Here is a 57,349-nt window from a genome sequence, read left to right as displayed (position 1 = left end):
GTTAGGCAACGTAAAGTGCCCTTTCAGCGGCTATTTCATCGAACTAACTACTCTTCGTGATTGACCAATTGCCGTAAGAGACAAAAATCAGGACCTTGGTCCCGGTTGGGGGGTGTGCCAGGCGCACCACCAGCGCAGGTCACACAGGGGTGACCCGGGTCACTCTGGGCAGTGTGTTCCGGATTTCGGACATGCCTAATTAGCGACCGCTTATGACACATAACCGGATGTGTCGGACCCGTTGCGGTGGTTCGTCTTCCGGATCCGTCGATCCCCTCGCCCAGCGCCCGCCGACGCCGTCGAAGGGTGTTCCCAAGGCCCCGTCCCCCTTCGCTTGCCTAGACACGGACCCCGGCTCGGCGCACGGCCGCCGCGAGGGAGGCCGCCGCCGATCCGGGGTCCGGCGCCCGGGTGATGGGGCGGCCGATGACCAGCAGGTCCGCCCCGGCCTCGATGGCCTCCTCCGGGGTCGCCACCCGCGACTGGTCACCCTTGTCCGCCCCGACCGGACGCACGCCCGGCGTGATGAGGGTGATGTCCGGGCCCACCTCGGCACGTAGCAGGGCCACCTCCTGCGGCGAGCACACCAGGGCACGGGCCCCGGCGTCCACCGCCAGCACCGCCAGGCGCCGCACCGCGTCGCGGGCCGGACCGAGCAGCCCCACCTGCTCCAGGTCCGCCTCGTCCAGCGAGGTGAGCACCGTCACGGCGGCGATCCTGGTGTCCGGGGCGGCCTCCACCGCCGCCCGGACCATGTCCGCCCCTCCCCCGGCGTGCACGGTGAGGATCGAGGGGCGCAGACCCGCGACACTGCGCGCGGCGCCGGCGACCTGGGCCGGGATGTCGTGCAGCTTCAGGTCGAGGAAGACCCCCACCCGGCTGGCCCCGCGCACCGCGCTGACCACGTCGGGCCCGTAGCGCAGGTACAGCTCCAGCCCCACCTTGACCGTGCTCACGTGCGGTGCGACCGCCGAGGCCCAGGTGGCCGCGGTTTCGATGTCCTTGGCGTCGAGAGCGACGGCGATGGGGGCGGAAGGCGCGGTCATGTCGGTGTCTCCAATCGTGTGCGGCCGAACGGGTCGGCGCATGCAACGTACGGACGTACTTACGGACGTGCTTACCGAAGCACCGGACGATGCACGTCCACTGTCATGTGCACACCATCAGGGTGTGCGATTCCCCGGATGGGGCGCTTCATGCGCCCCAGCCGTGTCACTTCCCCGTAACGGCGCCCAGGCGGCCGTAGACACGAGCTCTCCGCCCAGGTGCAGGGAAGGGACAATATGCACGCGTTTGGTCGCACAGAGCCATTTGAAGGCCGTTCAGGCCGGTCAGGGCCTTTGTGCACCATGCGTCCGATCTGTCACACCCCCGTTCCCGTCCGATGGGCGGCGCCCACGACGTCGGCGGCCCTGGCCACGCCCCGGGCGTCGAGCAGCTCCGTGAGTTCCCGGAGCACGCGCGCGCACGCCGAGGGGTCGGAGAAGTTGGTCGTGCCGACCGCCACGGCGCGGGCCCCGGCCGCCATGAACTCCAGCGCGTCGGCGCCGGTGCGGATCCCGCCCATCCCGATGACGGGCACGTCGGGCAGCGCCTCGTGCACGCGGTAGACGCATCCCACCGCGAGCGGGCGGATGGCCGGACCGGACAGCCCGCCCATCCCCCCGGCCACCGCGGGGCGCAGGGTCCGGGGGTCCACGGCCATGCCGCGCACCGTGTTGACCATGGACAGCCCGTCCGCGCGCGCCTCCACGCACGCGGCCGCCAGTTCCACCACGTCGGGGACGTCGGCGGCCAGTTTGGCCAGTACCGGCAGTCCGGAGCGGGTGTGGGAGCGCACCGTGCTCACCACCGCCGCCGCCCGGACGGGATCGTCGGCGAAGCGGCGCCCGGCGGGGTCGGAGGGGTCCGGGCAGGAGAGGTTGACCTCGACCGCGCTGACCCCGTCCGCAGCCGAGACGCGTCTGGCCAGCTCACCGAACTCGCCCACTCCCGTACCGGCGATGGACACGATGGCGCGGCCGCCCCGGGAGAGCAGCCAGGGCAGGTCCCGCTGGAGGAACACGTCCACCCCCGGGCCCTGCATGCCTGTCGTGCTGAGCATCCCGCTGGGCGTCTCGGCCATGCGCGGGGCGGGCCGCCCGGCGTGGGGTTCCAGCATCACCGATTTGGTGGTGACGGCGCCGATCGACGCGATGTCGAGGAACTGGGCCAGCTCGCGGCCCGCTCCGGCACAACCGGCGGCGGTCACCACCGGGTTGGGCAGCTCACAGCCACCCAGCCGGGTCCTGAGGTCTGCGTTCACTTTTCCTACTGCTCTCGGGTGCTGGCGGTGTCCGGGCGGCGGGGCACGGCCGGAACCGGGTGCCCGGCACGCCCCTCGGTCGCGCGTCCGGGCCCGTGGAGGGCCCGGCGGCGCCTCAGGCGATGTCGCGTGCCGACTCGGCGGCGCGGGAGGCGCTGGAGCCCTTCCAGCCGGGAGCGCCCAAGGCGTCGAAGGGAATGGTGCCCACGTCGTCGAAGCGCACCTGCTCGCCCCGGAAGACCGGGCCGTCCACGCACGAGCGCACCATGCGGGTGATGCCGTCCTCCCCCACCACCGGGATGACACAGGTCATGCAGATCCCGGTGCCGCAGGCCATGGTCTCCTCCACCGCCACCTGGACGGGTATGCCGTGGCCGCCCGCCACGGCGGTGACCGTGCGCAGCATGGGCATGGGACCGCATGCGTAGACGGCGTCGGAACGGCATTCCTCGATCACCCTGCCCAGGACGTCGGTGACCCTGCCGCGGGTGCCGAAGGAGCCGTCGTCCGTGGTGAAGACGGCCGTCTCGGCGACACGGCGGGCGGTGATGGCGCTGAACACCCGGTCGGCGGAGGCGGCGCCCAGTACGAAGTCCACCCGGCAGCCGCGCCTGCGCAGCGACTGGGCGAGCGGGAACAGCGGGGCGCTGCCCGAGCCGCCGCCCACCAGCACGCAGTTGACCGGGTCCCGCGGCAGCGGGAAGGGGCGGCCCAGGGGGCCGACCACGTCCAGCAGGTCGCGCGATCTTCGCTCCGACAGCCAGGCGGTACCGGTACCGCGTACCGCGAACAGGAACTCGACGGTGCCGCCGTAGTCGGGCTTGACGTCGTGGATGGCGAAGGGGCGGCGCAGCAGGGTGCTGGAGTGGTCGCCGCCGACCGTCACCGATACGAACTGCCCGGGTCGGAAGCGCTCGGCGATGCCCGGGGCGACCACGGTGATGGCGTAGTAGGCGTCCACCCTGCGCACGTTCAGCACGGGGCACCTGGCCTGCACCGGTCCGTTGTCGCTCATCAGGTCGTGGCGTCCCCGCCCCGGTGTCGCGGACCGGGGCGTCGGCGGGACGCCGCCCTCCCCCCTCTGGATTCCTGAGTTGCCCTGTGCGCCAACCGTATCGGCGGGGGCGCCGTGGAACACACCGTTCCCGACGCCCCCGCCATCCTGCTGATCTCCGGACAGCTCAGCCACTGGGAGGCTGTTCGGACGCCCGCGGGGTTCTGGAGGCGTCGGACGTGCCGCCAGCGACGAAGGAGCCAGGCACGGGAGACGCCGAAGGTTCCCGCTCCTTGGGCGCTCGAACACAGGGCGAAGCGGAGCGGAGCCCAGAAGCAGGCACGGCTCAGCTCCGGTCGGCGGTGAGGGTCCGCGCGTGCTCCTGGAGGGAGCGCACACCGATGTCGCCGCGCACCCGTGCCTCGATCGCCTGCACCGCGGCGGCCAGGCCCTGGACGGTGGTCACGCTGGGTACGCCGCGCACCACGGCCGCGGTGCGGATCTCGTACCCGTCCAGGCGCGGACCGGCCTGCCCGGCGCTGCCGAACGGCGTGTTGACGATGAGGTCGACGCCCCCGGCGTGGATGAGCTGCACGATGGTCGGCTCCCCCGCGGGACCGCTGCCCTCGCTGTGCTTGCGCACCACGGTGGCGTGCACGCCGTTGCGGCGCAGCACCACGGCGGTGCCCTCGGTGGCCAGGATCTCGAATCCCAGGTCGGCCAGGCGCTTGACCGGGAAGATCATCGAGCGCTTGTCGCGGTTGGCCACCGAGACGAACACCCGGCCCCGGGCGGGCAGGGAGCCGTTGACGGCCAGCTGCGACTTGGCGTAGGCGGAGCCGAACTCGGTGTCCAGGCCCATGACCTCGCCGGTGGAGCGCATCTCGGGACCCAGGATGGTGTCGACGCCCTCGCCCTCCTTGTCGATGAACCGGTTGAAGGGCAGCACGGCCTCCTTGACCGACACCGGGGCGTCGGCGGGCAGGTCGCCGCCGTCGCCCTCGGCGGGCAGCATGCCCTCCTCCCGCAGTTCGGCGATGGTGGTCCCGGCCATGACGCGGGCGGCGGCCTTGGCCAGCGGCACCGCGGTGGCCTTGGACACGAACGGCACGGTGCGCGAGGCGCGCGGGTTGGCCTCCAGCACGTTGAGCACACCGGAGGCGAGCGCGTACTGGACGTTGATCAGTCCGCGCACCCCGGTACCCCGGGCGATGGCCTCGGTGGAGTAGCGGATGCGCTCGATGTCATCGCGGCCCAGGGTGATGGAGGGCAGGGTGCAGGCCGAGTCGCCGGAGTGGATCCCCGCCTCCTCGATGTGCTCCATGACGCCGCCCAGGTACAGGTCGCGACCGTCGTAGAGGGCGTCGACGTCGATCTCGATGGCGTCGTCGAGGAAGCGGTCGATCAGCACCGGGTGCTCGGGGCTGACCTCGGCGTTGCGCTCGATGTAGTCGGCGAGCATCGCCTCGCTGTAGACGATCTCCATACCCCGGCCGCCCAGCACGTAGGAGGGGCGGACCATGACCGGGTAGCCGATCTCGTCGGCGACGACCTTGGCCTCGGCGAAGGAGTAGGCGGTGCCGTACTTGGGCGCGGGCAGCCCGGCGTCGGCAAGGACCTTGCCGAACGCGCCGCGGTCCTCGGCCAGGTCGATGGCCTCGGGGCTGGTGCCGATGATGGGCACCCCGGCGTCCTTGAGGCGGCGGGCCAGGCTCAGCGGGGTCTGGCCGCCCAGCTGCACGATGACCCCGGCGACCGTGCCGCTGAGCTGCTCGGCGCGCACGACCTCCAACACGTCCTCCAGGGTGAGCGGCTCGAAGTAGAGCCGGTCGCTGGTGTCGTAGTCGGTGGAGACGGTCTCGGGGTTGCAGTTGACCATCACGGTCTCGTACCCGGCCTCGGAGAGCGCGAAGGAGGCGTGGACGCAGGAGTAGTCGAACTCCACGCCCTGGCCGATGCGGTTGGGTCCCGAGCCCAGGATGATGATCTTGGGCTTGTCGCCCGCGGGGACCTCGGTCTCCTCGTCGTAGCTGGAGTACAGGTACGGCGTCCGGGCCTCGAACTCGGCGGCGCAGGTGTCCACGGTCAGGTAGACGGGGTGGATGTCCAGGGCGTGGCGCAGTTCTCGGACCACGTCCTCGCTCTTGCCGGTGATCTGGCCGATCTGGACGTCGGAGAAGCCCAGGCCCTTGACCTCGCGCAGCAGGTCGGCGTCGAGCTTGGGCGCCTCGGCCAGGACGCGGGCCGCCTCCTCCAGGCGCAGCATCTGGTCCAGGAACCAGGGGTCGATCCGGGTGGCCTCGTGGAGCTCCTCGACGGTGGCCCCGGCGCGCAGGGCCTGCTGGACCTGGCGCAGGCGGTGCTCGGTGGGGACGGCCGCCCGGCGCAGCAGCTCGTCCTTGTCGCCGGGCTCGCCCTCCCAGGTCAGGCCGACACCCGACTTCTCCAGGGAGCGCATGGCCTTCTGGAGGGCTTCGGGGAAGGACCGGCCGATGGCCATGGCCTCGCCCACCGACTTCATGGTGGTGGTGAGGGTGGGGTCGGCTCCCGGGAACTTCTCGAAGGCGAACCGGGGGACCTTGACGACCACGTAGTCCAGCGTGGGCTCGAAGCTGGCCGGCGTCTCCCTGGTGATGTCGTTGGGGATCTCGTCCAGGGTGTAGCCGACGGCGAGCTTGGCGGCGATCTTGGCGATCGGGAAGCCGGTGGCCTTGGAGGCCAGCGCCGAGGAGCGGGACACACGCGGGTTCATCTCGATGACGATGATCCGGCCGGTGGTGGGGTGGACCGCGAACTGGATGTTGCAGCCGCCGGTGTCCACGCCGACCTCGCGGATGACCGCGATACCGATGTCGCGCAGCTCCTGGTACTCGCGGTCGGTGAGGGTCATGGCGGGGGCGACGGTGATGGAGTCGCCGGTGTGCACGCCCATGGGGTCGAGGTTCTCGATGGAGCACACGACCACGACGTTGTCGTTGACGTCGCGCATCAGCTCCAGCTCGTACTCCTTCCAGCCGAGGATGGACTCCTCCAGGAGCACCTCGGTGGTCGGGGAGAGCGTCAGCCCCTGTCCGGCCATGCGCCGCAGCTCGGTCTCGTCGTGCGCGAAACCCGAGCCCGCACCGCCCATGGTGAAGGAGGGTCGTACGACGACGGGGTAGTCGAGCGCCTCGGCGGCGGCCAGGCACTCGTCGAGGGTGTGGCAGATGCGCGAGCGGGCGGATTCGCCGCCGATGCGCTCCACGATGCCCTTGAAGCTCTCTCGGTCCTCGCCGGACTGGATGGCCTCGACGTTGGCGCCGATGAGCTCGACGCCGTACTTGTCCAGGATGCCCGACTCGTGCAGATTGATGGCGGCGTTGAGCGCGGTCTGCCCGCCCAGGGTGGGCAGGAGCGCGTCGGGGCGCTCCTTGGCGATGATCTTCTCGATCATCTCGGTGGTGATCGGCTCGACGTAGGTGGCGTCGGCGATCTCCGGGTCGGTCATGATCGTGGCCGGGTTGGAGTTGACCAGGATGACCCGGAGGCCCTCGGCCCGCAGGACACGGCAGGCCTGGGTGCCCGAGTAGTCGAACTCGGCCGCCTGCCCGATCACGATCGGACCTGAGCCGATCACGAGGACGGATGAAAGATCACTACGGCGCGGCATGCTCTGTTCCCTCTTGCTACTTGACAGCCGAAGCGGGCTGGGCGGACATCAGGTCGACGAACGCGTCGAAGAGCTCGGCGGCGTCGTGGGGGCCGGCGGCGGCCTCGGGGTGGAACTGGACGCTGAACGCGGGGCGGTCAAGCAACCGCAGGCCCTCGACGACCTGGTCGTTGAGGCCGACGTGGCTCACCTCGGCCCGGCCGTAGAGGGTGTCGAAGGGCGCGTCGAGGGGGGCGTCGACGGCGAAGCCGTGGTTCTGGCTGGTGATGGCGACCCGGCCGGAGCGGGTGTCGATCACCGGCTGGTTGACGCCCCGGTGCCCGAAGGTCAGCTTGTAGGTGCCCAGGTCCAGGGCCCGGCCCAGGATCTGGTTGCCGAAGCAGATGCCGAAGAGCGGTCTGCCCGCGTCCAGGACGCCGCGCATGGCGGCGACGGGACCGTCGGCGGTGGCGGGGTCGCCCGGGCCGTTGCTGAAGAACACCCCGTCCGGGTCCAGGGCGAGGATGTCCTCGGCGGTGGCCGTGGCGGGCAGCACGGTGACCCTGCAGCCGCGCTCGGCCAGGCGCTGGGGGGTCATGGCCTTGATGCCGAGGTCGACCGCGGCGACGTGGAAGCGGGCCCCGACGCCCTCGGGCGGCAGGACCTCGTAGGACTCCCGGGTGCTGACCTCGGCCGCCAGCTCGGAGCCGGCCATGGACGGCTGCTCGCGCACGCGGGCCAGCAGCGCCCGCGGGTCGGTCTCGGTGGTGCTGACGGCGGCGCGCATGGCGCCCTTGTCCCGCAGGTGGCGGGTCAGGGCACGGGTGCCGGTGAGGGCGATGCCGACCACGCCCTGGTGGCGCAGCTCCTCGTCCAGGGTGCGCTGGGCGCGCCAGTTGGAGGTGATGCGGGCGGGCTCGCGCACGACGTACCCGGCGACCCAGATGCGGCCGGACTCGGGGTCGTCGTCGTTGACGCCGGTGTTGCCGATGTGCGGGGCGGTCATCACCACGATCTGGCGGTGGTAGGAGGGGTCGGTGAGGGTCTCCTGATAGCCGGTCATACCGGTGTTGAAGACCGCCTCACCGAAGGTCTCGCCGGTGGCGCCGAAGGAGCGGCCGTGGAAGACCCGGCCGTCCTCGAGTACCAGAATCGCCGGTCCGCCGGTTGCCTCGGACACGTTCGCCCCCTCCTCCGCGCCAGGGATGGCCTGGCCTTTCGCTGCTGTACTCACTGAATCTTCCCCTCCAGGACGGTCGGAGCGCCGCGCAGGAACGTGGCGCGCACCCGGCCGGGCAGGGTCATGTCCCGGAAGGGGGTGTTGCTGCTCTTGGTGACCATGGCCGTCCCGTCGACCTCCACGGGCGCGGCGGGGTCGTACAGGACCACGTTGGCGGGCTCACCGGCGGCGAGGCCGCGGCCGTGGTCGTGGACACGGCCGATACGGGCCGGGGCCGCGGACATGCGGTCGGCGACGTCGTCCCAGGTGAGCAGGTCGGTGTCGACCATGGTGCGCTGCACGACGGCCAACGCGGTCTCCAGTCCGACCATTCCCATGGCGGCGGTGGACCACTCGGTCTCCTTGGCCTCCACGGGGTGGGGCGCGTGGTCGGTGGCGACGATGTCGATCGTGCCGTCGGCCAGGCCCTCACGCAGCGCCTGGACGTCCTCGGCGGTGCGCAGGGGCGGGTTGACCTTGTAGACGGGGTCGTAGCTCTCCACCAGCTCCTCGGTCAGGAGCAGGTGGTGGGGGGTGACCTCGGCGGTGACGTCGCAGCCGCGGGCCTTGGCCCAGCGGATGATGTCGACCGACCCCCTGGTGGAGACGTGGCACACGTGCAGGCGCGAGCCCACGTGCTGGGCGAGCAGGCAGTCGCGGGCGATGACCGCCTCCTCGGCGACCGCGGGCCAGCCGGGCAGACCGAGGCGGTCGGAGACACAGCCCTCGTTCATCTGGGCGCCCTGGGTCAGCCGGGGCTCCTGGGCGTGCTGGGCGACGACGCCGTCGAAGGCCTTGACGTACTCCAGGGCCCGGCGCATGAGCAGGGCGTCGGAGACGCAGACGCCGTCGTCGGAGAAGACGCGGACCTTCGCGGCGGAGTCGGCCATGGCGCCGATCTCGGAGAGCTGCCGTCCGGCCAGGCCGACGGTGACGGCGCCGACGGGGCGCACGTCGCAGTACCCCGCCTCGCGCCCCAGGCGCCAGACCTGTTCGACGACCCCCGCGGTGTCGGCGACCGGGTCTGTGTTGGCCATCGCGTGGACGGCGGTGTAGCCGCCCATGGCGGCGGAGCGGGAGCCGGTGACGACGGTCTCGGCGTCCTCGCGGCCGGGTTCGCGCAGGTGGGTGTGCAGGTCCACCAGCCCCGGCAGGGCGACCAGGCCGGAGGCGTCGACGGTCACGGCGTCGGCGGGGGCGTCGAGCCCCGGGCCGATCGCGGCGATCCGGCCGTCGGCCAGGAGGAGGTCGACGGGGTCGCCGCCGAGAGGGCGGGCGCCGCGGATCAGGTGCGGTCCGTTGGTGTCGGGCATCGCGGTGTTGGCTTCCTCGTGTTCTCGAATGGGAAAGGTTCGTGGGCGCCGGGGCCGCCGGAGGACTCCTGGGAGCCCGAGCGCCGGGAGCGGCGGGTCGGGGTCCGGAGGCGGGCGCCGTCAGGAACCGCTGAGCAGCAGGTAGAGCACGGCCATGCGCAGGCTGACACCGTTGGCGACCTGCTCGGTGACGGTACACCGGGGCGAGTCGGCGACCTCGGCGGAGATCTCCATGCCGCGGACCATGGGCCCGGGGTGCATGACGATGGCGTCCTCGGGCATGCGGGACAGGCGTTCGCCGTCCAGCCCGTAGTTGCGGCTGTACTCGCGCGTGGTGGGGAAGAAGGACTCGTGCATGCGCTCGGCCTGCACGCGCAGCATCATGACCACGTCGGACTTGGGCAGGACGGCGTCGAGGTCGTAGGAGACCTCGCACGTCCACGTGTGCACCGAGACCGGCAGCAGGGTGGGCGGCGCGACCAGGGTGACGTGCGCGCCCAGGGTGGTGAGCAGCAGCACGTTGGAGCGGGCGACGCGGCTGTGCAGGATGTCGCCGACGACGGCCACGCGCAGCCCGTCCAAACGGCCCAGGCGCGAGCGCATGGTGAAGGCGTCCAGCAGGGCCTGGGTGGGATGCTCGTGGGTGCCGTCGCCCGCGTTGAGCACGGAGCCGTCGACCCAGTTCGCGAGGCGGTGCGCGGCGCCCGAGGCGCTGTGCCGGATGACGACGCCGTCGGCGCCCATGGCCTGCAGTGTCAGCGCGGTGTCCTTGAGGCTCTCGCCCTTGGAGACGCTGGAGCCCTTGGCGGAGAAGTTGATGACGTCCGCGGACAGGCGCTTGGCGGCCAGCTCGAAGGAGGTGCGGGTGCGGGTGGAGTCCTCGTAGAAGAGGTTGACCACGGTGCGTCCGCGCAGGGTGGGGAGCTTCTTGACGGAGCGGTCGCCGACCTGGGCGAGTTCGGCGGCGGTGTCCAGGATGAGGGTGGCCTCGTCGCGGGACAGGTCGCCGGTGGAGAGCAGGTGGCGCATCAGTCGTTCCCCCCGGAGGTGGAGGGGCGCGGCCGTGCTGGGCCGAGCAGTACCGCGTCGTGCCCGTCGGTCTCGTCCAGGCGCACGGTGACGCTCTCGCGCAGGGAGGTGGGCAGGTTCTTGCCCACGTAGTCGGCGCGGATGGGCAGTTCGCGGTGGCCCCGGTCGACGAGGACGGCGAGTTGGACGGCGCGGGGACGGCCCAGGTCGCCGAGTGCGTCGAGGGCGGCGCGGACGGTGCGTCCGGAGAAGAGGACGTCGTCGACCAGGACGACGACGCGGTCGTCGAGTCCGCCCGTGGGGATCTCGGTCCTGCCCAGGGCCCGGACGGGGGCGGAGCGCAGGTCGTCGCGGTACATGGTGATGTCGAGCGAGCCCGCGGGGACGGTGCGGTCCTCCACGCGTTCGATGAGCCGCGCCAGGCGCTGGGCGAGCGGGACCCCGCGCGAGGGGATGCCCAGGAGGGTGACCTCCTGCCCGCCCTTGGTGCGTTCGAGCACCTCGTGGGCGATGCGGGTCAGTGCCCGGTTGATCTCGTTGCCGTCGAGGACGGCGCGGGTGCCCTCGGGCATCCGGGGAACACCGCCACCGGCATCACCCGGGGCCGGTTTCTGCGCACGCAAAGTAGTGACTCCCTTCCCTGCCTCACTGAACAGGTCGTTAAAGGACGTCGATCGGATTCACGCTACCAGCGGCGGCCGGGGAGCCCTGGGCGCGGTCGGCGACCCCGGGTCACGAATGTGACTCTCGTCACATTACAGACCTTCGCACTCCCATCCGAATGTAGTCATGTCGCCACGCACGGGATTCGTCCATGAACTGGGTGAAACCTGAAATTCCCAGCAGGAGCGGGCTTTTCGGGCCATCGCGGCGCACGACTCGTCCCGTTCGGTCCGCACATGAGAGGTGTCTCACTTACGCACGGTTTGGCCACTGATTAGTCGCGTTTCACACCAACGGCTTGACCTGGGAGGCAGACCCCCCTACCGTCACTGTCTGTAACCACTGCCGGGTGGGGTTGCATCCCGTGACCATCCGCTGGACCGCATAGGCGGCCCGCCGAGTACGAGCGGACGTCTCCCCCACCACGCCAGCCACCGTCACGGCCGGGAGCGACAAGAAGATGCCATCCGAATACGCCAAGTCCCTCGGCGCGCGGCTGCGTGCCATCCGTACCCAGCAGGGCCTGTCCCTGCACGGAGTGGAAGAGAAGTCCCACGGACGCTGGAAGGCCGTCGTGGTCGGCTCCTACGAGCGCGGCGACCGGGCCGTCACCGTCCAGAAGCTCGCCGAGCTGGCCGACTTCTACGGTGTGCCGATGTCGGAGCTGCTGCCCGGCGGCGCGGCTCCCACACCGTTGGGGCCCACACCCAAGCTGGTCATCGACCTGGAGCGCATGCAGCAGCTGCCGCACGAGAAGGCCGGGCCGCTCTCACGCTACGTCGCCACGATCCAGAGCCAGCGCGGCGACTACAACGGGCGGGTGCTCTCCATCCGCCAGGAGGACCTGCGTTCACTCGCGGTCATCTACGACAAGTCGCCCGGCGACCTGACAGAGGAACTCATCAACTGGGGTGTTCTCGACCCCGAGGCGCGCCGCGCGGTCGACGCCTTCTAGGACGACCTTCTCCGGCAGGCGAGGAGACCACACCCGCTCGACGAGAGCCGGCGCCGAGGCGCCGGCTCTCGTCGTGTCCGGGGCACGCCCGGCGGGACACGGGGAGGCGGCGCGAGCCGTGTGTGGGGCTTCCCCTCCCCAACCCGGCCGCGCCGCCCCTTCCGCCGAGCGGGGGACCCGGCGGAGTTTGTCGAACTCCTGTTCGACACAATCCAGTTAACCCCAGCCCGCCGGACCCGTCAAGGACCCCGCGGATCCCACGCGCCGTCCTCGCCGGAACCCCGGGCGGACCGCCCGGTTCGGGGCTAGTGTTGGGGTGTGGACGCCGATACCGAGCTGCGTGAACTGGCCCCACCCGCCTTCACGCACGCCGTCCCCGCGCTGCTCCAGGTGTACGAGGCGGCCATGCGGCCGCCACCGGAGCAGCTGCCGGGGCGGGCGTCCGTCATGAACGGCCACGCCGGCCATCCGGGCTTCCGCTCGGTGGTGGCCCTGCGCGAAGGCCGCCCGGTCGGCTTCGCCTACGCCTTCCACGGGTGCTCGGGACAGTGGTGGCACGACACGGTCGTGCGGGAACTGCACATGAGCGGACGGGCCGGACAGGCGCGCCGCTACCTGTCCGACGCCTTGGAGATCGCCGAGGTGCACGTCCACCCCCGGGCGCAGGGCCAGGGCGTGGGACGGTCCCTGCTCCACGCCCTGTGCCGGAGGCGCCCGGAGCCCACCGCGGTACTGTCCACCCGCTCGGGGCCCTCCGCGGCGCGCCACCTGTACCGCTCGTGCGGCTTCACCGAGGTGCTGGAGGACTTCTCCTTCCCCGGCAGCCCCGGTCAGCCCTTCTCGATCATGGCCGCCCGGCTGCCTCTGACGGGTTCCGGTGACCGGCGATCTCCCGGTAGATCTGCCTGGTGGCCGTGGACTGGTTCGAGGTGATGAAGTGGATGCCCGGCGCGCCCTCGGCCAGCAGCCGCTCGCACATGCGCTGGGCGTATTCGACACCGAAGGCCCTCACGGCCTCGGCGTCGTCGCCGAAGGACTCGAACCGCTCGGCCAGGCGGCGCGGGAAGGGCGCCCCGGAGAGCTGCTCCGAGCGCGGGATGAAGGAGGTGCGCACCACCGGGAACACCTCGGGGATGATGGGCACCTCGCAGCCGCGCGCGGCCACCCGGTCGCGCAGGCGCAGGTAGTCCTCGGGGTCGAAGAACATCTGCGTGATGGCGTAGTCGGCGCCCGCCTCGCACTTGCGCACGAAGTAGTCGGTGTCGGTCTCGACGTCGGCCGAGCGCGGGTGCTTGAACGGGAAGGCCGCCACGCCCACGCAGAAGTCGCCGCTGTCCTTGATGAGGCGGACCAGCTCCTCGGCGTAGGTCAGGCCCCGGGGGTGACTGACCCACTCGCCGTTCGGGTCCCCGGGCGGGTCGCCGCGCACGGCGAGCATGTTGGACACGCCCGCGTCGGCGAGCCGGCCCACGAGGTGGCGCAGCTCGGCGACGGAGTGGTCGACCAGGGTCATGTGCGCGACCGGCAGCAGGGTGGTGTCGGTCGCGATGCGCTCGGTGGTCTCCACCGTCATCCCGCGCGTACTACCGCCGGCGCCGTAGGTGACCGAGACGAAGGAGGGGCCGAGGGCCTCGATCTCCCGGATGGCGCGCCACAGGCGCTCCTGCGCCCGGGGCGTGCGCGGGGGAAAGAACTCGAAGGAGAACATCGGCTCGCCCGCGTCGAGGAGTTCGCGGATATGACGCGGCCTGGGGGCCGGGTTTCGGGGCGCCACGGGGCGTGTCGGTGCTGACAGCATGGACACCACCTTAGGCGAGGCCCCCTCACGCGGTGGGAGCGACGTCCCACTCCGTGAGATCAGTGGCGGACGCCACCACCGGCCGCGAAGCGCGGAGACGAGCCGTGCGGGCCCACGCCGTGCCCCTCCCCCGCCTCCGGCCGCCGGACCCGCGGGTGCCGTCGGCTGTGCTGCCGGTGACGGTGCCGTCCGTGCCGAGCAGCCGATAATGTGCGGGTCATGCTGCCTTCCTCTTCCTCGTCCGCCTCACCCGTCTCCGTGATCCGATCCGGCGTGGACCGTGAGCTGTCCGGGTTCAGCGCCGCCCACCGCGCCCAGGTCCTGGGGATCGGCGAGGAGTTGGCCCCGGCGATGGACGCGCTGGAGGCGATGCTCTCCGGCGGCAAGCGCCTGCGCCCGACCTTCTGCTACTGGGGATGGCGGGGAGCGGGCGGCGCGGCCGACGACGAGCGGGTGGTCCGGGCGGCGGCCTCCCTGGAGTTCCTCCAGGCGTGCGCTCTCGTCCACGACGACGTGATCGACAACAGCGACACCCGGCGCGGGATGCCCGCCACCCACAAGCGGTTGGCCAAGCTGCACGCCGACCACGGGTGGAGCGGCGACAGCGAGACCTTCGGCATGGGCGCGGCGATCCTCATCGGCGACCTGTGCCTGGTGTGGTCCGACGAGATGTACCAGGCCAGCGGCTTCCCGGCGGAGGTGCTGCGGGACGGGCGCCTCCCGTTCGACGCGATGCGTACCGAGGTGATGGCCGGGCAGTACCTGGACACCCTGGAGCAGGTGCGGGGCACCGCCACCCGCGAGGCCGCGCTGCGCGTGATGCGCTACAAGTCCGCCAAGTACACGGTGGAGCGTCCGCTGCACCTGGGCGCCGCACTGGCGGGCCGCCACGAGGAGCTGGCCGGGGTGTACACCGCCTACGGCATCCCGCTGGGAATCGCCTTCCAGCTGCGCGACGACGTGCTGGGCGTGTTCGGCGACCCCTCCACCACGGGCAAGCCCGCGGGCGACGACCTGCGCGAGGGCAAGCGGACGCTGGTGGTCGCCGAGACCCTGGCACGCGTGGACGCGGCCGACGCCGAGCGGTTCCGCTCGCTGCTGGGCGAGCCGGACCTGCCGGTGGAGTCGGTGGAGTGGATGCGCTCCCTGATCGAGGACTCCGGCGCCCTGGCGGTGTGCGAGGAGCTGATCGGCGAGTACGCCGACGAGGCCGTCGCGGCCCTGGAGAGCCCGGCGCTGGACGCCGACGCGCGCGAGCCGCTGCGGCGGCTGGTGGTGGCGGCCACATCCCGCTCCCACTGACTCCCGGTATCCGCCGGGGATCTTCCCTAGGGGATTTTGGAGGGTTCCTTCCCAGCGGAGACGCATTGTGCCCGACCCCCTCCTCGAGTTGAATCGCCGACAGGAAACATCGCGCAACCGAAGGGCTCCCCCATGTCCGGACACACTGTCTCGCGCGGACCGACCGGCGCGGGCGAGCGGGCGCTCGCACCCGACCTGGCGCGCGGGTCCATGCTCCTGTTCATCGCGCTCGCGAACACTGCCTGGTACCTGTGGGCGGTTCCCATAAGCGGGTTCAGCGCCCACCCGGAACCGCGGGGCCCGCTGGACGCCGTCGCTCAGTTCCTCACCGTCGTGGCGGTGGACTCGCGCAGCTACCCGATGTTCGCCTTCCTCTTCGGCTACGGCATGGTGCAGCTGGCCCGGCGCCAGGAGGCCGCGGGCACCAGCGCACGGGACGTGAACGCGCTGCTGCGCCGCCGCAACCTGTGGCTGCTCGTGTTCGGCTTCGTGCACGCCCTGCTGCTGTGGATGGGCGACGTGCTGGGCGCCTACGGCCTGGCCGGGCTGGTGCTGGGCTGGTTGTTCCTCCGGCGAGCGGACAGGACGCTGCTGGTGTGGGCCGGTGCGCTCACCGGACTGATACTGCTGCTGTCGGCGTTCAGCCTGGTCGGTCTGGTGTTCGCCTCCGCCGACGGTCCGGCCGCCCCGGCGCTCGGCCTCCAGCAGTTGGCCGCCGGTATCGGCGACCCCTCGTGGTGGAACGCCGCGCTGGGCCGCGTGGCGGTGTGGCCGCTCCTCGTCCTGGGCCAGGGCCTGCTGGGCCTGGCGGTGCCCACGGCGGTCCTGTTCGGCTACTGGGCGGCGCGCCGCCGGATCCTGGAGGAGCCGGGGAACAACCTGGCCCTGCTGCGCCGGACCGCGCTCTTCGGCATCGCCGTCGGCTGGCTGGGCGGGCTGCCCTCGGCCCTGGCCCAGGTCGGGGTCTGGGAGCTGTCCCCCGCGCAGGTGGGCATGCTGAGCATGCCGCACATGGCGACCGGTCTGGCCTGCGGGCTCGGGTACGTGGCGCTGATCGCCCTGGCTGCGCACCGGCTCCAGGAGCGCGGACGCGGCTCCGGCGTGGTGGTGGAGGCGCTGGCCGCGACGGGCAGGCGCTCTCTGTCGGCCTACCTGGCCCAGTCGGTGCTGTGCGCGCCGGTCCTGGCGGCCTGGGGCCTGGGAGTGGGGGCCCACCTGACGTCGTGGTCGGTGTTCCTGTTCGCGGTCGGCGTGTGGCTGGTGACGGTGGCGGCGGCCCACGCGCTGGAGCGCGCGGGCAGGCGTGGGCCGGCCGAGGCGCTGCTGCGCCGGCTGGCCTACCGCGGGCCGGTCGCGGGAAGCGCACGGGAAGCGGTGCGGGGCCCGGTCGGCGGCCCCTGACCCGAGCGCGTGAAAAAGGGGCGTGCCGGTGAGTGCCCGGCACGTCCTCGTAGCGCAGGATGGGGTGTCATGGGCGACGATCACATGACAAACCACACCATAGGGGTGACCGGGGCGACCGGGGCACTGGGCGGACGGGTCGCCGCCCGGATCGCGAGGCTGGGGATGTCCCAGCGGCTCATCGTACGCGACATCAACCGCGCCCCGGAGTACCCCGGAAGCAGTGCGGCGATGGCGGCCTACGAGGACACGCAGGCCTTCGAACGGGCGTGCCGGGGAGTGGACACGCTGTTCCTGGTCTCGGCGACCGAGTCCGAGGACCGGATCGACGTCCACCTGAGCGCGGTGGACGGCGCTATCAAGGCCGGGGTCTCCCGGATCGTCTACCTGTCCTTCCTGCGAGCGGGTCCGGCGGCGACGTTCACGTTCGCGCGCACCCACTTCTTCACCGAGGCGCACATCAGGTCGACCGGGGTGCGGCACACGTTCCTGAGACCCGGCCTGTACCTGGACCTGCTGCCGAACTGGGTGGGCCACGACGGCGTGGTACGCGGCCCGGCCGGTGAGGGCAGGGTCGCGTGGGTGTCGCGGGACGACGTGGCGGACGTGGCCGCGACGGTGCTGACCGACCCGATGACCACGCTCAGCTCCGACAACGCCACCTACGACGTCACCGGCCCGGAGGCCCTGTCCCTGGGCGCGACGGTGGACAGGCTGAGCACGCTCACCGGCCGTCCGGTCCGGTACGTGCCCGAGACCCACGGGGAGGCGCTGGAGTCGCGCCGCGGAGACGCCCCCGACTGGGCCGTCGAGGGGTGGGTGTCGTCGTACGAGGCGATCGCCTCCGGGGAACTGGACGTGGTCGCGCCCACCGTCCCGGAGCTGACCGGCCATCCGGCCCAGTCCATCGAGGGCTTCCTCCGGCGCCATCCCAGCGCCCTGTCGCACGTCGCGGTCTGACCGCGGGGTGTTCCTCCGCCACCGCCGGGGCGCTGTGCCGCCGGTTCTCCTCGCGGCGGCATTGACCTCAATCATTGTTGAGGTAAGAGGCTGTGCGGTGTCGGCGAGGCAGACACCGAGGAGGAGAGATGCGCGCGGTACTGGTGAACGGGTTCGGCGGACCGGAGGTCCTGGTGGCCCGGGAGGTGCCCGAACCCGAGGTGGGCCCCGGGCAGGTGCTGGTGGAGGTCGGGGCGTCCAACGTCATGTACCTGGACACCCTGGTCCGGAGCGGCTGGGGACAGGAGTACTTCCCCGTGGCTCCCCCCTACGTCCCCGGCGCGGGCGTGGTCGGGCGGGTGGCCGCACTCGGTGAGGGCGTGGACCCGGGCTGGACGGACGCCGTGGTGGTCACCGACACCGGGCACACGGACGCGTCGGAGGGGCGTGCCACCCTGCCCGTGGACGGGTACGCCGAGCGAACCGCCGTTCCCGTGTCGGCACTGGTCAGGGTGCCCGGGGAAGTGGACCCGAAGGCGGCGCTGGCACTGCTGCACGACGGGCCGACCGCACTGGCGCTGGAGCGGGCCGCAGGCTTCGGCCCCGGCAGCACCGTTCTGGTCGCCGCAGCCGCCGGCGGGGCGGGCAGTCTGACCGTCCAGCTGGCCCGCGCGGCCGGAGCACGGGTCCTCGCCGCCGCCCGGGGAGGGGCCAAACTGGCGCTCGCCCGCGAACTGGGCGCGCACGAGGCCGTGGATTACTCCCGGCCGGGCTGGGAGAAGCGGGTCCTCGAACTCACCGGGGGCGTCGGGGTCGACGTCGCCTTGGACGGTGCCGGGGGCGCTCTGGGCGAGGCGGCCTTCGGGGCCGTGGCCGACGGCGGACGCTTCATCGGCTACGGAACGGCGGGGGGCCGCCTCTCGGAGGTGGACACCGAGGAGGCCGGACGCCGCGGTGTCGAGGTGCTGGGCTTGTTCGACCTGGAGGCACGGGGAGCCGACGACAGGCGGAACGCCCTGCGGCGCATGCTGGAACTGACCCGCCGGGGCGGGATCGCCCCGCATGTGGGGCTGGCCCTGCCGTTGGAGCAGGCGGACCGGGCGCACGCCGCGCTGGAGGGGCGCACGGTCCTCGGCAAGGTCCTGCTGGTGCCCTGAGCGGAGTCCGGCCGCCCGGGTCTCAGCCCTGTTCGGGCGTCCTGGCGGTCAGGTGCCGGCGCAGCTCCGCGGCGGCGGCCCGGGGGTCCGGCGCCTCCGTGATGGCGCGCACGACCACGACCCTGCGGGCACCGGCGTCCAGTACCTGGTCGATGTTGTCGGCGCCGATCCCGCCGATGGCGAACCAGGGGCGGTCGGTGCCCAGGGCCGCGGCCCGCTCCACCAGGTCCAGCCCGGCGGCCGGGCGGCCCGGTTTGGTGGGCGTGGACCAGGTGGGGCCGACACAGAAGTAGTCGCTGCCGGGTTCCTCGGCGGAGGCGGCCGCGGCGTCGACGTCGTTGTTGGAGCGGCCGATGAGGGGATCGGCGCCGATGATGTCCCGGGCCATGGGCACGGGCAGGTCGCGCTGGCCCAGGTGGAGGACGTCGGCGCGCACGGCGCGGGCGATGTCGGCGCGGTCGTTGACCGCGAGCAGGGCGTCGTGCCGCTCGCAGGCCTCCTGCAGCACCTCCAGGGCCGCGATCTCCTCGCGGGCCTCCAGGTCCTTGTCCCGGAGCTGGATGATGTCCACCCCCCCGGCCAGGACGGCGTCGGCGAACTCGGCGAGATCGCCCCGCCCGGTCCGGGCGTCGGTGCACAGGTACAGAAGGGATGCGTCCAGGCGCTTGCGCAGGCTGGTTCCGTGGCTGGTCCTCACACCGTTCACCCTAGGCCCTGGGCCGGGCGGGCCCAAGGGAAGGGAGCGCGACGGCGCGCCCCTCCCCCGCGTGCCCGTCCCAGGAGGCGTGCGAAGGGCGTACCGGGCTCAGAAGGCCATGCCCTGGGCGCGGCGGCGCACCTCGGTTCCCCGGTTCTCGCGCATGGCCTGTATGGGCGTACCCGGCAGGGAGTCGTCGGGTGTGAACAGCCAGCGCAGGGCCTCCTCCGTGGAGAAGCCCGCGTCGCTGAGCAGCATCATCGTGCCCGGCAGCCCCTTGACGAGGTCGTCGCCGTCGACGAACGCGGCGGGGATGGACAACTCACCGCCGCGGACCACACCCACCATGCGGTTCTCGCGGATCAGCGTCTTGATCCGGTTCGGGCTCACGCCCAGCGGCTCAGCCGCCTCCTTGAGGGTCAGCCATTCGCCGACCAGTGTGTCGATGTCGATGTCGCTTTGTGTCACGGCACCAATCTGCCACATCGCGCACGTCCGGTGTACCCGCGGCGCGGACGGGACGGCCCCTCGCCGGGGATCGTCCGGTTCCCTCCTCGACGGAGGTCCTAGGATGGAGGGGACAGACCCACACATCCCGCGGGAGCCGGGTGGGACCCGGCTGAGAGGGAGGCTGTGAGCCTCCGACCGCACGAACCTGATCCGGATCATGCCGGCGAAGGGAGTGGAACCCAGCGTCGTGCGCACTCCGAACGCCCCCCGTTCCGAGACGATTCGTCCTACCGACACGCATGCCGGTGACCGCGGTGTCGTCGTGGTCGGCGGCGGCATCGTCGGGCGCGTCACCGCCTGGCGCGCCGCCCAACGGGGGCTGCCCGTCACCCTGGTCGAACCCGACCCCGTGGCCGAACCGGCCGGGGCCCGCGCCGCCTCCACCGTCGCGGCGGGCATGCTCACCCCCGCCACCGAGGCGGTGTTCGGTGAGGAACCCCTCATGGAGTTGGGGATCCGCTCCGCGGCCATGTACGCCGACTTCGTCGCCGAACTGGAGGAGGCCAGCGGTCTCGGTGTGGGCCACCGCGCCACCGGCACGCTCCTGGTCGCCTTCGACCGCGACGACCTGGCCGTCCTCACCGAACTGCACGAACTCCATCAGCGCCTGGGCGTCGCCACCGAACGCCTGACCAGCCGCGGGTGCCGACGCCTGGAGCCGATGCTGGCGCCGTCCGTGCGCGGCGGCGTCCTGGCCCCCGACGACCACTCCGTGGACCCGCGGCGACTGCTGCGCGCCCTGGCCGTGGCGGGCGGGCGCGCGGGCGTCACCGAGGTCGCGGGTCGGGCCGAGGAGATCCTCGCCCCCGGCCCGGACGGCGCCCGGCTGGGTGTGCGCCTGGACGACGGACGCCTGTTGCCCGCCGACCAGGCGGTACTGGCCGCGGGCTGCTGGGGCGACGCGGTCAGGGTCCCCGAGCCGGTGGTGCCGCCGCTGCGCCCGGTCAAGGGCCAGCTGCTGCGTGCCCGGGTGCCCGCCGGCGAGCCGCCGATCGTCAACCGGACGGTCCGCGGCCTGGTCAGGGGTTTTCCGACCTACCTGGTGCCACGCGCCGACGGCGAGGTGATCATCGGCGCCACCCAGGAGGATCTGGGCCACGACACCGCGCTCACCGCCGGAGGGCTGTGGCAGGTGCTCCGGGACGCACGCGAACTCGTCCCCGGGGTGAGCGAGCTGGAGATCACCGAGACCTGTGTGGGGCTGCGCCCGGGTTCTCCCGACAACGAGCCCCTGCTGGGCCCCACCCGGGTACCGGGGCTGCACCTGGCCGCCGGGCACTTCCGGCACGGGGTGCTGCTGGCCCCGGTCACCGGCGAGGTCATGGCCCGGGCCCTGACCGCCGGCGGCCTGCCGGAGTACGCCCGGCGCTTCGCCGCGGACCGGGTGTCCGGCGGCGACGGAACGACGACGCGGAAGCAGTGGGAGAAGCAGTGGAACTGATCATCAACGGCGACCGCCGCGAGGTCGCCGACGGCACCACCGTGGAGTCGGTCGTGCGCGACCTGACCGCGTCCGGGGGCGGTGAGATCCCCGGCGGCATCGCCGTGGCCGTCAACGACGAGGTGGTGCGCCGCGCCGCGTGGGTCGACAGCGCGCTGGGCGCGGGCGACCGCGTGGACGTCCTCACCGCCGTACAGGGAGGCTGAGCATGGCCGAGCACACCGCCCACGCCGACGACCCGCTCGTGATCGCGGGGACCGCCTTCGGCTCCCGGCTGATCACCGGCACCGGAGGAGCCCCCTCCCTGGAGGTCCTGGAGGAGGCCCTGGTCACCTCCGGCACCGAGTTGACCACCGTGGCGATGCGCCGGGTCTCCCCCGGTACCCAGGGGTCGGTGTGGGACATCCTCACCCGCAACAGGATCCGGGCCCTGCCCAACACCGCCGGGTGCTTCACCGCGGCCGACGCGGTACGCACCGCCCAGCTGGCCCGTGAGGCGCTGGGCACCGACTGGGTGAAGCTGGAGGTGGTGGCGGACGAGCACACGCTGCTGCCCGACCCGGTGGAGCTGCTGGAGGCCGCCGAGCAGCTGGTGGACGAGGGCTTCACCGTGCTGCCCTACACCAACGACGACCCGGTGCTGGCCCGACGCCTGGAGCAGCTGGGCTGCGCGGCGGTGATGCCGTTGGCCGCGCCGATCGGATCCGGGCTGGGCATCCGCAACCCGCACAACCTGGAGCTGATCGTGGAGCAGGCCGGCGTGCCGGTGATCGTGGACGCCGGGATCGGCACCGCGAGCGACGCGGCCCTGGCGATGGAACTGGGCTGTGACGCGGTGCTGCTGGCCACGGCCGTGACCCGTGCCCAGGAGCCGGTGCGGATGGCCGCGGCGATGCGCGACGCCGTCCGAGCGGGCCGCGGCGCCCTCCTGGCCGGGCGCATCCCGGTGCGCCGCCACGCGCGGGCGTCCTCCCCCGGGATCGACTAGGGAGTCCCCGGTGCCTCCGGAACCCCGTCGGCGCCCGAGCCGCACCCCGCCGGAAAGAGTGTGCCCGTTCGCCGGGAAACCGCGGGCGGACGAGAGTTGGGACACCCCATCGGACGCTCGCGTGTGACCCATGCGACCGGAGTCACTCCTGCGGTCGATGTGGCGTCCTGTTCCCCTCCCCGCTCCGGACAGGAGGGGAGCAGGGCGCGGGCGCCCCGGACCAAGAGGCCGTTCGCCGTGGTCAGAGCGGCACTCGACGGATGCGGAAGGAGATGCGGTGAGCCACGCCCGGAGCGTTTGGCCCCGTCCCCTACCGTGGAAAAGGTGTGCGACCCGGCCGAGAGGGCAGCGCGCGCACGAAGACGACCCAGGCGCGGACATCCCCACCAATGGTGGAGCGGGGCGACGCGACCGTGAACCGCGGGGCAGACCTGGCGCGGGCTTCCGCTATCGTGTCGGTTCGACACCCGGTGTCGGGTACGCGCCACCGGCCGCGACAGCCCGCGCTCCCCGCAGCAAGGACACTACTCCGCCGTGGACATGACGACTTCCGACCCGCTCGTAGGCGCCACCCTGGACCGACGCTACTTCGTCGAGTCCAGGATCGCCGGAGGTGGGATGGCGACCGTCTACGTCGCCCACGACCTGAGGCTGGACCGGCGACTGGCCCTGAAGGTGATGCACCCCTCGCTGGCGCAGGACCCCACCTTCGTCCAGCGCTTCATCAACGAGGCGCACTCCGTCGCCAAGCTCTCCCATCCCAACGTCGTCCAGGTCTTCGACCAGGGCGAGGACCAGGGGCACGTGTTCCTCGCCATGGAGTACGTGCCCGGGCGCACCCTGCGTGACCTGCTCAAGTCCCGGGGACGCCTGGCTCCGCGCGACGCGCTGAACGTGATGGCCTCCGTGCTGGCCGCTCTGGGCGCCGCCCACCAGGCGGGCATGGTGCACCGCGACGTCAAGCCCGAGAACGTCCTCATCACCGAGGACGGCCGGGTCAAGGTCGCCGACTTCGGCCTGGCCCGCGCCGTGGAGCAGTCCAACCAGGGCCTGACCCGTACCGGCACCCTCATGGGCACGGCCGCCTACCTGGCCCCCGAGCAGATCGAGCGGGGCACCGCCGACGCGCGCAGCGACGTGTACGCGGCGGGCATCATGCTCTACGAACTGCTCACCGGCGGCCAGCCGCACACCGGCGAGACGCCCATCGCGATCGCCTACCAGCACGTCAACGAGGACGTCCCGCGCCCCTCGCACTTCCTGCCGGGCCTGCCGCCCGAGGTGGACGGGCTGGTCACCAAGGCCACCGAACGCGACCCCAGGTACCGCCTGGGCAACGCGGGCCAGTACCTGGCCAAGGTGCTGGAGGTGCTCAACGGGCTGTCCCCCTCCTCCGCGGCCGACCAGACCCCGCTGACGCCCGTCACCCCGGCGGCGACCACGCCCTCGGTCACCGCCCCGCAGCTCATCGCCGGCGGAGCCGGTCCGGGCACCGAGAACGCCACGATGATCGTGGACATGAACTCCGCCGGCCTGGACGAGGGCGGCTACGACGATGACGACGGGTACGACGACTACCGGCCCGGGCCCGACGACCGCCGCCGCCGCAACCTGCTGATCGGGATCGGTGCGGCGGTCCTGGCGATCGTCGTGCTCGGCTCGGGCTGGTGGTTCCTCTCGGGCCGCTACGCGGACGTTCCGGACGTGGTCGGCTCCACCCCCGAGGCCGCGCGGGAGCTGATCCGCTCCGAGGGCCTGGTCTACGCGCTCTCCGACGAGACCGTCTACAGCGACGTCGAGAAGGGTGCGGTCGCCGAGACCGACCCCGAGGTCGGGACGAGCCTGTCCCCCGAGGACGAGGTCACCGTCTACCTGTCCAAGGGGGCGCAGACGGTGTCCATGCCCGACCTGGAGGGCGAGGACGCCGCCAACGCCCTCAAGCAGATGGAGGACCTCGGTTTCGCCTCGGAGAACGTGGCCCAGGAGGACGTGGACGCCGAGGGCGTCGACCCGGGAACGGTGGTCTCCACCGACCCCGAGGCCGGGGAGGACGCCGACCGGGAGGGGACGGTCACGATCTCCGTCAGCCGCAGTATCTCGGTGCCCGCAGTGGTCGGCCAGGACCTGGATAGCGCGCGCACGACCCTGGAGGATCTCGGCCTGACCATCGAGGTGGTCGAGCAGGAGAGCGAGGACGTCGACGAGGGCAAGGTGATCCAGCAGAGCCCGGACAGCGGCGCCAGCGTCGGCGCCAGCGGCACCGTCACCCTGACCGTCTCCACCGGTCCGCCGGGTGTGGACATCCCCGACGTGGTCGACATGAAGGTGAAGGACGCGCGCAAGGCCCTGGAGGAGGCCGGCTTCAAGGTCAAGGTCGAGCGGATCCTCGGCGGCGACGTCGTGACGCACCAGTCCCACACCGGCGAGGCCCCCAAGAAGACGGAGATCACGCTCACCGCGACCCCGGGCGGTATCGACCTGGGCGACTTCGACGATCGAGACGACGACGACTGACGTGCTCCGGGGGGCGTGTGGACCGGCCGGGTCCGCACGCCCCTTCGCTGTTCCCCGGCCCTACGCGGATCCGGGCGGGATAGGCTCGCCCGCATGGAGAGCGAGTCGGTCCGGGTACTGGTGGTGGACGACCACCCGATGTGGCGCGACGCGGTCGCGCGCGATCTCGGCGAGGCGGGGATCGACGTGGTGGGAACGGCGGGCGACGGGGCCAAGGCGCTGCGCATCGCCCCGGCCACACGCCCCACCCTGGCCGTGGTGGACCTGCACCTGCCGGACATGACCGGAGTCGAGTTGACCGCGGGCCTGCTCGCGCTGCCCGAGCCCCCGAGGGTGCTGGTGCTGTCGGCGAGCGGGGCCGGCGACGACGTGCTGGCCGCGGTGAAGGCGGGTGCGACCGGCTACCTGGTCAAGTCGGCGGGCAGGGAGGAACTGCTGGACGCGGTGCACCGGGTGCACGCGGGCGAGGCCGTGTACACCCCGGGTCTGGCCGGCCTGGTGCTGGGCGAGTACCGCAGGCTGTCGTCGGCGGAGCAGGCCCGGGACCCGGAGGCGCCCGCGCTGACCCCCCGTGAGACCGAGGTACTGCGCCTGGTCGCCAAGGGGCTGGCCTACAAGCAGATCGCGCAACGGCTGGCCATCTCCCACCGCACGGTACAGAACCACGTACAGAACACCCTCACCAAACTGCACCTGCACAACCGGGTGGAACTGGTGCGCTACGCCATAGACCGGGGGCTGGACGGGTGACCGGGGAGAGGGCGGATGACGGGCCCGTTCCCGGCGGCGCCCCACGGCCCCGCGGCGCGGTCCGAAAGCTGCCTTCCTGCGATGGCGGCCCGCCCCCGGTGGGGGGTAGGGGCGGTGGGTCTTCCGGCGCGCGCCTTCACCCCGGGGGTGGGACCGGCTGATGGCGGGTCCGTCTGGCGAGCTCGCCCGGAAGGGGATCCCCGCCTCCGGTCACCGCGGGATCGGTACAGGAACGGTTCAAACGATGTTCGCCCACCCGGGTTGGCCTCGGATCCCCGCGCCTACTATGGTCTAGACCATATGGCGCCATGCGCCTAGGAGCTCACAACGTCGAGGAGAAGTCGAATGCGAGTCGGAGTTCTGACGGGTGGCGGGGACTGCCCTGGTCTGAACGCGGTCATCCGCGCCGTGGTCCGCAAGGGCATCAAGGACTACGGCTACGAGTTCGTCGGCTTCCGGGACGGCTGGCGCGGCCCACTGGAGGGCGACACCATGCCGCTGGACGTGACGGCCGTGCGCGGCATCCTGCCCCGGGGCGGCACCATCCTGGGCTCCTCGCGCACCAACCTCATGAAGATCGAGGGCGGCGTCGAGCGGGTCAAGGACAACATGGCCGGGCTGGGCGTCGACGCCCTGGTCGCCATCGGCGGCGAGGACACCCTGGGCGTGGCCCGCCAGCTGTACGACCGCGGTGTCAACGTCGTCGGCGTGCCCAAGACCATCGACAACGACCTCAACGCGACCGACTACACCTTCGGTTTCGACACGGCCGTGAACATCGCGACGGAGGCGATCGACCGCCTGCACACCACCGCCGAGTCGCACCACCGCGCGCTGGTGGTGGAGGTCATGGGCCGCCACGCCGGATGGATCGCCCTGCACTCGGGCATGGCCGCGGGCGCCAACGTCATCCTCATCCCGGAGCGCCCCTTCGACATCGACGAGGTCGTCAAGCACGTCGAGAGCCGTTTCGAGACCCAGTACGCGCCGATCATCGTGGTCGCCGAGGGCGCCCACCCCAAGGAGGGGCAGATGGAGCTGGCCGCCGGCGAGAAGGACGCCTTCGGCCACGTGCGGCTGGGCGGCATCGGGCAGAACCTGGCCGAGGAGATCGAGAGGCGCACCGGCAAGGAGTCCCGCTCGGTGGTCCTGGGCCACGTGCAGCGCGGCGGCACCCCCAGCGCCTTCGACCGTGTCCTGGCCACCCGCCTGGGCGTGAACGCCATCCAGGCCGTACACGAGAAGTCGTTCGGCAAGATGGTCGGCCTGCAGGGCACCGACATCGTCCGCGTGAACCTGGCCGAGGCCACCGACACCCTCAAGACCGTTCCCGCCGAGCGCTACGAGGAGGCCGAGGTCTTCTTCGGCTAGAAGCCCGGGACCCGGATCCTCCGGGCTCCCCGCCGGATGTCGGCCACCGGCCACGTGCGCCGACCCCTCCGGACCGGTCCGCGCCCCCTCCCAGCTCCCAGGGAGGGGGCGCGCCGCGTCCGGGGCTCCGGCCCGAGGCCCGCGGCCGTCCCTTCCACGTGGCGCCCTTCACCGAGGGCATATCCGAAAATGGATGGAGCGGTGGGGAGGATGTTCGATACTGGAAGACGGCGACGGGCGATCCCGGTCCCGCCACCGCCACACCCACCTCGCACCGGGGCACGAAGGTACTCACCGGAGGTAGCACCATGTCCGCGTCGCCTGATTCCGCGCCGCTCCCCGTGGCCCAGGCCGGATCCGACGCCGGGCTCGGCGAGCTCTGTGTGCTCATGAAGCTCGGCGAGATCGTCCTCAAGGGCTCCAACCGCAAGCTCTTCGAGCGGCGGCTGCACAACAACATCCGCTCCTCCGTGCGCGACCTGGGCGAGGTCCGCCTCTCCCAGCGCGGCGCGGGTGTGATCATCGTGCGCAAGCCCGGGGCCTCCGACCTGGAGATCGCCGAGGTCGCCGACCGCATGGCCAACGTGATGGGCGTGGTGTGGGTGCACCTGGTCCGCCGGGTCGCCAAGGACCTGGACGCGATCACCGACATCGGTGTGCGCTCCATGGCCGGGCGCGAGGGCACCTTCGCCGTGCGCGCCCGCCGCCGCGACAAGCGTTTCGAGATGACCTCCTCGGAGCTGGCCGGCTACCTGGGCTCGAAGATCATCGAGGCGTACGGGTACGGGGTGAGGCTCAAGCGGCCCGACAACACCCTGTACGTGGAGGTGGACAGGGACGAGGCGTTCGTGTTCACCGACGGTGTGCCCGGGCAGGGCGGCCTGCCCGCCGGGATGAGCGGCCGCGGCCTCGTGCTGATGTCGGGCGGGATCGACTCCCCCGTCGCCGCGCACCGGATGATGCGGCGCGGCCTGAAGGTCGACTTCCTGCACTTCTCCGGGATGCCGTTCACCGGGCCGGAGTCCATCTACAAGGCCTACAGCCTGGTCCGCCAGCTGGACCGCTACCAGGTGGGCTCACGGCTGTTCGTGGTCCCCTTCGGCAAGGCCCAGCAGCAGCTGAAGAGTTCGGGGATCGAGCGGCTGCAGATCGTCGCCCAGCGCCGGCTGATGCTCAAGACCGCCGAGGCGCTCGCCGACGACCTGGGCGCGGAGTGCCTGGTCACCGGGGACGCGCTGGGCCAGGTCTCCAGCCAGACCATGACCAACCTGACCGCACTGGACGACGCGGTGGACCTGCCGATCCTGCGCCCGCTCATCGGCATGGACAAGAGCGAGATCATGGACCACGCGCGCCGGATCGGGACGCTGGCCATCTCGGAGCTGCCCGACGAGGACTGCTGCACCATGCTGACCCCGCGCCAGGTGGAGACCGCGGCCAAGATCCCGGACCTGCGCCAGATCGAGAAGCGCCTGGACGCGGCGGAGCTGGCCGAGTACCTGGTCTCCACCGCGCAGGTGCACAAGCCCAGCTTCCTGGGTGACGCGGCGCCCGCTCGCGTGGCCCCCGCGAGCGCGTCGGTGCCCGCCTCCGCCTGAGGGGCCGTCGACGGTGCCCCGGCCCCCGGTGACGGGGTCGGGGCACCGTCGTCTCAGCTCCGCGGGCTCACATACGGGCCAGCTGGAGGCCGGGCGCCGGGGTGAGGGTGCGCCCGGTCAGGGTGGCCAGGGTGCCCGCCAGGTCCCGCAGCTCGGCCAGGTCCTCCTGCAGGAGGGCCTGCGGGCCGTCGCACAGGGCGCTCTCGGGGCTCGGGTGCACGTCCACGATGACGCCGGCGGCGCCGACCGCGACTGCCGCGCGCGAGAGCGGCAGGACCAGGTCGCGCTTGCCGCCCGAGTGGGACGGGTCGACGATCACGGGCAGGTGGGACAGGTTCTGGGCGACCGGGACGGCGCTGATGTCCAGGGTGTTGCGGGTGGCCTTCTCGAAGGTACGGATACCGCGCTCGCACAGGACGATGTCGAGGTTGCCGCGCTGGGCGATGTACTCGGCGGCCATCAACCACTCCTCGATGGTGGCGCTCATGCCGCGCTTGAGCAGGACGGGCTTGCCCGCGTCGCCCACGGCCTGCAGGAGGGCGAAGTTCTGCATGTTGCGGGTGCCGACCTGGAGCATGTCGGCGTAGGAGGCGACGAGTCCGACGTCGGCGGCGTCCACGACCTCGGTGACGATGGGCAGCCCGGTCTCGGCACGCGCGTCGGCGAGGATCTTCAGGCCCTCCTCGCCCAGGCCCTGGAAGGCGTAGGGGGAGGTGCGGGGCTTGTAGGCGCCGCCGCGCAGCAGGGAGGCGCCGGCCTCCAGCGCCATCCTCGCCGCGGCGAGGGTCTGCTCGGGGGTCTCGACGGCGCACGGTCCGGCGATGACGGTGACGTTGTCGCCGCCGATGGGCACACCGCGCACACTGACGACGCTGCGGCCGTCGTGGTTCTCACGGCTGACGAGCTTGTAGGGGACGGAGATGCGCAGGACGTCGCTGACACCCGGCTTGGCGGCCAGGCCCAGGTCCTGGAAGCGCTCGACGTCACCGACGAGGCCGATGATCGTGCGGCTCACGCCGCGCGTCACGTAGGCCTCGCCTCCGGCGGAGGCGACGAGTTCGACGAGGTCGCCGATGTTCTCTGAGGTGGCGTCCGGTGCCATCACGATGACCATGTGGGTTGTCCCTAGCTGCTTGTCGGTTGGAGGACCGAACCGCGCGACGCCCGGAACACGAAGAAGCCCCGGGCTCTACCGGCCCGGGGCTCAAGTCGTCTGTGTCAGCGCAGCGCTTTACAGGCGACCGGGGTATCGGGCCGGTAGCCATAAAAGCGCCAAAAGTTCCGCTGCATGGCAGTGACTATAGCGCACTCGCACCGGTCTCCCGCACAACCGGGGTGAGTGACATGGCTCTCGTCGGCGCCTGGCAGGATGGCCGGACGCCGGGGGCCGCGCCCCCGCCCCGACCGGGCGGGAGTGGCCGCGGGGGCCGAGAGACGAGCGGGGGACGGATTGTCCGAGGGAACGGACGAGGGCGGCACGCGGGAGGACCGGTCGCGGCTGCCTCCGGGCCAGGCGGTGCGCCACGAGCACAAACCGCTGCACTACGGGCCGGTACCCGCCTTCCGTCCACGGAGATGGGACTTTCGGATCATGGGAGCCACCGAGGACCTGGGCTCCTACCGCTGGACGTGGGAGGAGTTCACGCTGCTACCGCGCGCGGACTCGGTGAGCGACTTCCACTGCGTGATGCGCTTCAGCATCCCGGGCGTGCCCTGGCGCGGAGTGAGCGCCGCCGACCTGGTCGCCGCCGCCCCGCCCGCGCCCGAGGTGACGCACGTGATGGCCTGGGGCGAGTACGGCTACAGCGCGAACCTTCGCCTGGACGACTTCCTGTCCGAGGGGGTGCTGCTGGCCACCCACCGGGACGGGGAGCCGCTCGCCCCCGAGCACGGCGCCCCGCTGCGGCTGGTGGTGCCGCACCTGTACGGATGGAAGAGCGTGAAGTGGCTGCGCGCGGTGGAGTACATGACCGCGGACCGCCGGGGCTTCTGGGAGGAGCGCGGATACCACAACCGGGCCGACCCCTGGCGGGAGCAGCGCTTCTCCCACCAGGAGGAGCCGGGCCACGGCCCGCCCCTGTGAGCCCCCGCCGCCGGGACCGGGGGCGAGCGGTCCGGCCCGGCCCCGCGACCGGCGGCGCCTCCCGGAGGCGGCGTACGTCTCAGCGCCGGGGGACGCGCATCTCCACCTCGGTGCCCTGCCCGGGAACCGACACGTACTCGACGGTGCCGCCCAGGTCGCGCAGGCGGCCCCGGACGGACTGGGCCACGCCGAGGCGGCCGTCGGAGCGGGCCTCCTCCAACCGCCCGGGCGGGATACCGGGTCCCTCGTCGCGGACGGACACGGTCACCGCGTCCTCCTCGTCCTCCACCAGAACCCAGGCACGGGTGCCCCGAGGGCAGTGCCACCGCACGTTGTCCAGGGCGGCGAGGACGGCGGCGGCCAGCTCCTCGGCGGTGCGCGCGGGCAGGGTGACGGGCGTGGCGGGCGCCGACACCGACACGTGGACCGACTCGGCGCGGCGCACCAGCTCGCGCAGGTCCACCGACGCGTCGGGCACCGCTCCGCCGGGCCCTCCTCCGGCCTCGCGGCCGGGCCTCCTCCCCGAGACCGCCGGACCCTCCTCGTCTCCCGAAGCCCTCCCGGGCAGTCCGTCGGCGACCAGTGCGCGCAGCCGCACCTCCTGCTCACCGGCCATCCGGCCCAGCTCAGCGGCCTCTCCCCCGGCCTCGGCGCCACGCCGCCGCACCAGGGACAGCACCTGCAGAACCGAGTCGTGGATCGAGCGGGCCAACTGCTCGCGCTCGCGGATGCGTGCCTCCAGCGCGACCGCCCGGGCGAAGCGCGCCTCGGCCTGCCCGGCCACCCTGGCCATGTACCCGACGGCCAGCCCGGACAGGAGCAGCAGCACCACGCCGCGAACGGTCGCGTCGGTCACGGCGGCGCCCATGATCACGCGCAGGGTGGTGTCACAGATCCCGTAGAGCACGGCGACGGCGGCCGCGCCGCGCCTGCCCCAGATGACGCTGGCCGCCAGGGCCGCCCCGGCGAACCAGTAGCCGCTCAGCGGCGGGGCCTGGGTGAGGTAGAACGGCGTGGCCGCGAAAGCGGTGGCGAACAGGCACGCGAAGGCCACCGCCAGGTCGGCGGTGAGCAGGCGCCAGGTGCGGTGCTCGGGTCGGGCGTAGCCGTACGTGGTGGCCACGGTCCACGCCGACATCACCGCCAACACCGCCCAGGCCAGCCAGGGCCGGGACAGGTGCTCGTGGTGCTGGACGGCGAGGACCAGGGAGTAGGCCAGGGCCGCCGCGCGAAAGACGGCGAAGGCTCGCCAGAGGGGGACGTCGAAGCCCAGTGGTCAGACCACCGCCCCGTTGTCGGGCCCGTTGTCGCCGGGAGGCCGGGAGTCGGTCATGCGCAGGATGAGCACGACGAAGCTGACCACGAACGCCAGCACCGCCGCGAACATCAGCCAGCCGGGCAGGGCGATGCCGACGAAGGCCGCACCGAACACCAGCGCCGGCGCGCCCAGCAGGCCGAACCAGGCGGCGATGCCCACCCGGTCGCCCTGGAGCAGGGGCGGCGGGGGCGGCGGCTCGTAGTGGCCCTCCAGTTCCGCCTCGGCCCGGCGCCGGGCCTCCTCGTCCGCGTCGTCGCGACCCTCGTCGGCCTCCGCGTGCCCCCCGTCCAGGAGGTCGCCGCCGGAGGAGGCGTCCCCGTCCCGGTCGGAGGCGCCGAGGTTCTCGACGTCGGGCCAGGCGGCGCGGCGCCGTTCGACGGGGGTGTCGGCGTCGTCGTAGAAGCGGGCGACCAGGTCGTTCCAGACCTCGTCCTCGTCGGCGGGCTCGGCGGGAGCGGCGTCGGGGTCGACGTTGGCGGGCGGGCCGTCCAGCAGGTCGCCGCCGACCGGGGCGTCGGAGGCCGGTGTGCCCGAGGCGGCGGGTCCGCCGCCCTCCTCGTCGTCGGCGTCGGGCCGGGGCTCACGCGGTGCCAGCAGGTCGGGCGCCGCCTCGGGACGGCCCTCCAACCCGGGCAGTTCGGCACCCAGGACCCGCTCTGCGGCGGTCCTCTCCTCCGCGTCCACGTACAGGTGGTCGGTGGACGGATCGTCGGCCTGGCTCCCCGGGGGGTCGAGGACGTCCTCGTCCAGGGGGACGGCGTAGGCGGCGATACCGCTGCGGCGCAGGGCCTCCAGCATCAGGTCGGCGTGCGAGGGCGCGAGCAGGACCAGGGGCACATAGGCGTCGGCGAGCAGGCCGTTGCCCCGACGTTGCGTCATCGGTCGGCTCCTTCCCCGCTTCTACTGTGCTCTCGCACGAAGGCGAGGCTCCCGTCGAAGATGGTGGCGGCGTCATGGTCGAGGGTCGCCACGTGGTAGCTGTCGTGGAGCAGGTGGACCATCAGCCGGGTGTTGACCGCTCTCCTAGCGAGGATACGCAGACTGCGCGGTCCCACAACGTGGTCCTGTGTGCTCCGGTAGGCCAGGATCGGCGCTCGCAAACCGGACATGCCCTCCTGAACTTCGCGCCACAGCTTCGGGAGTGTCGCCGCCGCCGCGGTGGGCACCCGGTCGTAGCCGCCCTCAGTGGTGTCGTCCTTGGAGATGTCGCAGGCCAGGCCGGGTGTGGAGGGCATGATCCGCGAGACCGCCCGGCGGAAGGGGGCGATGAGGGGCAGGCGCCGGTCCTCCACCGTCAGGGAGGGGTTGACGAGAACGGCTCCGTGCACGAGGTCGGGGCGCCTCTGGGCCAGGCGCAGGGTGAGCGCGCCGCCCATGGACAGTCCCATGACGAAGACCTCCGCGCAGCGCGAGGCCAACTCCAGCAGGGCCCGCTCGGCCTCGGCCAGCCAGTCGTCGCTGGTGGTGAGGTTCATGTCCCGCCAGACCGTGCCGTGTCCAGGAAGCAGGGGCGCCTCCACGCTGAGTCCGGCGGCGGCCAGGTACTCGCCCCAGGGCCGCATCGAGTACGGCGAGCCGGTGAACCCGTGGCAGAGCAGGACGCCGACCTCCGACCCGTGGTGGCTGAACGGCTCCGCACCCGGGATCAGGGGGAGGTCGTTGGACGGTCTCACGGAGCGGCTCCAGGAATCATGCGGGACAGGGGACGCGGGTGGCCGGAGCGCGGTCGTCAGAGGCACGCCGAACCCGGCTCCAGCCGTGAGGCTAGCCGCTCGGCGAACTGTTCGCCATGAGTGCACACTAACGCTCCCGGCCCCGGAGCGGAGAGGGGAGTCGCATGCCGCACGGGCCGACTGAGTATCCTCTTCTGCGACGGGCGGACGGCCCGATTGGGGGCGCTTTGGCACTCGCCCCCGCACGGTGGGAGGATGGCGCACGTCAGGCGGCTCTCCCCGTGTCATTCGGGCGCGAGCCCTCCTGGCAATGTCGGCCGAGCGGGACAGTGATCGTGGCAGACCCTGCCCAGTGCTCCCCGCGTGTGCAGGGGTGATCTGAGCGATGTTCTACTGGGTGGTCAAGGCGTTCCTGGGGCCGGTTCTGGCCGTGCTGTGGCAACCGCGTGCCGAGGGTGTGGAGAACGTGCCGCGCCGGGGTCCGGCCATCATGGTCAGCAACCACCTGTCCTTCTCCGACCACTTCTTCGGCCCGCTGCCGCTGCCGCGCAAGATCACGTTCCTGGCCAAGTCCGAGTACTTCACCGGCCCGGGCGTGAAGGGCCTGCTGAGCCGGGCGTTCTTCACCGGCGTGGGGCAGATCCCCATCGACCGCTCCGGCGGCAAGGCCAGCGAGGCGGCACTGCGCACCGGCCTGAGGGTGCTCAAGCGCGGCGACCTGCTGGGGATCTACCCCGAGGGCACCCGCTCCCCCGACGGCAAGCTGTACCGGGGCCGTACCGGTGTGGCCCGTCTGGCACTGGAGTCCAGGGCGCCGGTCGTGCCGATGGCGATGATCAACCTGGAGAAGATCATGCCCCCGGGCCGCACCGTGCCCAAGCTGGGGGTGCGCCCGAAGGTCAGGTTCGGCAAGCCGCTGGACTTCTCCCGCTACTACGGCATGGAGAAGGACCCGCGCGTGCTGCGGGCGGTCACCGACGAGATCATGTACGCGCTGATGGAGCTGTCCGGCCAGGAGTACGTGGACCGCTACGCGCAGTCGATCAAGGCCGAACTGGAGGCCGAGGCCAAGGAGGCCCGGCGCGAGCAGCACGCCGGCGACAAGGACCGCAGACGCACCGAGCGCAGACAGCGCAAGGAGGAGCGCCGCGCCCACCGCAAGGAGAAGCGGGCCGCGCGGAAGGACTCCGAGGACTAGGTCGTGTTTTTTGCACCATTCCGGGCTCGCGTCCACCAGGCCGCCTCTCGCCACGCCTCCGTGCTCGTGGAGCACGACCAGGCCGGACTTCGCACATCGTCTTGCGAGAGATCGCCTGGGACGGCCGCTCGCCGACCCGAAAGCCTTCTAGAAAACACTCCCCAGCACCGTACGGAACGGTCCGGCGGCTGCGCGGACCGGCGGAGACGGCGGTCGGCCCCCGCGGCGCCCACACGGTGGACGCCGCGGGGGCCGACGTGTGTACGGGGCCGCCCGGAACGGCGCCGGTCAGTGCCGGGCGAGGTCGCCCGCACCGACGATGCCCGCCTCGCCGCCGAGTTCGGCCAGGCGCACATCGGCCAGGCGGCGGTTGGGACGGCCCGGGACGTGGCGCGCGAAGGAGGCGCGGACCGGCTCCAGGATGATGGACCCGGCGTCGGAGACCCCGCCGCCCAGGACGAAGCACTCGGGGTCGAGGATGGCGGCCAGGTCGGCCAGGCCGAGTCCGGCCCACTCGCCGACGGCGGTGAAGCACTCCAGGGCCGCCCTGTCCCCCTCCAGCGCGGCCTGGGTGATGACGTGGCCCTGGACCTGTTCGACGACGCCGTCGGCGAGCTTGAGCATGCGCTCGGCGGCCCGGGGTTCGGTGCGGGCCCGGTCCTGGCCCTCGGCGACCAGGGCACGGCCGCTGGCGTACTGCTCCCAGCAGCCGTGGTTGCCGCAGGCGCAACGGCGCCCGTTGGGAACCATCCGGTAGTGGCCGATCTCCGCGGCCACGCCGTAGCGTCCGCGGTGCAGGGCGCCGCCGATGACCAGGCCGCCGCCGATACCGGTGCCCAGGGTGACGCAGACGATGTGGTCGCTGCCGCGTCCGGCCCCGAACCTGGCCTCGGCCCAGGCGGCGGCGTTGGCGTCGTTCTCGATGACGACGGGCAGGCCGACGCGCTCCTGGACACGGTCCCTGAGGGGTTCGTCGCGCAGCCCGAGGTTGACGGCGACCTGGACGGTGGCGCGGTCCTCGTCCACGAACCCGGCCACCCCCACGCCGACCGCCTCGACGGCGCTCCGCCTCGCGCGCAGTTCGTCGACGGCCTTGGCGACGACGTCGGCCAGCCCAGCGGGGTCGTCGCCTGGGGTGGGGTACTTGACCTTGTCCAGGATCTGCCCGTCGTGGTCGACGACTCCGGCGGCGATCTTGGTTCCGCCGATGTCTACGCCGATGGTCAGCATGGGGGCAGCTCCTTCGTACTTACGCCCGAACTCTGACATAAGTCTCAAGGTTCATGGCAGAGGGTTTCCATATGCGAGAGGCCCCTCGATTAAACCAGGCTCCGAGCCGCCCGGGACACCCCTGCCGTGAACCCGCTCCCCGGGCCCCTACTCCCCCGCGGTGACCTGGCGGCCGGTGCCGTCCGCCGCGCCCCCGCCACGACCGGACTCCGGGTTTCCCGCGGAGCTCCGCTGGTCGGCGGCGTCGGTACGGGTCTGCTCCAGGGAGCGCTCGACCACGTCCCAGGTGCGGCCCAGGGCTCCGACCATGGCCAGCCCCGCCCGGCCCAGGTGGCCGGCGACCTCGGGGGCGGACGTGCGCACGATGTCGAGGACCTCCTCCAGCGCGGGACGCTGCTGGTCCGACTCCATGCGGATGGCCTCCTCCCACACGTCTCCCTTGCTCGGGGGCGGCGAGGTGACGGCACTGACCCCGCGCCGGACCCCCGCCGCCAACAGCCTGCGCTGGAGGCTGTCGACCATCCTCAGCGCGTCGTCGACGAGGTCGGGGCCCGTGCCCCCGCCCTCGCCCGGACCACCGTTGCGATCAGTGTTCTCCGTCATGCCGGGTTCCTCCTTCACACCGCGTTGTGCTTCACGGTAACCGTCACCCGAGACGTCCGGGAGGCTTCTCGGGGCAGGATCAGGGAGGAACCAGGGTGGGCGCGCGGCGGCGCGGCACCGGGGCGCGAAAGGAGGCAGCCCTCCCAGGAACCTCACAGAGTTCATAAACGTTACATATGGCGCACAGTCCTCTTGACGTGCACAAAAGTCACGTCAAGCGTATAGTCTCGCGTGCGTACGAGGAGTAACCGGGATCACTGCTCCGACCTGCGCGTTCCCGGGCGGCCCGCGTGGCCTCACACACCACGGGAAACGGGCCCGGCACCGCGTACGCACCCTGCCCCGGGGGCGGGAGCCGACGCGTCCGGCGCAGAGGGAGCACCGCTTCGAGCAGCGCGTTCACCTCGCCCCGCGCCTCGGCCAGGATTACCTTTGGATACCGAACGGCACCACTTTCTACTCATGAGTAGGGTTCTGTTGTTACGGTCGTCACGTCCCCATCACCAGAACCCCGTACATGTCCAGGAGCACCACGTGCGCGAATACAGCTCTCCCGCGAAGGCTGAGATCTCCGATGACGCGCGACTGACCGACACGCTCTACGAGCGCGCGGCCAGCGAGCCCGACGCCGTCGCCGCCCGTCGGCAGGAGTCCGGCCAGTGGCACGACGTCACCGTGGCGGAGCTGCACGGCGACATCGCCGCGTACGCCAAGGCCCTGATCGACGCGGGCGTCGAGCACGGTGACCGCGTCGCCCTGATGTCGCGCACCCGCTACGAGTGGACCGTCGTCGACTACGCCGTCTGGTCCATCGGCGGCGTGACCGTACCGATCTACGAGACCTCCTCCGCCGAGCAGATCGAGTGGATCCTGTCCGACTCCGGCGCCAAGGCCGTCTTCGTGGAGAACGAGGAGCACGCCCAGCGCGTGGAGTCGATCCGGGAAGGGGCCCCCGAGCTCGGCCCGCTCTGGAAGTTCGACGGCCCCGAGTACGCCGAGCTGCGCTCCACGGGCACCGAGGTCAACGACGACGCGCTGGACAAGCGCCGCACCGCGGTCAAGGTCGACGACATCGCCACCCTCATCTACACCTCGGGCACCACCGGGCGCCCCAAGGGATGCGAGCTCACCCATCGCAACTTCCTGTTCATCGCCCGCAACGCGCTCAACGGCCCGGCCAAGCAGGTCCTGCTCAGCAAGGAGAATCCCTCCACCCTGCTGTTCCTGCCCCTGGCCCACGTCTTCGCCCGCTTCGTACAGGTCATGGTCATCGAGGCCAAGGCCACCCTCGGCCACTTCCCCTCCACCGGCCCGGAGCTGATCGAGCAGTTCTCGGTCTTTCGCCCGACCTTCCTCCTCGCGGTCCCCCGCGTGTTCGAGAAGGTCTACACCAAGGCCGAGCAGAAAGCCTCGGCCGAGGGCAAGGGCAGGATCTTCAACGCCGCCGCCGAGACCGCCATCGCCTACAGCAAGGCGCTCGCCACCGGCCGCGTCCCCCTGGGCCTCAAGCTCAGGCACGCGCTGTTCGGCAAGCTGGTCTACGGCAAGCTGCTCGCGGCGCTGGGCGGCAACGCCGACTACGCCGTCTCCGGCGGCTCCGCGCTGGGCGCCCGCCTCGGCCACTTCTTCCGCGGCATCGGCTTCACCATCATCGAGGGCTACGGACTCACCGAGACCACCGCTCCCACCTCCGTGAACAGCCCCGAGTTCAACAAGATCGGCACCGTGGGCCAGCCGCTGCCCGGTACCACCGTGAAGATCGCCGACGACGGCGAGATCCTCCTCAAGGGCGACCACATCATGGTCGGCTACTGGAAGAACGAGAAGGCCACCAAGGACGCCTTCACCGAGGACGGCTTCTACCGCACCGGCGACCTGGGCGCGCTGGACGAGGACGGCTTCCTGAGCGTCACCGGCCGCAAGAAGGAGATCATCGTGACCGCGGGCGGCAAGAACGTCGCCCCGGCCGTGTTGGAGGACCGCATCCGCGCCCACGCCCTGGTCAGCCAGTGCATGGTGGTCGGCGACAACCGCAAGTTCATCGCCGCACTCGTCACGATCGACCCCGACTCGTTCGCGCAGTGGAAGGAAGCCAACGACAAGACCGGTGAGATCTCCGACCTGACCGAGGACCCGGACCTGAACGCCGCCGTCCAGGAGGCCGTGGACAACGCCAACAAGGCGGTGTCCAAGGCCGAGGGCATCAAGAAGTTCAAGATCCTGCCCAGCGACTTCACCGAGGAGAGCGGCCAGATGACCGCGTCCCTGAAGGTCAAGCGCCACGTGGTCAGCAAGCAGTGGAGCAAGGAGATCGAAGACATCTACGCGGGCTGAGCCCCCGTGGTACCGCGCGCCGGAGCCGGTCGCCCCTCGGGGCGGCCGGCTCCGGTCGTTTCCCGGTGCCCCGCCGCCGCGGGTGCCCGGCCACCCTGGTCGGACGGACACCCGGTGCCCGTCGGGCGCCCGGTGCCCCCGCCGGACGGATGGGGGCCGTGGCTCCTCCCCTCCCCTCCGCCGACCGTCAGCGCGCGGGCCCCGGAAGGCGGAGCCCCACCCCCGGAGGAACCCGCTCACCCGGCCACGGACGGCCACGCGCCCGCACGGAGGCCGCCAGGGCCCCGAGCACGGAGGAGCGCGCCCGAGATCCGGCGGGGGCGGACAGGACCGCACGGAGGCGCACAGCACGACGGACCCGGCCGCACTCGCGGCCGGGTCCGTCGATGACGTGCCGGACGCCCTAGTGGGCGGCCTCCTTCTCACCCTCCGGAGCGGAGTGGTGCAGGTGGTGGCCGCTGTGCTCCTCCACGTCGTCGAAGGGCACGTTGTCCTTGGTGTACCAGTGGGCCAGGGCACGGCGGATCTTCCCGGTGCCCTTGCGGGCCTCGGGGTTCTCCACACCCTTGTCGTCGACGTCGGCGTCGTCGGCCAGCGCCGTCGAGGTGATGGTCGGCTTGCTCTTCAGGACGTGGGCCGTCTCCTCGGAGTTGCGCTTGTGCACCTCGATGAACTCACCGCTGGGCAGCTGCTGGATGGTCCCGCTCTCGTAACCGTGCTCCAGGGTCTCCCGGTCACGGCGCTGCAGTCCCAGGCAGATCCGCTTGGCGACGAGGAAGGCCACGATCGGACCCACGATGGCCAGTACACGGAAGATGTACGTGGTCAGGTACAGGTCGATCGAGAAGGTCTCCGACAGGATGTCGTTGGCCCCGGCCAGCCAGAGCACGCCGTAGAAGGTGACGCCCGCGGCGCCCACGCCGGTGCGCGTCGGCGCGTTGCGCGGACGGTCGACGACGTTGTGCGCCCGCTTGTCCCCGGTGATCCACTGCTCGACGAACGGCCAGGCGGCCAGACCGCCGAAGACCAGGCCCGGAACGACCAGGCCCGGCACCAGCACGGCCGTCGGGATCGCGTACCCGAAGAGCGTGAGGTCGAACCAGTTCGGGAAGATGCGCAGCGACCCCTCCATGAAGCCCATGTACCAGTCGGGCTGGAGCCCGGAGGTGATGGACGTCGGGGTGAAGGGCCCGAACAGGTGGATCGGGTTGACCTGGACGAACGCGCTCAGTCCCGCGGTCACGGCGAACGTGAAGAAGAAGAACCCGCCGGCCTTGACCGCGAACGCCGGGAACATGGGTGTCCCGACCACGGTCTTGTCCGTATGCCCCTTCCCCGGGTACTGGGTGTGCTTCTGGTGCCACAGGATCATGATGTGCGCCACGATCAGGCCCAGCAGCAGCGCCGGGATCGCCAGCACGTGCAGCATGTACAGCCGCGTGATGATGTCCTCGCCGGGGAACTCCCCGCCGAAGAGGAACATCGAGATGTACGGGCCGACCAGCGGCAGCGCCAGCATCACGCCCTGGAGGATCCGGACGCCCATGCCCGAGGGCAGGTCGTCGGGCAGCGAGTAGCCGAAGAGGCCCTCGAGCATGGCCAGGACGAAGATCGCGACACCGATCAGCCAGTTGATCTCGCGCGGCTTGCGGAACGCACCGGTGAAGAACACGCGGAGCATGTGCACCACCAGCGAGGCCACGAAGATCAGTGCGGACCAGTGGTGGATCTGCCGGACCAGGAACCCGCCGCGCACCTCGAAGTCGATGTACAGCGTGGAGGCGTAGGCCTCGGACATGGGAACGCCCTGCAGGCGCTCGTAGGAGCCGTCGTAGATGACCTCCACCATGCTCGGCTTGAACCAGAGCGTGAGGAAGACACCCGTGAGCAGCAGGATGATGAACGAGTACAGCGCGATCTCACCCAGCATGAACGACCAGTGGTTCGGGAAGACCTTGCGCAGGTTCTTCTCGCCGGTCTTGGCCAGGTGGAAGCGGTCGTCGATGAAATTGCCGACGCCGCGAAGCGCCTTGGGTGCTTGCGTGGTCTTACTCATCGACTAGTCCTTCGCGTAATCCCAGAACGTCGGACCGGGCGGCTGAGTGAAGTCGCCGGTCGCGATGAGGTAGCCCTCATCGTCGACGCTGATCGGCAGCTGCGGCAACGGGCGGTGCGCCGGGCCGAAGACGACCTCGGCCGCGTTCGCGGCGTCGAACGTCGACTGGTGGCACGGGCACAGGATGCGGTGCGTCGTGCGCTCGTACAGGGCCGCCGGGCAGCCCACGTGGGTGCAGATCTTGGAGTAGGCGATGATGCCGTTGTGCGTCCAGTTCAGACGCGTCACGCCGTCGGTGCCCTCGATCTCCTCGGTCATCCGCTCCTCCCACTCGTCCTCCGGGATCTTGATCAGGAGGACCACGGACTTGGCCTGCTCGTCGAGGCTGATCCCGTGCGGGTGGTCCTCGTCGTCGATCGCGGGCAGGGCCGAGATCATCGCGTTGGGATCGTCCTCGAAGTCGTCGGCGCGGATGGCGCGGTGGGTGCCCTCGACGTACATGCGCAGGCCGGGCTCCCACACGGTGTTCTTGAGCTTGCCGCCGGGCAGCGGGCCGGTGTCGCGCAGCAGCACGATCGGCGCCAGGCCCAGCGGCAGCATCGCCAGGATGAGCGTGCGCCGCATCAGCGGGCGCTTGGTGAAGCCGCTCTCGTCGGCGCTCCTCATGAAGAACGCGCCGAAGGAGCCCTTCTCCTGCTCGTCGGAGGGCAGCTCGTCGTAGGGCGAGGCCACCTCGTAGTGGGGCATCACCTGGCGGGCCCAGACCGTCATACCCGCGCCGATACCGAACATGGCGAGGGTGAGCGTGCCGCCCAGCAGCATGTTCGAGTACTGGGCGATCTGCGGGTCGGCGATCGCCTCCGGCCCGAACACGAAGTAGGAGGCCAGGAAGCCGATACCGCCGAGGAAGGCCAGGACGAACCACACCGAGGCGATCTTCTCGCCCCGCCGCTGCATCTCCTCCGGCCGCGCGTGCGTCTCGGATGCCTTGTAGGGGCCCTCGTGGCCGCTCTCCGGGGCCGCGGAGGTCCCGGACACCACGCCTTCTCCGGCCTTGGGGGTACCGACCACACGCTCTGGTGCGGGGCCCTCGGCCTCGTTGTTGTCGTTGGTGTTGTTCTCAGTCATGGGCTCGCTGCTTCGCGGTGATCCAGATCGCGCAGGCAATGATCAGGGAGAGGCCGACGACCCACGCGATGAAGCCCTCGGCCACCTGGCCGACCCTTTCCAGGGCGAAGATGCCGCCCGCGTCCGGTTCGGACTGGAGAGTCTTCACGTAGGAGATGAGCTCCTGCTTCTCCTCGGGTTCGATGACGCCGTCGCTGAACATCGGCATGGCGCCGGGCCCGCTGACCATGGCCTCGTAGATCTGACGCGGTGACGCGGCGTGGATCTCGGGGGCCCAGCGGCCATCGGTGAGGGCGCCGCCGCCGCCCGACCAGCCGTGGCAGTGCGCACAGTTGGTCAGGTAGAGCCGCATGCCCATGTCGGTGTCCTCGGCACCCTCGATGTAGGCCTCGTACTCGGTCTGGTACTCCTCGACCGCGGCCTCGTAGGCCGCCTCGTCCTCGAACTCCGAGCGGTCGGGCGCCTCGTCGGGAACGTCGTAGGGGATGTCGGGGCCCAGATCGTCGGTCCTGATCTCCGCGTTGTAGTAGGCGATCAGGTTCTGCAGGTCCTGCTCGGACATGGCCATGGGCTTGCGCGGCATCTGGCTGTCCGGGTCCATGGAGGGCATGCGACCGGTGCTGACCTGGAAGTTGACGGCCGCGGGGCCGACCCCGCGGATGTCGGGGCCGTTGGCGGTCCCGCTGCCGTCGTAGTTGTGGCAGGTCGCGCACGTCTGGTCGAAGACCTCCTTGCCCTCGAGGACGTCCACGTCATCCTGTGACGGAGCGTCAGCGGCGAGGGTCTGCGCACGGGCCTGGTCGGCGGTGGGCGCCAGGGCGGCGTATCCCACCCCGAACAGGGCTAGCGCGAGGATGACGACGACATACCCCGCCAGGGGATGCCGTCGCCGCGCGGTAATCCATTTCACGGTTTCCCCGTTTCGGGTTACTGGATGAAGTAGATGGTGCAGAACAAAGCGATCCAGACCACGTCGACGAAGTGCCAGTAGTAGGACACGACGATCGCGCTGGTCGCCTGCTGGTGGGTGAAGCGCCTCGCGGCGTACGTGCGTCCCAGCATGATGAGGAACGCGACCAACCCACCGATGACGTGGAGTCCGTGGAAGCCCGTGGTCAGGAAGAACATCGACCCGTAGGCGCTCGACTGCAGAGTCAGGCCCTCGTGGAGGATGAGCTCGTAGTACTCATAGGCCTGTCCGAGAACAAAGAACAGGCCCATGAAGAACGTGATGTAGAACCACATGCGCAGCTTCTTGACGTCACCGCGCTCTGCGGCCCAGACGCCGGCCTGCGCGGTGAAGCTGGAGGCCACCAGGACGAGGGTGATGGCCGACGCCCACGGAACGTTGAGGTGGGTCGCCGGCCATGCCCCCAGTTCGGGGTTTCCGTTCGTCACCGATCGGATGGTGAAGTACATCGCGAACAGCGCGGCGAAGAACATGAGTTCGTTGGCCAGCCACACGATGGTGCCAACGCTCACCAGGTCAGGACGCTTTGCCGCACCATGTGCTGGTGTCGGTGCTGTATTTGGGTTCGCGGTTGCTGTCGCCACGGGAGCATTATTACGGCATCTCGCGCAGGCCCGTACCCGACCCCCCGTAACGCGACGGATCGGTGTCGGCTCGGAGCGCCCCAGAGCCCCCGGACGGGCTGTTCACCGTGACTGGGACGTTACTGTAGCGGGTCGGCCCTCTCTCGCGGTCGCACGACGCGCCCGGAAGGACCGAAAATCGCGATCCTGGGCGGCTGAGGCGTTTCGTACCCCCACGGATGACACTCCAACCCACCCGGACCAACGCCCAGGCATCGAAAGCATCACCATTGCGTAACGCGGGCTCGGGGGCGGGTGAACGCGCCGCCCGAGCGTGCTGGCATCCTGTGGTGTCGAAGGTCTCAGCACCCGGCACGGACCCGGGGCCCCTTCTGGGCAGCGGGGCCGCGAGGCAATACAGTCAGAGGCATACAGCCAACGAACGCCTCGGCCGCACCCCTCCACGGCGGCGGCCGCGGACAGACGCGATGGGACGGTTGCGCGATGGTGGTCAGCGGTACGGACACGGGTGCCAGGATGCGCGTGCTGGTCTACAGCGACAACGCCGACACCCGTGAGCAGGTGCGGCTGGCGATCGGCCGCCGCCCGGCCGCGGACGTCCCCAAGGTGGAGTTCGTCGAGTGCGCGACCTCGCCCGTCGTCCTGCGGCGGCTGGAGGACACCGACCCGGCCGCGCGCGTCGACGTGGCGATCTTCGACGGCGAGGCCTCCCCCGTCGGCGGGATGGGCCTGTGCCGCCAGGTCAAGGACGAGATCTACCGCTGCCCGCCGGTGCTGCTGCTGGTGGGACGAAGCGACGACGGCTGGCTGGCCACCTGGTCGAGGGCCGAGCAGGTCGTCAGCCACCCGATCGACCCCGTCGCGCTCGCGGAGTCCCTGGCCGAGCTGATGCGCCAGCGGGCCGCGGCCCTGAGCGGATGACCGACATGGGACACGGCCTCGGCACGGTCGAGAACGGTGAGAGGGAACTGCGCCGCCGCGGCGTGGTGGGCGCCGCCCTGCGCCACGGCGCCGACACCGGGCGATGGCCCGGCCACGCCCCGATCCCCTTCCCGGGCGCCTGAGGGCGGCCCGCCCTTCACCCACCGCCGCCCGTGAGGGCCGCCGCGCGAAGGACGGGCCACCACCCTCGACGGAAGCGCTGCGCGTCCAGCTCTTCGCGCGACGCGCCGGCGCCCGGGCCCCGTGTCCGTTTCCTCACCGTGGAGCAGCAACCATGAACGTCCCCGCCGCAACCTCTCCCGACCACCCCCGGACCGCCGAGTCCGACGAGCGGTCCGCCGTGACCGAGCGGACCTGGTCCAACCTGATCACCGCCCTGCTGGACGGCCGGACCCTCAGCGCCGCCGACACCGAGTGGGCGATGAACGAGATCATGTCCGACGCGGCGACCGACGTGCAGATCGCCGGCTTCGTCGTCGCGCTGCGCGCCAAGGGCGAGGACGTGTCCGAGGTGACCGGCCTGGCCCGGGGCATGCTGGCCAACGCCGTCCGGATCAGCGTCCCCGGCCCGACCCTGGACATCGTCGGGACCGGCGGCGACCGGGCGCACACGGTGAACGTGTCGACGATGGCCGCCATCGTGGCCTCGGCCGCGGGCGCGCGCGTGGTCAAGCACGGCAACCGCGCCGCGTCCTCCTCCTGCGGCACGGCGGACGTGCTGGAACGGCTCGGTGTGGTCCTGGACCTGCCCCCGGAGCTGACCGCGCGGGTGGCCGAGGAGGCGGGCATCACCTTCTGCTTCGCCCCGCACTTCCACCCCTCGTTCCGCTACGCCTCCAAGACGCGCCGCGAGCTGGCGGTGCCCACGGTGTTCAACTTCCTGGGCCCGCTGACCAACCCGGCGCAGCCCTCGACCTCGGCGATCGGGGTGTTCGACGAGCGCATGTGCGAGGTGATCGCCGGAGTGTTCGCCCGCCGCGGCTCCTCGGCGCTGGTGTTCCGCGGTGACGACGGGCTGGACGAGCTGACCACCACGACCACCTCCACGGTGTGGGTGGTGCGCGACGGCACGGCCCGGCGCGAGACACTCGACCCGGCCGACCTGGGCATCGCCCGGTCCCGGCCCGAGGACCTGCGCGGCGGCGACGTGGAGTTCAACGCCCAGGCCGTCCGCGACCTGGTGGCGGGCCGCCCCGGCCCGGTGCGCGACGCGGTGCTGCTCAACGCGGGCGCCGCGCTGGCGGCCGTGGACGGGGTGCGGGGCCCGCTCCTGGAGGCGGTGCGCGCCGGGTACGAGCGGGCCGCCGCCGTCGTGGACGACGGCGGCGCCGAGCGCACGCTGGAGCACTGGGTGCGGATCAGCCAGGAGTACGCCAAGGCGCTCTGAGCGCCCGCGGACCCGCGAGCAGCCTCGGGCGCGGCCACACCGGCGGATCCGGTGGCCGCGCCCCCGAGGGCTTCGGGGCGCCCCGGCTACCAGCCCAGCGCGAAGGCCGACTCCAGGTCGTGCTTGGAGTAGGTCTGGAAGGAGATGTGGGTGTCGGAGGAGAGCACGCCGGGGACCTTGTTCACCCGCCCGGGGATCACCTCGGCCAGGTCCTCGTGCCGGCGCACCCGCACCATGGCGATGAGGTCGACGCCGCCGGTGACCGAGTAGACCTCGCTCACCCCGTCGATCTCCGCGATCGCCTCGGCGACCTCGGGAATGCGGTGGACGTCGGCCTTGATCATGACGATCGCGGTGATCACTGTGCCTCCAGGGCGGTTTCGGTACGGGACGGGCGCGCCGACCGCGCGGGCGCGCGCCAGGGCACGTTCCGCGGAAGCACGTCCTAGTAGACGTCTGAGAGCCGCGTCCCGGAGCGCCATCGCAGCCGGTACACCACCAGTCCCACGATCACCCCGGCGATGAACCCGTACACGTGCGCCGCGTAGGCGACCCCGCTGTCGGCGCCGGGGGCGTTCGATGTGGTGACGTAGAGAAGATACTGAAGCGCGAAGTAGCTGCCCACCACGGCCCACCCGGGCAGGCGCATCGGGATCACCCCGAACACCAGCATGGTCACCCGGCTGCGGAACTGCACGACGAGGTAGGCGCCCAGCACCCCGGAGATGGCCCCGGAGGCGCCGATCATGGGCGTGGTCCCGTCGGCGTCGGTCAGCGCGAAGCCGTAGGCGGCGGCGACCCCGGTGAGCACGTACAGCACCAGGAAGCGCAGCTTGCCGATGCGGTCCTCCACCACGGGGCCGAACACGAACAGGTACATCAGGTTGCTGATCAGGTGCAGCGGACCGCCGTGCAGGAACATCGAGCTGAACACCGAGAACCACACGGGCTTGTCGCCGAACCCGCCGCACTCGGGCACCGCGTGCGGCACCTGGTCGACGAGGCCGAGGATCTCGGCCGGGACCGCGCCCCAGAACATGAAGTAGTCCTGGATCGCGCAGTAGCGGTCGAAGGCGTCGGGCGGATACCACACGGCGGTCGCCGCCTGGGGCGACATGAGGTAGACGAGGACGTTGGCCGCTATCAGCGTGTACGCGACGACGGGGGCTCGGCGGACGGGATAGTCGTCATTGAGCGGAAGCGCGGCCATGGGCCCAGTGTGTCATCTCGGTGTGCGCCTCGGCGCTGCGCAACGGGCATGTCCACTCCCCCTCCACCTCGACCAGCCGGGTGGCGGGGTCGGTGAGCCAGTCCAGGACCAGCTCGGTCTCGGCCGGGACGGCGTTGGGGCTGGGCCCGTGTCCGGCGGGCACGTACTCGGCGGTGGCGACCAGCGAGGACAGGAAGGCCGCCGGGTCGGTGCCCGGGCGCAGCACGGCGCTGGCGGCCAGCCGGCCGTGGCGGACCACGCACGTCTCCCAGCCCGCACCGGTACGGCGGGAGGCGACCAGGTGCGGAACGGCGGCGATGGCGGCCAGGCGCTGGGCGCGCCGGGCGCCGCGCAGGAACGCCGTGAGGCGGTCGCGCACACCCGCGGCCTCCTCGTAGCGCAGTTCGTCGGCGAGCACGGCGATACGCGCGGTGTGCACCTCCACCACGGCGGCCGGGTCACCGGTCATGGCGGCGCGCGCGGCCCCGGCGTGGACGGTGTACCCGGCCAGGCTCTCACTGCCGTCGCAGGGAGCACCGCACCGCCCCATCTGGGCGAGCACGCACGCCCCCGTCCAGCGCCCACCGCCCACGGTCAGGACCCGGGGCGCCGCCTCCCCCAGCGGGACGAAGGCGTGGGCGCACTGGCGCAGCGGGAACGCCTGCAGCAGCGCCTCCCTGGCCTGCTCGGCCTCCCTCTCCGAGTTGTAGGGGCCGATGTGGGGCGCGTCGTCCTCGACCGTCCGCACCACGGACAGGCGCGGGTAGGCGTCGGTGGTCAGCTTGACCCAGCAGGCGCGTTCGGGGCTGCGCGAACGACGGTTGTAGGGCGGCTTGCGCTCGGCGATGATGCGCAGCTCGCGGACGGAGGCCTCCAGCTCGCTGGAGCACACGATGGGGGTGACCCCCTCCACCACGCCCGCCATCTCCCGGATGCGCTGGCGGTTCTCGGCCGCGGTGAAGTAGGCGCGCACCCGGCGGCGCAGGTTCTTGCTCTTGCCGACGTAGAGACTGGCCCCCCGTGCGTCAGTGAACACGTACACCCCCGGCTCCTCGGGCAACCCCTCGGCCAGGTGACGCTTGGCCCGCTGCGCCCTCGTGGGCGGCTTGGTGACCGCGCGCAGCTCCTCCAGACTGGACACACCCATGGGACGCAGACGCTCGATCAGCCCGTGCAGGACGCCCACGGTGGCGCGGGCGTCGTCCAGGGCCCGGTGGGTGGGGGTGACCGGCACCCCGAAGTGGGCGGCGAGCGTGGCGAGCCTGTGGTTGCGCGTCTCCCCCCGCGAGAGCACCGCACGGGCCAGGCGCAGTGTGTCCACGACGGGGTAACCGGGCCAGTCCACCCCGTGACGCTCGCACGCGGCCTTGAGGAAACCGGTGTCGAAGGGGGCGTTGTGCGCCACCAGCGCGGTACCGGGCTCGGCGTCCAGGAAGGCCAGGACCCGGGGCAGCACCTCCTCCATGGGCGGGGCCCCGGCCACCATCGACTGGCTGATCCCGGTCAGCAGGGTGATGCTGGCCGGGACGGGGACACCGGGATCGACCAGGGTGGAGAACTCGTCGACGACCTCGCCGCCGCGCCACCGGACCGCGCCGACCTCCGTGATCCGGGAGTCGGTGGCGCTGGTACCGGTGGTCTCCAGGTCCAGCACGACGAACGTCGCCGCGGCCAACGGTGTACCGAGGTCGCCGATGCTGGTTTGGACGCCGGCGGGCGCCGCGGACTGTCGAACCACCCGGTCAGGGTAGTCGGCGGCGGGGACAACCTGGCGGGATACGGCCTGACCTGCCCGACATGGAAAGATGTGGGGACATTCGGTCGGCGGACCGCCGCCGGGAGCACGAGTACGAGGAGGAACCGTGGGGATCGCGATGCCGGGTGACAGTGAGCGGTGGCGGTGCACCGGGTGCGGCAATCTCACGCGGTTCGACGTGACCCGCACGGTCCGCTCCCAGGACTACGTGCACCTGGACCTGGCCGGTGAGGGCGGGGTCGAGGAGCACACCGTGCTCTCCGAGACCGTCGAACGCGTCAGGTGCCGCTGGTGCGGCGCCACCGACAGCGTGGAGGTCATCGCCCGCCCCGACGCCGACCGGCCGGTCACCGGTGCTTCGGCGGAGAGCCCGACGGGTCGGTCATGAGCACCCGCCCGGAGGCGGGCGGCGACTCCGAGGACAACGGCCCGCACGACGAGGACGCCCACGCCGCGGACGGCGACGGCGACGGGGGAGGACTGGCCCGCCCCCTGCCCGGACCGGTGCGCGCCCGGGTCGTCGAGTACGGCTCCGACGTACTCGGCGGCATGAGCGCCGGCGACCTGCCGCCGCTGCTGCGCCGAGTCGCCAGGTTCGAGCCCCGGCGCAGGGCCAGGCTCGCCGGCCCCCAGATCGCCGCCCAGCTGGAGACCGACGACGCCTTTCGCGACCGGGTCGCGGCGCGGGTCGAACAGGTGTGGCCGGAACTGGCCGGGGGCCTGCGCTCGGGCATGGTGCCGCCCGCCGCCGACCCCGTGGCGGTGGCGGCGTGCGCCTACCTGCTGCGCCCGAAGGGCTGGCCCGACATCATCGAGGACGTCCACCTGGAACTGGAGCGCCAGTCCAGCGTCCAGGAGGCGGACGAGACCGCCGAGGCGCTCGACGCCGCCCGACGCGAGCTGGACGAGGCCCGGCACGGGCACCAGGCGGAACTGGAGCGGCTGCGCTCCCAGATCAAGGCCCAGCGCACGGAGATCGCCGAACTGCGCCGCAAGGTGCACACCGAGCGCCAGCGGGCCAGGGAGGCCACCGAGCGGTCCTCGCGCGCGCTGGCCGAGACCGCCGACCGCGAGTCGGAGACGGCCAGGCAGGTCGGCACCCTGGCGTCGGAGAACCGGCGGCTGCGGTCGCGGCTGGCCGCCGCCGAGGCCCAGGTGGAGAACGCCCGCCGCGCGGTGCGCGCCGGGCGCAACGCCGACGAGGCGCGGCTGCGCGTACTGCTGGACGTGCTGGTGGACGCCTCGCACGGGCTGCGCCGGGAACTGGCGCTGCCCGCGGCCCTGGACAACCCGGCCGACCTGGTGGCCGAGACCGAACAGCAGCGGCGGGTCTCCCTGGGCGGACTGCCCGACGACGACCCCGGCCTGCTGGAACACCTGCTGACGGTGCCAGGGGTACACCTGCTGGTGGACGGCTACAACGTCACCAAGACCGGCTACGGGACGATCCCGCTGGCCGACCAGCGCACCCGGCTGATGAACTCGCTGGAGGGGCTGGCCAGCCGTACCAAGGCCGAGATCACGTGCGTCTTCGACGGCGCGGACGTGGACACACCGCCGGTGGTGGCGCCGACCCGCCGGGTACGGCTGCTGTTCAGCGCGCCCGGAGAGACCGCGGACGAGCTGATCGTGCGGCTGGTGCGCGCCGAACCGCCGGGGCGGCCGATCGCGGTGGCCACCTCCGACCGGGAGATCGTGACGGCGGTGCGCCGGGCGGGGGCGCGCGCGGTGCCCTCGGCGATCTTCCTACGACGTCTGGAGGCGCACGGCTGACGGGACACCGCCGGCAGGGCGCCGGCCCCCGGGGCTCCCGGTCACCGGGCCGGGTGCCGCCGGAGCGCCCGAGCCGAACGGATTCCGCCTCCTCGTCCCCGCTCGTCCCCGCGTTCGTCCCGCACCGCTCCCGCAGGTGGAACGCACCGTCCGTCAACGGTGTGGTCCACTGTGGACACGGGTGCGTGTGCGGCCCCTGGTTGAGCCGTGCGGGACGGTCCGCTAAGTTCGTCCCGAACGTGAGTGCTCCATCGGATAGGACGCCATCCCCGTGTCCGCCGGCGGAAGGCCCCGCGCACTCGCCCTCCCGTGCCCCCGCACGGGTCCCGTGACCGTTCTCCCAGCACCCCTGTGCGAACTTCCCAACCCCAAGGAGCGTGGACCGCCATGAAGAATCCCGGTGGTCGGCGTACGGCTCGCCGATTCGCTGCAACGACCGGAATCAGCGCGGTCGTCGCCAGCACCCTGATCGCCCCGGGCACCGCCTACGCGGATCCGACCAAGGACGAGGTCGAGGAGCGTATCGACGAGCTCAACGAGGAGGCCTCGACCGCGGTCGCGGACTACAACCAGGCCAAGGAGGACCACGAGGTCGCCGAGACGGCCTACGAGGACATCGAGGAGCAGGTCGGCGACGAGGAGGAGCGCTACGACGAGCTGCGCGAGAAGGTGCAGCAGCTCGCCAGCGCCACCTACAAGTCCGGTGACCTGGACTCCACGGCCAACATCCTCGCCGCCGACGGCCCCGAGTCCCTGCTGGACCAGAACGCCGACCTGAACTACCTGTCGGATGCCCAGAAGGCCCAGCTGGACGAGTTCGGCGAGTCCTCCGAGCGCCTGTTCGCCCTCAAGGACGAGGCCGAGGAGGCCCTGGACTCGGCGGAGGAGAAACTCGACGAGGCCGAGACGGCCAAGAAGGAGGTCGAGGAGAAGATCGACGAGCAGGAGGACCTCCTCGCCGAGTTCCCGACCGCCGACCCCTCCGCCGAGAGCGCCGACGGCAGCGGCGGCCAGTCCTACACCGGCAGCGCCTCGGGCAGCACGGGTGCGGCCCTGGACTTCGCCTACCGGCAGGTCGGCCTGCCCTACATCTACGGCGGTACCGGCCCCAACGGCTACGACTGCTCCGGCCTGGTCCAGGCGGCCTGGCGCGCGGGCGGAGTGGACCTGCCCCGCACAACCTACGCGCAGGCCGAGGTGGGCCAGCGCATCTACGACATGAGCGCCCTGCAGCCCGGCGACATCATGTTCTTCTACCCGGGCCTGGGTCACAACGGGCTCTACGCGGGTAACGGCCAGATGGTGCACGCGCCCCGCACCGGCCGCAACATCGAGGTCGTGGGCCTGGCCGCGTACTGGGGAAGCGAGTTCCAGTTCGCCGTCCGCCCGTAGACGGCGCCGCCGCGAAGCCTCTCGGGGCCACCACCCGCAGGTGGCGGCCCCGCCCCCGCACGGGGACGACAAAGGGAATTTCGGACACCTCGCCCCAATCGGTGGAACGTTACGAAAAGGTTGAGGGAGACCCGGCGCATGCACTAGTGTTCGTCGCCGAGCGCGGTTGCTCCTTTTCACCGCCCCCCGGCGGTGACGGCCGCGCCCGGATCGGGTCGACCCCGCGTCCCCCCGGGGCCACGGCCTCCCCCGCCCTCGGCCCGCGGTGCCCACGCCCCCGGACCGCGCTCTGAGGCCCCAAGCCCCCACCCGGTGCATCCCTTGATTCCGTACGGTCTGGGACAAGGGGAGAAAGGTGCTACACGTGTCTGGATCCCGCCGCGGCCGCGTACGCCGCACAGCGGTCCTCTCCTCCCTCACCTCCGCCGCACTCCTCCTGCCCTGCGCGGTGGCTCACGCCGAGCCCACGGCCGAGGAGGTCCGCGAGGAGATCGAGCGCCTCGAAGAGGAGTACATCGAGCTCAACGGGACCTACAACGAGGCCGAGGAGACCCACGAGGCCGCCGAGGAGAAGCTGGAGGAGATCCTGGAGGAGGTCGAGGCCGCCGAGGAGAAGGTGAACGAGCTCGGCCTGGGCGCACGCCGGCTCGCCAGCTCCACCTACACCGGTATCGACCTCACCTCCTTCCACCAGCTGGTCGACTCCACCGGCCCCGAGGACGCGCTGGCCCACCAGGCCGACCTGGAGTACCTGTCCGAGCAGCACGACGAGCACCTCGAACAGTACGTCCTGGAGCTGGAGAACCTGGAGACCCTGGAGGCCGAGGCGACCGAGACCGAGGAGGAGGCCGCCGAGGCCCTGAAGGAGGCGGAGGAGGCCACCGAGGAGGCCGAGGCCGCCATGGAGGAGCAGGAGGACCTGCTCGCGGACCTGACCGCCGAGGAACAGGCGGCGGCCACCGAGAACGTCGGCCAGACCGGCGGAGGCGGAGGCGGAGGCACCAGCTACACCGGCCCCGCCTCGGGCAGCGCCAAGACCGCGCTGGACTTCGCCTACGCACAGGTCGGCAAGCCCTACGTGTGGGGCGGCACCGGCCCCGGCGGCTACGACTGCTCCGGCCTGACCCAGGCCGCCTGGGCCGCCGCGGGAGTGAGCCTGCCCCGCACCACCTACCAGCAGGTCAACGCGGGCCAGCGGGTCTCCTGGGAGAACAAGCAGCCCGGCGACCTGCTGTTCTTCTACCCCGGCGGCAGCGGTCCCGACCACGTGGGCATGTACGCGGGCGACAACGTCATGGTGCACGCCTCCACGTCGGCCCGCCCCATCGGCACGGTGACCCTGAACAGCTACTACCACTCCAACTTCGTCACCGCGGTCCGCCCCTGACCGGCGGACCGGCCCGAGGCCCCGGTGCCCCGCGACACCCGTCGTCGCGGGGCACCGTTCTGTTCACTCCCAGGTGACCGTTCTCGGTATCTGCGCCTTGACGCTGTAGATCACTACCATCCGGACGTCCCACCCGCCCGCGCGCCCACCGGCGGGCCCCGCCCGGCGTTGCGCGTCCGGACACACCCGCCGCACACGTCCTAGACTCACCCCCGTGCCGCGAACGCTGATCATCACCAACGACTTCCCTCCCAAGGCCGGGGGCATCGAGTCCTTCGTCCACGAGATCGCCCTGCGCCGCCCCGGGGGATCGGTCGTGGTCTACTGCTCCTCCCCCGCCCCGGCCGACGCCGCCGCCGACCCGCACTTCGACCTGCGCCAGCCCTTCCCCGTGGTACGCGACGCCGCCCGCGTCCTGCTGCCCACCCCCCGGGTGGCCGCGCGGGCGCGCGCCATCGCCGACCTGGAGGGCTGCGACTCGGTGGTCTACGGCGCCGCCGCCCCGCTGGGGCTGCTCGCCGCCGGGCTGGGCGAGCACACCCCCGTCAAGCGGCAGGTCGCCATCAGCCACGGCCACGAGACCTGGTGGGCGGCGCTCCCCGGCTCCCGGGAGGCGCTGCGCCGCATCGGCGCGACCACCGACACCGTCACCTACCTCGGCGAGTACACCCGGCGCCGCCTGGCCGGGGCGCTGTCCCCGGACGCGGCCGCGCGCATGCGCCAGCTCGCACCCGGCGTGGACATCGACCACTTCCGCCCCGGCTCCGGCGGCGAGGAGGTCCGCGGGCGCCACGGCCTGGGCGACCGCCCGGTGGTGGTGTGCGTCTCCCGGCTCGTGCCCCGCAAGGGACAGGACACCCTCATCCGCGCCTGGCCCCGGATCCTGGCCGACGTACCCGACGCGGTCCTGCTCATCGTCGGTGACGGCCCCCACCGGCAGCGACTGCGCTCGGCCGCGCGGGGCATGGACTCGGTGGTCTTCACCGGACCGGTCCCCGTCCAGGACCTGCCCTCCCACTACGGCGCCGGGAACGTGTTCGCCATGCCCTGCCGCACCCGGCGCGGCGGCCTGGAGGCCGAGGGCCTGGGGATGGTCTACCTGGAGGCCGCGGCCTGCGGCCTGCCCGTGGTGGCGGGCGACTCCGGCGGCGCCCCCGACGCGGTCCTGGACGGCCAGACCGGCCTGGTCGTGGACGGTTCACTGCCCGGACCGACCGCACGGGCCCTCGTCCGGCTGCTGAAAGACCCCGGCCGCGCCGCCCAGATGGGCGCACGCGGCCGGGAGTGGGTAAGCAGGAACTGGACCTGGGAGCACACCGCCCAGCGCCTGGACGCCCTCCTGGAGGGCTCCTAGGGCGTGCCCCAGGGGTCCGCTCCGCCTCGCCCCGTGTCCGGGCGTCCCGAGGGCGGGAACCCCCGGGGGCCGGGCAGGCACGCACCGGACAGGTCCTAGAGCCCCTCTCCGTGCACGGATCCGGGGGTGCCCGACCCGTCGGTCACCTGCGGCTCACCGGTGGCGCTGTGGGCCAGCCACTCCTCCCATGAGCGCTGGTAGAAACCCCAGCCGTTGTCCCACTCCAGTTGCCGGTCGGTCCCGGTGGTCTCCAGGACGTCGCCCATCAGCGCCCGGTCGTGGAACCACCGGGCGTCCTCCACCGACATGTTCGTGCACCCGTTGGAGATGTCGGCCGAGCCGATCCGCTCGTTCCACGGGGCCGCGTGGGTGAACTCGCCGCTGTTGGAGGTACGCACCGCCCACTCCACGTCGAGCTTGTAGTAGTCGGGCGAGTCCTCGGGGATGCCGACGGTGGCGGCGTCCATCACCAGGGACTCGTACTTCTCCATGGTCAGGTGGGTGCCGGAGGTCGTGGTGTCGAAGCGCTCGTCGGCCTTGCCGTTGCTCACCGGGATGGTACGCGCCGGCTCGCCGTCGACCTCCACCCTCATCTCGTGGTCGGGCACGTGCATGGTGGCGATCATCTCGCGGCCCACCTCGAAGTCGATGCGGTGGTCGTCGATGCCGTAGACGCCCTCGGAGGCCTCCACCCCCGCCAGCCGCAGGTCGACACCGACCTTCTGGTAGGGCTCCCAGTACTCCTTGGGCCGGAACACCGCCATCTGGTCGCCCACCCAGTTCCAGGCGCCCTCGACCTCGTGCTCGGAGGTGACCTCCATGGAGTTCTCGACCTGGGCCTTGTTCCGCACCGGCAGGTCGAAGTTGACGATCACGGGCATGCCCACGCCGACGGTGTCGCCGGAGGTGGGGAAGTTGGAGACCAGTTCGAGGCGCTGCCCCGGCACGGCCTCCTTGGTGTCGAACTCGGCGACGGCCTCGGTCCGTTCACCGTCCTCGTCCTCGGCGGTGGCGCGTACGGTGACCGCCGAGCCCGGGAACATGTTCCCGTCGCTGATCCACGCGGTGCCGTCCTCGCTCAGGGTCCCGGTGAACCGGGAGACCTCCCCCTCACCGTCCCCGGCCGCGGCCTGGTCCGCGCCACCCTCGGCGTCCCCCTCCGGAGCGGCCTGCTCGACCTGGACGTCGGTGATGGTGCCCTCCTCCACCGACACCCGCACGGGGGTGTTGGGCGCCACGGAGGCGGCACCCTCCGCGGGGGTGATGGTGACCTCCGGCCCGGCCGGCTGCTCCGGGCTGGGAGCGGTCTCGGGCTCCTGCCGCGGGGCGGTGGTACAGGCGGTCGCCGTAACCGCGACCGCGGCGGCCACGGCCGCCAGACGGCACAGCACCGGACGGAAAACTCGTCCCTTCACGTCAAGGGCCTCCAGGTCCGTTGCGACGGGGACCCCTGCGCACGGAGCGGGCTCGCGCCCGCGGGGCCACGGTCAGGTCAGGTCTACGCAAAGCCTACCTTTCCCCCGGCAGCGCGCCAGTGTGCCCACAGCGGTGTCGACGGCGCGAAAAGCCCCGGTGGCCGACCGGGTCACACGGACCGGCCGGCCACCGGGGCCGGAGCGCTCGGCCGGCGGGCCGACGACACCCTCTAGTGCTGGAACTCCTTGCGGTAGTACTCGAAGACCCAGCCGATGACGGTGAGGATGAGGGCGAAGGAGCCGACCACCACCATCCACCAGCCGATGGCCACGCCCACCGCCGTGAACGCCACGGCCAGCGCGACGAACAGCGGCCACCAGCTGTGCGGGCTGAAGAACCCGTACTCACCGGCGTTCTCCTGGATCTCACCGTCCAGCCGCTCCTCCGGGGGAAGCCCGTGGAAGTGCTCGCTGCGGCGGGCCGCCTGCCAGAGCCAGAAGCCGATCATCCAGCCGAAGCCGATGGCGACCACCAGGGCGGTGGTACCCGCCCACTCGATCGTGCCGGTGTCCTGCCAGGACCAGAACGCGTACAGGGCGGCGGCAAGACCGAAGAAGGTCGAGACGCCCATGAACAGATAGGCCTGCGTCTTCATTCGCCCCTACTCCTTCGTAGCGCCCACCGGGACGGCGCCCGGGGCCGCGGCGTGCGGGTGGTTGAGGTCGAACGCGGGCCGCTCGGACCGGATCCGCGGCAGCGACGTGAAGTTGTGCCGCGGCGGCGGGCAGGAGGTCGCCCACTCCAGCGAGCAACCGTAGCCCCACGGGTCGTCGACGGTGACCTTCGGCGCCCTGCGCGCGGTGACGTAGACGTTCCAGAAGAAGATCAGCGTGGAGGCGGCCAGCACGAACGAGGAGACCGAGGAGATCTGGTTCAGCTCGGTGAAGCCGTCACCGGGCAGGTAGTCGGCGTAACGGCGCGGG

At 71.7% G+C, this 57,349-nt stretch carries 50 protein-coding genes, 1 pseudogene and 1 riboswitch; of the genes and pseudogenes, 24 read left to right on the top strand and 27 right to left on the bottom strand.

Going from position 1 to position 57,349, the window contains the following annotated elements; genetic code table 11:
* Window positions 1-338 precede the first annotated feature (338 nt).
* From pyrF to pyrR, 8 genes are all read right to left on the bottom strand, one after another.
* The gene (pyrF, locus tag FYX01_RS20135) at window positions 339-1,046 is read right to left on the bottom strand and encodes an orotidine-5'-phosphate decarboxylase (RefSeq protein WP_150243708.1); all 708 of its coding nucleotides are present in this window, start codon (window positions 1,044-1,046) and stop codon (window positions 339-341) included.
* Between the two features lie 317 nt (window positions 1,047-1,363).
* Window positions 1,364-2,305: a dihydroorotate dehydrogenase gene (locus FYX01_RS20130; RefSeq protein ID WP_150243706.1), complete on the bottom strand. Its 942-nt coding sequence runs from the start codon at window positions 2,303-2,305 to the stop codon at window positions 1,364-1,366.
* A 115-nt stretch (window positions 2,306-2,420) separates the two neighbouring features.
* Complete coding sequence (locus tag FYX01_RS20125; RefSeq protein WP_150243704.1) at window positions 2,421-3,320, bottom strand: dihydroorotate dehydrogenase electron transfer subunit; 900 nt, start codon at window positions 3,318-3,320, stop codon at window positions 2,421-2,423.
* A 325-nt stretch (window positions 3,321-3,645) separates the two neighbouring features.
* Entirely contained in the window at window positions 3,646-6,948 is a 3,303-nt protein-coding gene (carB, locus tag FYX01_RS20120) for a carbamoyl-phosphate synthase large subunit (RefSeq protein WP_150243703.1), read from the bottom strand.
* A gap of 16 nt (window positions 6,949-6,964) precedes the next feature.
* Window positions 6,965-8,107, bottom strand: a complete 1,143-nt coding sequence (gene carA, locus FYX01_RS20115) for a glutamine-hydrolyzing carbamoyl-phosphate synthase small subunit (RefSeq protein ID WP_150243701.1) — start codon at window positions 8,105-8,107, stop codon at window positions 6,965-6,967.
* A 50-nt stretch (window positions 8,108-8,157) separates the two neighbouring features.
* Window positions 8,158-9,459 (bottom strand): dihydroorotase, encoded by a 1,302-nt coding sequence (locus tag FYX01_RS20110; RefSeq protein ID WP_150243699.1) that lies wholly within the window; start codon window positions 9,457-9,459, stop codon window positions 8,158-8,160.
* 120 nt (window positions 9,460-9,579) lie between these two features.
* Window positions 9,580-10,488, bottom strand: coding sequence for an aspartate carbamoyltransferase catalytic subunit (locus tag FYX01_RS20105; RefSeq protein WP_150243697.1), 909 nt, complete (start codon window positions 10,486-10,488; stop codon window positions 9,580-9,582).
* Window positions 10,488-11,060 (bottom strand): bifunctional pyr operon transcriptional regulator/uracil phosphoribosyltransferase PyrR, encoded by a 573-nt coding sequence (gene pyrR, locus FYX01_RS20100; protein ID WP_150243695.1) that lies wholly within the window; start codon window positions 11,058-11,060, stop codon window positions 10,488-10,490. The genes FYX01_RS20105 and pyrR overlap by 1 nt, the downstream gene beginning before the upstream one ends.
* Before the next feature lie 551 nt (window positions 11,061-11,611).
* Between pyrR and bldD the strand changes: the two genes are divergently transcribed.
* Both bldD and FYX01_RS20090 read left to right on the top strand, forming a co-directional pair.
* Complete coding sequence (bldD, locus tag FYX01_RS20095; protein WP_077691097.1) at window positions 11,612-12,106, top strand: transcriptional regulator BldD; 495 nt, start codon at window positions 11,612-11,614, stop codon at window positions 12,104-12,106.
* Between the two features lie 318 nt (window positions 12,107-12,424).
* Entirely contained in the window at window positions 12,425-13,039 is a 615-nt protein-coding gene (locus FYX01_RS20090; protein ID WP_190394405.1) for a GNAT family N-acetyltransferase, read from the top strand.
* Here FYX01_RS20090 and metF read toward each other — a convergent pair.
* On the bottom strand, window positions 12,951-13,880 hold the full coding sequence (metF, locus tag FYX01_RS20085) for a methylenetetrahydrofolate reductase [NAD(P)H] (RefSeq protein WP_150243798.1): 930 nt from the start codon (window positions 13,878-13,880) through the stop codon (window positions 12,951-12,953). The two genes, FYX01_RS20090 and metF, sit on opposite strands and share 89 nt — an antisense overlap.
* Before the next feature lie 243 nt (window positions 13,881-14,123).
* On the opposite strand from metF, the gene FYX01_RS20080 reads away from it, so the two are divergent.
* The 4 genes from FYX01_RS20080 (at window position 14,124) to FYX01_RS20065 (ending at window position 18,703) form a co-directional block, all read left to right on the top strand.
* Complete coding sequence (locus tag FYX01_RS20080; RefSeq protein WP_150243693.1) at window positions 14,124-15,206, top strand: polyprenyl synthetase family protein; 1,083 nt, start codon at window positions 14,124-14,126, stop codon at window positions 15,204-15,206.
* 132 nt (window positions 15,207-15,338) lie between these two features.
* Complete coding sequence (locus FYX01_RS20075; RefSeq protein WP_150243691.1) at window positions 15,339-16,607, top strand: DUF418 domain-containing protein; 1,269 nt, start codon at window positions 15,339-15,341, stop codon at window positions 16,605-16,607.
* A 69-nt stretch (window positions 16,608-16,676) separates the two neighbouring features.
* On the top strand, window positions 16,677-17,567 hold the full coding sequence (locus FYX01_RS20070) for an SDR family oxidoreductase (RefSeq protein ID WP_150243689.1): 891 nt from the start codon (window positions 16,677-16,679) through the stop codon (window positions 17,565-17,567).
* 128 nt (window positions 17,568-17,695) lie between these two features.
* Complete coding sequence (locus FYX01_RS20065) at window positions 17,696-18,703, top strand: zinc-binding dehydrogenase (protein ID WP_150243687.1); 1,008 nt, start codon at window positions 17,696-17,698, stop codon at window positions 18,701-18,703.
* Between the two features lie 22 nt (window positions 18,704-18,725).
* On the opposite strand, the gene thiE is transcribed toward FYX01_RS20065, so the two are convergent.
* Both thiE and FYX01_RS20055 read right to left on the bottom strand, forming a co-directional pair.
* The gene (thiE, locus tag FYX01_RS20060) at window positions 18,726-19,400 is read right to left on the bottom strand and encodes a thiamine phosphate synthase (protein WP_150243685.1); all 675 of its coding nucleotides are present in this window, start codon (window positions 19,398-19,400) and stop codon (window positions 18,726-18,728) included.
* Between the two features lie 108 nt (window positions 19,401-19,508).
* Complete coding sequence (locus tag FYX01_RS20055) at window positions 19,509-19,886, bottom strand: Rv2175c family DNA-binding protein (RefSeq protein WP_190394404.1); 378 nt, start codon at window positions 19,884-19,886, stop codon at window positions 19,509-19,511.
* Between the two features lie 101 nt (window positions 19,887-19,987).
* A riboswitch (TPP riboswitch) is annotated at window positions 19,988-20,099 on the top strand.
* On the opposite strand from FYX01_RS20055, the gene thiO reads away from it, so the two are divergent.
* The 7 genes from thiO to thiI all read left to right on the top strand — a co-directional run bounded on the left by thiO (window position 20,068) and on the right by thiI (window position 28,572).
* Window positions 20,068-21,351, top strand: coding sequence for a glycine oxidase ThiO (gene thiO, locus FYX01_RS20050; RefSeq protein ID WP_150243681.1), 1,284 nt, complete (start codon window positions 20,068-20,070; stop codon window positions 21,349-21,351). (Overlaps the previous riboswitch by 32 nt.)
* On the top strand, window positions 21,342-21,557 hold the full coding sequence (gene thiS / locus FYX01_RS20045; protein ID WP_150243679.1) for a sulfur carrier protein ThiS: 216 nt from the start codon (window positions 21,342-21,344) through the stop codon (window positions 21,555-21,557). Before thiO ends, thiS begins: the two co-directional genes overlap by 10 nt.
* A gap of 2 nt (window positions 21,558-21,559) precedes the next feature.
* Window positions 21,560-22,339, top strand: a complete 780-nt coding sequence (locus tag FYX01_RS20040; RefSeq protein ID WP_150243677.1) for a thiazole synthase — start codon at window positions 21,560-21,562, stop codon at window positions 22,337-22,339.
* 534 nt (window positions 22,340-22,873) lie between these two features.
* Window positions 22,874-24,853, top strand: coding sequence for a Stk1 family PASTA domain-containing Ser/Thr kinase (pknB, locus tag FYX01_RS20035; RefSeq protein ID WP_150243675.1), 1,980 nt, complete (start codon window positions 22,874-22,876; stop codon window positions 24,851-24,853).
* A gap of 93 nt (window positions 24,854-24,946) precedes the next feature.
* Window positions 24,947-25,603 carry a response regulator gene (locus FYX01_RS20030; RefSeq protein WP_150243673.1) on the top strand — a complete coding sequence of 219 codons (657 nt, stop codon included), beginning with the start codon at window positions 24,947-24,949 and terminating at the stop codon, window positions 25,601-25,603.
* Window positions 25,604-25,948: 345 nt separating this feature from the next.
* Complete coding sequence (locus FYX01_RS20025) at window positions 25,949-26,974, top strand: 6-phosphofructokinase (RefSeq protein WP_150243670.1); 1,026 nt, start codon at window positions 25,949-25,951, stop codon at window positions 26,972-26,974.
* Window positions 26,975-27,282: 308 nt separating this feature from the next.
* On the top strand, window positions 27,283-28,572 hold the full coding sequence (thiI, locus tag FYX01_RS20020; protein ID WP_150243668.1) for a tRNA uracil 4-sulfurtransferase ThiI: 1,290 nt from the start codon (window positions 27,283-27,285) through the stop codon (window positions 28,570-28,572).
* A 67-nt stretch (window positions 28,573-28,639) separates the two neighbouring features.
* Here the strand turns inward: thiI and aroF are convergent, their stop codons facing one another.
* Window positions 28,640-29,686, bottom strand: a complete 1,047-nt coding sequence (aroF, locus tag FYX01_RS20015; RefSeq protein WP_150243666.1) for a 3-deoxy-7-phosphoheptulonate synthase — start codon at window positions 29,684-29,686, stop codon at window positions 28,640-28,642.
* Between the two features lie 336 nt (window positions 29,687-30,022).
* On the opposite strand from aroF, the gene FYX01_RS20010 reads away from it, so the two are divergent.
* The gene (locus tag FYX01_RS20010; protein WP_150243664.1) at window positions 30,023-30,655 is read left to right on the top strand and encodes a molybdopterin-dependent oxidoreductase; all 633 of its coding nucleotides are present in this window, start codon (window positions 30,023-30,025) and stop codon (window positions 30,653-30,655) included.
* Window positions 30,656-30,734: 79 nt separating this feature from the next.
* On the opposite strand, the gene macS is transcribed toward FYX01_RS20010, so the two are convergent.
* Genes macS through FYX01_RS19995 form a run of 3 tightly spaced genes read right to left on the bottom strand, consistent with a single transcriptional unit; the run spans window position 30,735 to window position 33,646 of the window.
* Window positions 30,735-31,874 (bottom strand): MacS family sensor histidine kinase, encoded by a 1,140-nt coding sequence (gene macS / locus FYX01_RS20005; protein WP_394350493.1) that lies wholly within the window; start codon window positions 31,872-31,874, stop codon window positions 30,735-30,737.
* A gap of 57 nt (window positions 31,875-31,931) precedes the next feature.
* Window positions 31,932-32,852, bottom strand: a complete 921-nt coding sequence (locus tag FYX01_RS20000) for a hypothetical protein (RefSeq protein ID WP_150243660.1) — start codon at window positions 32,850-32,852, stop codon at window positions 31,932-31,934.
* The gene (locus FYX01_RS19995; RefSeq protein WP_150243658.1) at window positions 32,849-33,646 is read right to left on the bottom strand and encodes an alpha/beta hydrolase; all 798 of its coding nucleotides are present in this window, start codon (window positions 33,644-33,646) and stop codon (window positions 32,849-32,851) included. Before FYX01_RS19995 ends, FYX01_RS20000 begins: the two co-directional genes overlap by 4 nt.
* A 385-nt stretch (window positions 33,647-34,031) precedes the next feature.
* On the opposite strand from FYX01_RS19995, the gene FYX01_RS19990 reads away from it, so the two are divergent.
* On the top strand, window positions 34,032-34,844 hold the full coding sequence (locus FYX01_RS19990; RefSeq protein WP_150243656.1) for a lysophospholipid acyltransferase family protein: 813 nt from the start codon (window positions 34,032-34,034) through the stop codon (window positions 34,842-34,844).
* A gap of 288 nt (window positions 34,845-35,132) precedes the next feature.
* On the opposite strand, the gene FYX01_RS19985 is transcribed toward FYX01_RS19990, so the two are convergent.
* Both FYX01_RS19985 and FYX01_RS19980 read right to left on the bottom strand, forming a co-directional pair.
* Window positions 35,133-36,074, bottom strand: a complete 942-nt coding sequence (locus FYX01_RS19985; protein WP_150243654.1) for an ROK family glucokinase — start codon at window positions 36,072-36,074, stop codon at window positions 35,133-35,135.
* Between the two features lie 147 nt (window positions 36,075-36,221).
* Window positions 36,222-36,677: a hypothetical protein gene (locus FYX01_RS19980; protein WP_150243652.1), complete on the bottom strand. Its 456-nt coding sequence runs from the start codon at window positions 36,675-36,677 to the stop codon at window positions 36,222-36,224.
* Between the two features lie 534 nt (window positions 36,678-37,211).
* Between FYX01_RS19980 and FYX01_RS19975 the strand changes: the two genes are divergently transcribed.
* The gene (locus FYX01_RS19975; RefSeq protein WP_150243650.1) at window positions 37,212-39,011 is read left to right on the top strand and encodes an AMP-dependent synthetase/ligase; all 1,800 of its coding nucleotides are present in this window, start codon (window positions 37,212-37,214) and stop codon (window positions 39,009-39,011) included.
* A 403-nt stretch (window positions 39,012-39,414) separates the two neighbouring features.
* On the opposite strand, the gene qcrB is transcribed toward FYX01_RS19975, so the two are convergent.
* From qcrB to ctaE, 4 genes are read right to left on the bottom strand one after another with little or no spacing between them, the layout of a single operon-like run.
* Window positions 39,415-41,067: a cytochrome bc1 complex cytochrome b subunit gene (qcrB, locus tag FYX01_RS19970; RefSeq protein WP_150243648.1), complete on the bottom strand. Its 1,653-nt coding sequence runs from the start codon at window positions 41,065-41,067 to the stop codon at window positions 39,415-39,417.
* Between the two features lie 3 nt (window positions 41,068-41,070).
* The gene (gene qcrA / locus FYX01_RS19965; protein WP_150243646.1) at window positions 41,071-42,195 is read right to left on the bottom strand and encodes a cytochrome bc1 complex Rieske iron-sulfur subunit; all 1,125 of its coding nucleotides are present in this window, start codon (window positions 42,193-42,195) and stop codon (window positions 41,071-41,073) included.
* Window positions 42,188-43,105 carry a cytochrome bc1 complex diheme cytochrome c subunit gene (gene qcrC / locus FYX01_RS19960; protein ID WP_150243644.1) on the bottom strand — a complete coding sequence of 306 codons (918 nt, stop codon included), beginning with the start codon at window positions 43,103-43,105 and terminating at the stop codon, window positions 42,188-42,190. The genes qcrA and qcrC overlap by 8 nt, the downstream gene beginning before the upstream one ends.
* Before the next feature lie 17 nt (window positions 43,106-43,122).
* Window positions 43,123-43,749 (bottom strand): aa3-type cytochrome oxidase subunit III, encoded by a 627-nt coding sequence (gene ctaE / locus FYX01_RS19955; protein ID WP_190394403.1) that lies wholly within the window; start codon window positions 43,747-43,749, stop codon window positions 43,123-43,125.
* A gap of 483 nt (window positions 43,750-44,232) precedes the next feature.
* On the opposite strand from ctaE, the gene FYX01_RS19950 reads away from it, so the two are divergent.
* The 3 genes from FYX01_RS19950 (at window position 44,233) to trpD (ending at window position 46,078) form a co-directional block, all read left to right on the top strand.
* Window positions 44,233-44,670 carry a response regulator transcription factor gene (locus FYX01_RS19950; protein WP_150243640.1) on the top strand — a complete coding sequence of 146 codons (438 nt, stop codon included), beginning with the start codon at window positions 44,233-44,235 and terminating at the stop codon, window positions 44,668-44,670.
* The gene (locus FYX01_RS26280; protein ID WP_190394402.1) at window positions 44,667-44,813 is read left to right on the top strand and encodes a hypothetical protein; all 147 of its coding nucleotides are present in this window, start codon (window positions 44,667-44,669) and stop codon (window positions 44,811-44,813) included. Before FYX01_RS19950 ends, FYX01_RS26280 begins: the two co-directional genes overlap by 4 nt.
* A 152-nt stretch (window positions 44,814-44,965) precedes the next feature.
* Window positions 44,966-46,078 carry an anthranilate phosphoribosyltransferase gene (gene trpD / locus FYX01_RS19945; protein WP_150243638.1) on the top strand — a complete coding sequence of 371 codons (1,113 nt, stop codon included), beginning with the start codon at window positions 44,966-44,968 and terminating at the stop codon, window positions 46,076-46,078.
* Window positions 46,079-46,164: 86 nt separating this feature from the next.
* Here trpD and FYX01_RS19940 read toward each other — a convergent pair whose 3' ends face one another.
* The 3 genes from FYX01_RS19940 to FYX01_RS19930 form a co-directional block, all read right to left on the bottom strand.
* Entirely contained in the window at window positions 46,165-46,440 is a 276-nt protein-coding gene (locus FYX01_RS19940; protein ID WP_150243636.1) for an Lrp/AsnC family transcriptional regulator, read from the bottom strand.
* 83 nt (window positions 46,441-46,523) lie between these two features.
* Complete coding sequence (locus FYX01_RS19935) at window positions 46,524-47,288, bottom strand: rhomboid family intramembrane serine protease (RefSeq protein WP_150243634.1); 765 nt, start codon at window positions 47,286-47,288, stop codon at window positions 46,524-46,526.
* Window positions 47,266-49,026 carry a DEDD exonuclease domain-containing protein gene (locus tag FYX01_RS19930; protein WP_150243632.1) on the bottom strand — a complete coding sequence of 587 codons (1,761 nt, stop codon included), beginning with the start codon at window positions 49,024-49,026 and terminating at the stop codon, window positions 47,266-47,268. The genes FYX01_RS19935 and FYX01_RS19930 overlap by 23 nt, the downstream gene beginning before the upstream one ends.
* Before the next feature lie 124 nt (window positions 49,027-49,150).
* Between FYX01_RS19930 and FYX01_RS19925 the strand changes: the two genes are divergently transcribed.
* From FYX01_RS19925 to FYX01_RS19905, 5 genes are all read left to right on the top strand, one after another.
* Window positions 49,151-49,432 (top strand): hypothetical protein, encoded by a 282-nt coding sequence (locus FYX01_RS19925; protein ID WP_150243630.1) that lies wholly within the window; start codon window positions 49,151-49,153, stop codon window positions 49,430-49,432.
* Complete coding sequence (locus FYX01_RS19920; protein WP_150243628.1) at window positions 49,429-50,817, top strand: NYN domain-containing protein; 1,389 nt, start codon at window positions 49,429-49,431, stop codon at window positions 50,815-50,817. Before FYX01_RS19925 ends, FYX01_RS19920 begins: the two co-directional genes overlap by 4 nt.
* Window positions 50,818-51,204: 387 nt before the next feature.
* Window positions 51,205-52,209: a C40 family peptidase gene (locus FYX01_RS19915; protein WP_150243626.1), complete on the top strand. Its 1,005-nt coding sequence runs from the start codon at window positions 51,205-51,207 to the stop codon at window positions 52,207-52,209.
* A 364-nt stretch (window positions 52,210-52,573) separates the two neighbouring features.
* Window positions 52,574-53,596: a C40 family peptidase gene (locus tag FYX01_RS19910; RefSeq protein WP_150243624.1), complete on the top strand. Its 1,023-nt coding sequence runs from the start codon at window positions 52,574-52,576 to the stop codon at window positions 53,594-53,596.
* A 214-nt stretch (window positions 53,597-53,810) separates the two neighbouring features.
* Window positions 53,811-54,950 carry a glycosyltransferase family 4 protein gene (locus FYX01_RS19905; protein ID WP_150243622.1) on the top strand — a complete coding sequence of 380 codons (1,140 nt, stop codon included), beginning with the start codon at window positions 53,811-53,813 and terminating at the stop codon, window positions 54,948-54,950.
* Window positions 54,951-55,045: 95 nt separating this feature from the next.
* Here FYX01_RS19905 and FYX01_RS19900 read toward each other — a convergent pair whose 3' ends face one another.
* The 3 genes and pseudogenes from FYX01_RS19900 to FYX01_RS19890 form a co-directional block, all read right to left on the bottom strand.
* Window positions 55,046-56,365: a L,D-transpeptidase gene (locus FYX01_RS19900; RefSeq protein ID WP_150243620.1), complete on the bottom strand. Its 1,320-nt coding sequence runs from the start codon at window positions 56,363-56,365 to the stop codon at window positions 55,046-55,048.
* Between the two features lie 230 nt (window positions 56,366-56,595).
* Window positions 56,596-57,021, bottom strand: a complete 426-nt coding sequence (locus tag FYX01_RS19895; protein WP_150243618.1) for a cytochrome c oxidase subunit 4 — start codon at window positions 57,019-57,021, stop codon at window positions 56,596-56,598.
* Between the two features lie 6 nt (window positions 57,022-57,027).
* A pseudogene (locus FYX01_RS19890) lies at window positions 57,028-57,349 on the bottom strand (cytochrome ubiquinol oxidase subunit I); the annotation flags it as partial.

It is taken from the genome of Nocardiopsis quinghaiensis (genome assembly GCF_008638365.1).
GTDB classification, from domain to species: domain Bacteria; phylum Actinomycetota; class Actinomycetes; order Streptosporangiales; family Streptosporangiaceae; genus Nocardiopsis; species Nocardiopsis quinghaiensis.
This window is presented reverse-complemented; position numbering and strand designations above follow the sequence as displayed.

Coding starts and splice junctions, on each gene's coding strand:
- pyrF (WP_150243708.1), bottom strand. CDS start 1,046: ATGACCGCGCCTTCCGCCCCCATCGCCGTCGCTCTCGACGCCAAGGAC.
- FYX01_RS20125 (WP_150243704.1), bottom strand. CDS start 3,320: ATGAGCGACAACGGACCGGTGCAGGCCAGGTGCCCCGTGCTGAACGTG.
- carB (WP_150243703.1), bottom strand. CDS start 6,948: ATGCCGCGCCGTAGTGATCTTTCATCCGTCCTCGTGATCGGCTCAGGT.
- FYX01_RS20110 (WP_150243699.1), bottom strand. CDS start 9,459: ATGCCCGACACCAACGGACCGCACCTGATCCGCGGCGCCCGCCCTCTC.
- FYX01_RS20105 (WP_150243697.1), bottom strand. CDS start 10,488: ATGCGCCACCTGCTCTCCACCGGCGACCTGTCCCGCGACGAGGCCACC.
- pyrR (WP_150243695.1), bottom strand. CDS start 11,060: ATGCCCGAGGGCACCCGCGCCGTCCTCGACGGCAACGAGATCAACCGG.
- bldD (WP_077691097.1), top strand. CDS start 11,612: ATGCCATCCGAATACGCCAAGTCCCTCGGCGCGCGGCTGCGTGCCATC.
- FYX01_RS20080 (WP_150243693.1), top strand. CDS start 14,124: ATGCTGCCTTCCTCTTCCTCGTCCGCCTCACCCGTCTCCGTGATCCGA.
- FYX01_RS20075 (WP_150243691.1), top strand. CDS start 15,339: ATGTCCGGACACACTGTCTCGCGCGGACCGACCGGCGCGGGCGAGCGG.
- FYX01_RS20070 (WP_150243689.1), top strand. CDS start 16,677: ATGGGCGACGATCACATGACAAACCACACCATAGGGGTGACCGGGGCG.
- FYX01_RS20065 (WP_150243687.1), top strand. CDS start 17,696: ATGCGCGCGGTACTGGTGAACGGGTTCGGCGGACCGGAGGTCCTGGTG.
- FYX01_RS20055 (WP_190394404.1), bottom strand. CDS start 19,886: ATGTGGCAGATTGGTGCCGTGACACAAAGCGACATCGACATCGACACA.
- thiO (WP_150243681.1), top strand. CDS start 20,068: ATGCCGGCGAAGGGAGTGGAACCCAGCGTCGTGCGCACTCCGAACGCC.
- FYX01_RS20040 (WP_150243677.1), top strand. CDS start 21,560: ATGGCCGAGCACACCGCCCACGCCGACGACCCGCTCGTGATCGCGGGG.
- FYX01_RS20030 (WP_150243673.1), top strand. CDS start 24,947: ATGGAGAGCGAGTCGGTCCGGGTACTGGTGGTGGACGACCACCCGATG.
- FYX01_RS20025 (WP_150243670.1), top strand. CDS start 25,949: ATGCGAGTCGGAGTTCTGACGGGTGGCGGGGACTGCCCTGGTCTGAAC.
- thiI (WP_150243668.1), top strand. CDS start 27,283: ATGTCCGCGTCGCCTGATTCCGCGCCGCTCCCCGTGGCCCAGGCCGGA.
- aroF (WP_150243666.1), bottom strand. CDS start 29,686: ATGGTCATCGTGATGGCACCGGACGCCACCTCAGAGAACATCGGCGAC.
- FYX01_RS20000 (WP_150243660.1), bottom strand. CDS start 32,852: ATGACGCAACGTCGGGGCAACGGCCTGCTCGCCGACGCCTATGTGCCC.
- FYX01_RS19990 (WP_150243656.1), top strand. CDS start 34,032: ATGTTCTACTGGGTGGTCAAGGCGTTCCTGGGGCCGGTTCTGGCCGTG.
- FYX01_RS19985 (WP_150243654.1), bottom strand. CDS start 36,074: ATGCTGACCATCGGCGTAGACATCGGCGGAACCAAGATCGCCGCCGGA.
- FYX01_RS19980 (WP_150243652.1), bottom strand. CDS start 36,677: ATGACGGAGAACACTGATCGCAACGGTGGTCCGGGCGAGGGCGGGGGC.
- qcrB (WP_150243648.1), bottom strand. CDS start 41,067: ATGAGTAAGACCACGCAAGCACCCAAGGCGCTTCGCGGCGTCGGCAAT.
- qcrA (WP_150243646.1), bottom strand. CDS start 42,195: ATGACTGAGAACAACACCAACGACAACAACGAGGCCGAGGGCCCCGCA.
- FYX01_RS19950 (WP_150243640.1), top strand. CDS start 44,233: ATGGTGGTCAGCGGTACGGACACGGGTGCCAGGATGCGCGTGCTGGTC.
- FYX01_RS26280 (WP_190394402.1), top strand. CDS start 44,667: ATGACCGACATGGGACACGGCCTCGGCACGGTCGAGAACGGTGAGAGG.
- trpD (WP_150243638.1), top strand. CDS start 44,966: ATGAACGTCCCCGCCGCAACCTCTCCCGACCACCCCCGGACCGCCGAG.
- FYX01_RS19935 (WP_150243634.1), bottom strand. CDS start 47,288: ATGGCCGCGCTTCCGCTCAATGACGACTATCCCGTCCGCCGAGCCCCC.
- FYX01_RS19920 (WP_150243628.1), top strand. CDS start 49,429: ATGAGCACCCGCCCGGAGGCGGGCGGCGACTCCGAGGACAACGGCCCG.
- FYX01_RS19915 (WP_150243626.1), top strand. CDS start 51,205: ATGAAGAATCCCGGTGGTCGGCGTACGGCTCGCCGATTCGCTGCAACG.
- FYX01_RS19895 (WP_150243618.1), bottom strand. CDS start 57,021: ATGAAGACGCAGGCCTATCTGTTCATGGGCGTCTCGACCTTCTTCGGT.